This is a genomic window from Paractinoplanes tereljensis (assembly GCF_016862435.1).
Taxonomy (GTDB): Bacteria; Actinomycetota; Actinomycetes; order Mycobacteriales; family Micromonosporaceae; genus Actinoplanes; species Actinoplanes tereljensis.
The window spans coordinates 113,758-154,584 of record NZ_BOMY01000035.1; the positions used below are offsets into that span (position 1 = coordinate 113,758).

At 70.5% G+C, this 40,827-nt stretch carries 35 protein-coding genes and 1 pseudogene (1 of these 36 only partly in view); 16 read left to right on the top strand and 20 right to left on the bottom strand.

Annotation, left to right across the window (positions count from 1 at the left end):
• The 3 genes in view from Ate02nite_RS50040 to Ate02nite_RS27610 are tightly spaced (at most 26 nt apart) and all read right to left on the bottom strand, a layout consistent with a single transcriptional unit that may run on beyond the window.
• A protein-coding gene (locus tag Ate02nite_RS50040) for an alpha-(1->3)-arabinofuranosyltransferase domain-containing protein (protein ID WP_203810645.1) crosses the window boundary here: on the bottom strand, positions 1-384 show its 5' portion. 4,020 nt of this gene lie to the left of the window's left edge; the window shows 384 of its 4,404 coding nt (coding positions 1-384); its start codon is at positions 382-384; its stop codon lies beyond the left edge, outside the window.
• A gap of 26 nt (positions 385-410) precedes the next feature.
• On the bottom strand, positions 411-1,199 hold the full coding sequence (locus Ate02nite_RS27605; protein ID WP_203810647.1) for an SDR family oxidoreductase: 789 nt from the start codon (positions 1,197-1,199) through the stop codon (positions 411-413).
• Positions 1,196-2,386 (bottom strand): acyl-CoA dehydrogenase family protein, encoded by a 1,191-nt coding sequence (locus Ate02nite_RS27610; protein WP_203810649.1) that lies wholly within the window; start codon positions 2,384-2,386, stop codon positions 1,196-1,198. Before Ate02nite_RS27610 ends, Ate02nite_RS27605 begins: the two co-directional genes overlap by 4 nt.
• Before the next feature lie 67 nt (positions 2,387-2,453).
• On the opposite strand from Ate02nite_RS27610, the gene Ate02nite_RS27615 reads away from it, so the two are divergent.
• The 5 genes from Ate02nite_RS27615 to Ate02nite_RS27635 are packed head-to-tail and all read left to right on the top strand — an operon-like array spanning position 2,454 to position 7,905.
• The gene (locus Ate02nite_RS27615; RefSeq protein ID WP_203810651.1) at positions 2,454-3,968 is read left to right on the top strand and encodes a FadD3 family acyl-CoA ligase; all 1,515 of its coding nucleotides are present in this window, start codon (positions 2,454-2,456) and stop codon (positions 3,966-3,968) included.
• Positions 3,961-4,797: an enoyl-CoA hydratase gene (locus Ate02nite_RS27620; RefSeq protein WP_203810653.1), complete on the top strand. Its 837-nt coding sequence runs from the start codon at positions 3,961-3,963 to the stop codon at positions 4,795-4,797. The genes Ate02nite_RS27615 and Ate02nite_RS27620 overlap by 8 nt, the downstream gene beginning before the upstream one ends.
• The gene (locus tag Ate02nite_RS27625; protein WP_203810655.1) at positions 4,794-5,897 is read left to right on the top strand and encodes an acyl-CoA dehydrogenase family protein; all 1,104 of its coding nucleotides are present in this window, start codon (positions 4,794-4,796) and stop codon (positions 5,895-5,897) included. Before Ate02nite_RS27620 ends, Ate02nite_RS27625 begins: the two co-directional genes overlap by 4 nt.
• Positions 5,894-6,883: an acyl-CoA dehydrogenase family protein gene (locus Ate02nite_RS27630; protein ID WP_203810657.1), complete on the top strand. Its 990-nt coding sequence runs from the start codon at positions 5,894-5,896 to the stop codon at positions 6,881-6,883. The genes Ate02nite_RS27625 and Ate02nite_RS27630 overlap by 4 nt, the downstream gene beginning before the upstream one ends.
• Entirely contained in the window at positions 6,880-7,905 is a 1,026-nt protein-coding gene (locus Ate02nite_RS27635; protein WP_203810722.1) for an acyl-CoA dehydrogenase family protein, read from the top strand. The genes Ate02nite_RS27630 and Ate02nite_RS27635 overlap by 4 nt, the downstream gene beginning before the upstream one ends.
• 315 nt (positions 7,906-8,220) lie before the next feature.
• On the opposite strand, the gene hsaB is transcribed toward Ate02nite_RS27635, so the two are convergent.
• The 4 genes from hsaB to hsaA are packed head-to-tail and all read right to left on the bottom strand — an operon-like array spanning position 8,221 to position 11,669.
• Entirely contained in the window at positions 8,221-8,784 is a 564-nt protein-coding gene (gene hsaB, locus Ate02nite_RS27640; protein ID WP_239147732.1) for a 3-hydroxy-9,10-secoandrosta-1,3,5(10)-triene-9,17-dione monooxygenase reductase subunit, read from the bottom strand.
• A complete protein-coding gene (gene hsaC / locus Ate02nite_RS27645) occupies positions 8,774-9,676 on the bottom strand; it encodes an iron-dependent extradiol dioxygenase HsaC (protein ID WP_203810659.1) in 903 nt (300 codons plus the stop codon). The genes hsaB and hsaC overlap by 11 nt, the downstream gene beginning before the upstream one ends.
• A complete protein-coding gene (gene hsaD / locus Ate02nite_RS27650) occupies positions 9,673-10,485 on the bottom strand; it encodes a 4,5:9,10-diseco-3-hydroxy-5,9,17-trioxoandrosta-1(10),2-diene-4-oate hydrolase (RefSeq protein WP_203810661.1) in 813 nt (270 codons plus the stop codon). The genes hsaC and hsaD overlap by 4 nt, the downstream gene beginning before the upstream one ends.
• Before the next feature lie 8 nt (positions 10,486-10,493).
• Positions 10,494-11,669 carry a 3-hydroxy-9,10-secoandrosta-1,3,5(10)-triene-9,17-dione monooxygenase oxygenase subunit gene (hsaA, locus tag Ate02nite_RS27655; protein ID WP_203810663.1) on the bottom strand — a complete coding sequence of 392 codons (1,176 nt, stop codon included), beginning with the start codon at positions 11,667-11,669 and terminating at the stop codon, positions 10,494-10,496.
• A gap of 93 nt (positions 11,670-11,762) precedes the next feature.
• Between hsaA and Ate02nite_RS27660 the strand changes: the two genes are divergently transcribed.
• From Ate02nite_RS27660 to Ate02nite_RS27670, 3 genes are read left to right on the top strand one after another with little or no spacing between them, the layout of a single operon-like run.
• Positions 11,763-12,896, top strand: coding sequence for a 3-ketosteroid-9-alpha-monooxygenase, oxygenase component (locus tag Ate02nite_RS27660; RefSeq protein ID WP_203810665.1), 1,134 nt, complete (start codon positions 11,763-11,765; stop codon positions 12,894-12,896).
• On the top strand, positions 12,893-13,129 hold the full coding sequence (locus Ate02nite_RS27665; RefSeq protein WP_203810667.1) for a hypothetical protein: 237 nt from the start codon (positions 12,893-12,895) through the stop codon (positions 13,127-13,129). Before Ate02nite_RS27660 ends, Ate02nite_RS27665 begins: the two co-directional genes overlap by 4 nt.
• On the top strand, positions 13,129-14,091 hold the full coding sequence (locus Ate02nite_RS27670) for a ferredoxin--NADP reductase (protein ID WP_203810669.1): 963 nt from the start codon (positions 13,129-13,131) through the stop codon (positions 14,089-14,091). The genes Ate02nite_RS27665 and Ate02nite_RS27670 overlap by 1 nt, the downstream gene beginning before the upstream one ends.
• On the opposite strand, the gene dmpG is transcribed toward Ate02nite_RS27670, so the two are convergent.
• Genes dmpG through Ate02nite_RS27690 form a run of 4 tightly spaced genes read right to left on the bottom strand, consistent with a single transcriptional unit; the run spans position 14,078 to position 18,461 of the window.
• Positions 14,078-15,085, bottom strand: coding sequence for a 4-hydroxy-2-oxovalerate aldolase (gene dmpG, locus Ate02nite_RS27675; protein ID WP_203810671.1), 1,008 nt, complete (start codon positions 15,083-15,085; stop codon positions 14,078-14,080). The genes Ate02nite_RS27670 and dmpG overlap by 14 nt on opposite strands.
• Positions 15,082-15,939: an acetaldehyde dehydrogenase (acetylating) gene (locus Ate02nite_RS27680; protein WP_203810673.1), complete on the bottom strand. Its 858-nt coding sequence runs from the start codon at positions 15,937-15,939 to the stop codon at positions 15,082-15,084. The genes dmpG and Ate02nite_RS27680 overlap by 4 nt, the downstream gene beginning before the upstream one ends.
• 46 nt (positions 15,940-15,985) lie before the next feature.
• Positions 15,986-16,756: a 2-keto-4-pentenoate hydratase gene (locus tag Ate02nite_RS27685; RefSeq protein WP_239147733.1), complete on the bottom strand. Its 771-nt coding sequence runs from the start codon at positions 16,754-16,756 to the stop codon at positions 15,986-15,988.
• 10 nt (positions 16,757-16,766) lie between these two features.
• Positions 16,767-18,461, bottom strand: coding sequence for an FAD-binding protein (locus Ate02nite_RS27690; protein WP_203810674.1), 1,695 nt, complete (start codon positions 18,459-18,461; stop codon positions 16,767-16,769).
• Positions 18,462-18,511: 50 nt separating this feature from the next.
• On the opposite strand from Ate02nite_RS27690, the gene kstD reads away from it, so the two are divergent.
• Positions 18,512-20,107: a 3-oxosteroid 1-dehydrogenase gene (kstD, locus tag Ate02nite_RS27695; protein WP_203810676.1), complete on the top strand. Its 1,596-nt coding sequence runs from the start codon at positions 18,512-18,514 to the stop codon at positions 20,105-20,107.
• The gene (locus Ate02nite_RS27700) at positions 20,107-20,910 is read left to right on the top strand and encodes a MaoC/PaaZ C-terminal domain-containing protein (RefSeq protein WP_203810678.1); all 804 of its coding nucleotides are present in this window, start codon (positions 20,107-20,109) and stop codon (positions 20,908-20,910) included. Before kstD ends, Ate02nite_RS27700 begins: the two co-directional genes overlap by 1 nt.
• Here the strand turns inward: Ate02nite_RS27700 and Ate02nite_RS27705 are convergent.
• From Ate02nite_RS27705 to Ate02nite_RS27720, 5 genes and pseudogenes are all read right to left on the bottom strand, one after another.
• Positions 20,897-22,027, bottom strand: coding sequence for a lipid-transfer protein (locus tag Ate02nite_RS27705; protein WP_203810680.1), 1,131 nt, complete (start codon positions 22,025-22,027; stop codon positions 20,897-20,899). The two genes, Ate02nite_RS27700 and Ate02nite_RS27705, sit on opposite strands and share 14 nt — an antisense overlap.
• Positions 22,024-22,377, bottom strand: a complete 354-nt coding sequence (locus Ate02nite_RS48975; protein ID WP_239147741.1) for a hotdog family protein — start codon at positions 22,375-22,377, stop codon at positions 22,024-22,026. The genes Ate02nite_RS27705 and Ate02nite_RS48975 overlap by 4 nt, the downstream gene beginning before the upstream one ends.
• A gap of 6 nt (positions 22,378-22,383) precedes the next feature.
• Positions 22,384-23,244, bottom strand: a pseudogene (locus Ate02nite_RS48980) (bifunctional MaoC family dehydratase N-terminal/OB-fold nucleic acid binding domain-containing protein); the annotation flags it as partial.
• Complete coding sequence (locus tag Ate02nite_RS27715) at positions 23,241-24,374, bottom strand: acyl-CoA dehydrogenase family protein (protein WP_203810684.1); 1,134 nt, start codon at positions 24,372-24,374, stop codon at positions 23,241-23,243. The gene Ate02nite_RS27715 and the pseudogene Ate02nite_RS48980, both read right to left, overlap by 4 nt.
• Positions 24,355-25,311 carry an acyl-CoA dehydrogenase family protein gene (locus Ate02nite_RS27720; protein WP_203810686.1) on the bottom strand — a complete coding sequence of 319 codons (957 nt, stop codon included), beginning with the start codon at positions 25,309-25,311 and terminating at the stop codon, positions 24,355-24,357. The genes Ate02nite_RS27715 and Ate02nite_RS27720 overlap by 20 nt, the downstream gene beginning before the upstream one ends.
• Positions 25,312-25,419: 108 nt before the next feature.
• On the opposite strand from Ate02nite_RS27720, the gene kstR reads away from it, so the two are divergent.
• On the top strand, positions 25,420-26,031 hold the full coding sequence (kstR, locus tag Ate02nite_RS27725) for a cholesterol catabolism transcriptional regulator KstR (protein ID WP_203810688.1): 612 nt from the start codon (positions 25,420-25,422) through the stop codon (positions 26,029-26,031).
• Between the two features lie 12 nt (positions 26,032-26,043).
• On the opposite strand, the gene Ate02nite_RS27730 is transcribed toward kstR, so the two are convergent.
• Entirely contained in the window at positions 26,044-26,475 is a 432-nt protein-coding gene (locus Ate02nite_RS27730) for a type II toxin-antitoxin system Rv0910 family toxin (protein ID WP_203810690.1), read from the bottom strand.
• 94 nt (positions 26,476-26,569) lie between these two features.
• Between Ate02nite_RS27730 and Ate02nite_RS27735 the strand changes: the two genes are divergently transcribed.
• Positions 26,570-27,190, top strand: a complete 621-nt coding sequence (locus Ate02nite_RS27735) for a PaaI family thioesterase (RefSeq protein WP_203810692.1) — start codon at positions 26,570-26,572, stop codon at positions 27,188-27,190.
• On the opposite strand, the gene Ate02nite_RS27740 is transcribed toward Ate02nite_RS27735, so the two are convergent.
• From Ate02nite_RS27740 to Ate02nite_RS27750, 3 genes are all read right to left on the bottom strand, one after another.
• The gene (locus Ate02nite_RS27740; RefSeq protein ID WP_203810694.1) at positions 27,180-28,535 is read right to left on the bottom strand and encodes a beta-xylosidase; all 1,356 of its coding nucleotides are present in this window, start codon (positions 28,533-28,535) and stop codon (positions 27,180-27,182) included. The two genes, Ate02nite_RS27735 and Ate02nite_RS27740, sit on opposite strands and share 11 nt — an antisense overlap.
• Positions 28,536-28,681: 146 nt before the next feature.
• Positions 28,682-33,853 (bottom strand): caspase family protein, encoded by a 5,172-nt coding sequence (locus Ate02nite_RS27745; protein WP_203810696.1) that lies wholly within the window; start codon positions 33,851-33,853, stop codon positions 28,682-28,684.
• 125 nt (positions 33,854-33,978) lie between these two features.
• Positions 33,979-35,145, bottom strand: a complete 1,167-nt coding sequence (locus Ate02nite_RS27750; RefSeq protein ID WP_239147734.1) for a PucR family transcriptional regulator — start codon at positions 35,143-35,145, stop codon at positions 33,979-33,981.
• A 90-nt stretch (positions 35,146-35,235) separates the two neighbouring features.
• On the opposite strand from Ate02nite_RS27750, the gene Ate02nite_RS27755 reads away from it, so the two are divergent.
• The 4 genes from Ate02nite_RS27755 to Ate02nite_RS27770 all read left to right on the top strand — a co-directional run bounded on the left by Ate02nite_RS27755 (position 35,236) and on the right by Ate02nite_RS27770 (position 40,261).
• On the top strand, positions 35,236-36,312 hold the full coding sequence (locus tag Ate02nite_RS27755; protein ID WP_203810698.1) for a ferredoxin reductase: 1,077 nt from the start codon (positions 35,236-35,238) through the stop codon (positions 36,310-36,312).
• Positions 36,313-36,316: 4 nt separating this feature from the next.
• On the top strand, positions 36,317-37,504 hold the full coding sequence (locus Ate02nite_RS27760; RefSeq protein ID WP_203810700.1) for a fatty acid desaturase family protein: 1,188 nt from the start codon (positions 36,317-36,319) through the stop codon (positions 37,502-37,504).
• Between the two features lie 324 nt (positions 37,505-37,828).
• On the top strand, positions 37,829-38,974 hold the full coding sequence (locus Ate02nite_RS27765) for an ATP-binding protein (protein ID WP_239147735.1): 1,146 nt from the start codon (positions 37,829-37,831) through the stop codon (positions 38,972-38,974).
• A gap of 63 nt (positions 38,975-39,037) precedes the next feature.
• The gene (locus Ate02nite_RS27770; RefSeq protein ID WP_239147736.1) at positions 39,038-40,261 is read left to right on the top strand and encodes an endonuclease; all 1,224 of its coding nucleotides are present in this window, start codon (positions 39,038-39,040) and stop codon (positions 40,259-40,261) included.
• Positions 40,262-40,827 lie beyond the last annotated feature (566 nt).

Genomic DNA, 40,827 nt, shown 5'->3' on the forward strand with positions numbered 1-40,827 from the left:
GATCTCGCTGAGGATCCGCGGCGAGAGCGCGAACACCACCCCACCGACCAGCCGAGCCGTAGGCGTCCCGATCCCGAGCCGCCCGGCCAGCACCACCACCCCGGTGAACGCTACGCAGAGCAGCAACGCCCACCACAGCCGCTGCACGGCCCATTCCGGCACCCCGGCCAGCTTGCCGAGAGCGAAGAACGGCCCCATCGGCCAGAGGTACCCGTACGCCTGATTCTGCATCTGCCCGAAGTTCCCGGCCGGATCCCAGGCGTGCAGCGCCCGGGCCAGCCACGCGCCGGGCGCGACCACCAGGTCCACCTTGGTATCCGGCGCGATCCACCCCGGCTGCTGCCAGAACGACAACGCGGTCAGCAGCACGCAGACCGTAGCCACGCGCAACCGCCAAACCACCGTGCTGATCACGGGTGCTGGCTGCTAACGGAGATCACCTCGCCGGTGAGGTAGGACGAGTAGTCGCTGGCCAGAAACGCCACCACGGTCGCCACCTCCCAGGGTTGAGCGGCCCGCCCGAACGCTTCCCGCCGGGCAAGCGCCGCCAGCTCCGACTCGCTGATCACCTTGCTGAGAAAGGGATGCTCGGCCAGGCTGGGCGCCACCGCGTTGACCCGAATGCCATGCTGAGCCACGTCCATCGCCACGCACCGGGTGAACGCCATCACCCCCGCCTTGGCCGCGGCATAGTGCGCCTGCCCCGCTTGGGCCCGCCACCCGAGCACGGAAGCGTTGTTGACCACCACTCCGCCGCCCCCTTGCGCGATCATCTGCCCAAGCGCAGCCCGAGTGCACCGAAACGTCCCGGTAAGAGTGACGTCGAGAACCCGCCCCCATTCCTCATCGGACATCTCGGTAACCGCCCGATTCCCACCCAGTCCAGCGTTGTTGATCATGACGTCAACCCGCCCAAATTCAGCAGCCGCCCCCGCCACCAGCCCACGCACCGATTCCTCATCGGTGACATCACAAACCAAGGTCAAAACCCTCTTCGGGTACGCCTCCGTAAGGCGCGCGTGCGACAGAGTAAGACGCCGCTCGTGGTTGTCGCTGAGCACCACCGCGGCCCCCTCCGCAAGGCACCGCTCAGCAATCGCAGCCCCAATCCCAGTCCCAGCCGCCGCGGTAACCACAACAACCTTCCCGACCAGCAGCCCGTGCCCCGCCGGTTGCCGGGGCACGGCGGTGGTGGTCATCGGCGGTCCTGGCGAGGTAGGCCCAGGACTCGCTCGGCGAGGATGCCGCGCTGGATCTCGTTGGAGCCGCCGTAGATGGTGTCGGCGCGGCTGAACAGGAACAGTCGACGCCAACGCTCGGCCTCGGCGTCGCCCGGGTCGGGGGCCACGCCGCGCGGGCCGAGCACGGTCATGGCCAGCTCGCCCAGGCCCTGCCGCCAGCGTGACCAGAGCAGCTTGATCACCGTCGCGGTGCCGGTGGCGGGCGGGGCGGCGAGGAGCCGCAGGGTGTGGGCCCGCAGCACGGTCAGGTCGATCCAGGCCCGGGTCAGCCGTTCGCGCACGGCCGGGTCGTCGGTCGCGCCGGTGCGCCGGGCCAGCGCGACCAGGTCGTCGAGGTCGCGCTGGAAGCCGACCTGCTGGCCGACGGTGGCCGCGCCGCGCTCGAAGCCGAGGGTGGCCATCGCGACCCGCCAGCCCTGGCCGGGCTCGCCGACCACCAGGTCGGCCTCGGTGCGGGCCTCGTCGAAGAAGACCTCGTTGAACTCGCTGTCGCCGGTCAACTGGCGGATCGGCCGCACCGTGATGCCGGGCTGGCGCATCGGCACGAGCAGATAGGACAGGCCGGCGTGGCGGGACGCGCCGTCCGGGATCGGCGCGGTGCGGACCAGCATGAAACACCAGTCGGCCACGTGCGCGAGCGACGTCCACACCTTCTGCCCGGTGATCACCCACTGGTCGCCGTCGAGCCGGGCGCGGGTGGTGACGGCGGCCAGGTCGGAACCGGCGCCGGGCTCGGAGTAACCCTGGCACCACAGCTCGGTGGCCGCCGCGATGCCCGGCAGGAAGCGTTTCCGCTGCCGGTCGCTGCCCAGCCCGATCAGGGTGGGCCCGACCATGGTGAGCCCGATGTGGTCGACCCGGCCGGGGGCGCCGGACCTCGCATACTCCTCGTGGAAGATGACCTGCCGGGCCAGCGACGCACCCCGCCCGCCGTGCTCCACCGGCCAGGCCAGCGTGGACCAGCCGGCCGCGGCCAGCCGCCGGGCGAAGTCGCGGCGCTGCTCGAACGCCTCGCTCTCCCGGCCCACACCCCCGGAACCGCGCAACTCGGCGGTCACGTTGGCGGCCAGCCAGTCCCGGATCTCGCGCCTGAACTCCTGGTCATCGTCCACTGGCGTCGCCTCCCGCTCCGCGCGTAGGCTCACCCTACCAAGCACTTGCTTGGTTGACCATGCACCCGGCACGGCTGCCCGGCGCGACAGGAGGTCCCCGATGACGTCGACCGTTCCGGCCGCCGTGCTCAGCGCGGCCCGAGCGTTCGGCGCGGCCCCCGCCCTGGTCCAGCCGGGCGGCGACCGGTTGACCTACGACGAGTTGCTCGGCGAGGTCCGCCGGGTGGCCCGGGCCCTGATCGCCGCCGGGCTGCAGCCAGGCGACCGCCTCGCCCTCTGGGCGCCGAACTCGGCGCACTGGGTCCTGGCCGCACTGGGCGCGAGCTACGCGGGCGTCACCCTGGTCCCGGTCAACACCCGCTTCACCGGCGTCGAAGCGCTGGACATCATCACCCGCAGCAACGCCCGAGCCCTGGTCGTAACCGACGTCTTCCTCGGCGTCGACCGCCTCGCCGCCCTAACGGCCGCCGGTCCCGACCCGCTCCCCGGCCTGGTCGTTCAGGTGCCGTCCCAATGGGACGCGTTCTTGGCCGGGGGCGACGCGGTATCCGATGCGGAGGCTGACGCCCGCGCTGCTGCGGTCGGCGCCAACGACCTCAGCGACGTCCTTTTCACCTCGGGGACCACCGGGCGCAGCCGGGGGGTGATGAGTGCGCATCGGCAGTCGCTCGCGGTGGCCGCCGCCTGGGCCGGGATCGCCGGGCTCAACCCGGATGACCGCTACCTGGTGGTCAACCCGTTCTTCAACAGCTTCGGGCTCAAGGCCGGGATCCTCGCCTGCCTGGTCAGCGGGGCCGCGATCGTGCCGCAGGCGGTCTTCGACGTGCCGCGGACGATGGAGCTGATCGCGCGGGAGCGGATCACCGTGCTGCCGGGGCCGCCCACCCTCTACAGCAGCCTGATGGACCACCCGGACGCTGGGCGGTTCGACCTGTCCAGCCTGCGCCTCGCGGTTACCGGGGCGGCCACCGTGCCGCCCGCGCTGGTCGAGCGGATGCGCAAGGAGCTCGGCGCCGACGTCCTCACCGCCTACGGGCTGACCGAGGCGGTCGTCGCCACCATGTGCCGGGCCGGGGACGACGCCCGCACGGTGGCCGAGACCTCCGGGCGGGCCGCGGCCGGCTTCGAGGTGAGCATCGCCGAACCCGGCGGCGAGGTGCTGCTGCGCGGGCCGAACACGATGCTCGGCTACCTCGACGATCCGGTGGCCACCGCCGCCGCGATCGACGCCGACGGGTGGCTGCACACCGGTGACATCGGGCGGCTCGACGAGCACGGCTACCTGACCATCACCGACCGGCTCAAGGACATGTACATCTGCGGCGGCTTCAACGTGTACCCGGCCGAGGTGGAACGCGCCCTGGCCCGGCTGCCCCAGGTGGCCGAGTCGGCGGTGATCGGGGTTGCCGACCCACGGCTCGGTGAGGTCGGCAAGGCGTACATCGTCTGCCGTCCTGGTCTTGATCTTGGCGAGGCCGAGGTGATCGAGTTCTGCCGGGGCCGGCTGGCCGGCTACAAGGTGCCGCGCAGCGTCGAGCTGCGCGCCGAGCTGCCGCACAACGCCTCGGGAAAGGTCCTGAAATACCTGATGCGGGCGGAGGCGGCCGATGGGTGACGAGGTGCGCTACGAACGGCGGGGCGCGCTCGCGGTGGTGACGATGAACCGGCCGCGCTATCGCAACGCGCAAAATTCGGCCATGACGTACGCCCTGGATGATGCGTTCACCCGTGCGGTGAACGACGACGAGGTGCGGGTGATCGTGCTGGCCGGGGCGGGTGAGCACTTCTCGGCCGGCCACGACATCGGCACCCCCGAACGCGACGCCGACACCGAGTTTCCCCGGCGTGCGGCGATCTGGTGGGACCACACCGGGAAAGAGGGCGCCGACCGCCGCTATGCCCGCGAGGTCGAGGTCTACCTGAGCATGTGCCGGCGGTGGCGGGAGATCCCGAAACCGTCGATCGCCCTGGTGCAGGGCGCCTGCATCGCCGGTGGGCTCATGCTGGCCTGGGTGTGCGACCTGATCGTCGCGTCCGACGACGCGTTCTTCGCCGATCCGGTGCTGCGGATGGGGATTCCGGGGGTTGAGTACTTTGCCCACCCCTGGGCGCTGGGCCCGCGGTTCGCCCGGGAGGTGCTGTTCACCGGCGATCGATTCGGCGCGCGCAGGGCGTACGAAATCGGCATGGTCAATAGGGTGGTGCCGCGCGCTGAGCTGGAAACCGCGGGTTTTGCGCTCGCCGAGCGCGTGGCGGCGATGCCGCCGTTCGGTCTGGCCCTGGCCAAACGCGCGCTGAACCAGTGCGAGGACCTGATGGGTATGCGCGCCGGGATGGACGCGGTTTTCGGCCTGCACCACGTCGCGCACGCGCACAACGCCGAGGTCACCGGCAATCCGCTGGCCGGCCTCGATCCGGCCGCCATGAAGAAGTCGGCGTCGTGAACCTCGATCTGGACCCGGCGGCACTGGCCTTCCGGGACGAGGTGCGCGGCTGGCTGGCCGCCAACGCGCCGCGCGACCCATTGCCCAGTGTGGACACTCCGGCCGGCGATGCTGCGCATCGCGCCTGGGAACAACGGTTGGCCGGGGCCGTTCTCGCGGTGGTTTCCTGGCCCGGACGGTACGGCGGGCGGGCCGCCCCGCCGCTGCACACGTTGCTGTTCGAGGAGGAGTACCACGCCGCCGGCGGCCCCGTCCGGATCGGCCAGAACGGCCTGTTCCTGCTGGCCCCGACGCTGCTGGCACACGGTACGCAGGAGCAGCGCGACCGTATTCTGCCGCCGATGGCCCGCGCCGACGAGGTGTGGGCGCAGGCCTGGTCCGAGCCGGAGGCGGGCAGCGACCTGGCCGCGATCCGGTCCCGCGCGCACCGCACCGACGGCGGCTGGCGGCTGTCCGGCCAGAAGACGTGGAGTTCCCGCGCGACCGTGGCCGACCGGGCGTTCGGCCTGTTCCGCAGCGACCCGGCGGCCGAACGCCACCGCGGCCTCACCTACCTGATGTTCGACCTGCGCGCCGAGGGAGTGACGGTCCGCCCGATCCGGCAGTTGGACGGCAACCCCGGCTTCGCCGAGATCTTCCTGGACGACGTGTTCGTCCCCGACGCCGACGTGATCGGCACCCCCGGTGACGGCTGGCGGGTGGCGATGAGCACGGCCGGCCACGAACGCGGCCTGACCCTGCGCGCCCCCGGCCGTTTCGTGGCGGCCGCCCACCGGTTGGTCTCCCGCTGGCAGGAGCAGCCCGACCCGGCCACCCGAGACCGGGTGGTGGATGCGTGGATCGGCGCCCAGGCCTACCGGATGCACGCCTTCGCCGCGCTGGACGCGCCCCCCACCGAGGCCAGCCTGACCAAGCTGTTCTGGTCCGAACTGGACGTGTCCCTGCACGAGACCGCGCTCGACGTGCTCGGCCCGCACGCGGAGACGGACCCTTCGTGGACCGGCGGCTATCTGTTCGCCCTGGCCGGCCCGATCTACGCGGGCACCAACGAGATCCAGCGCGGCCTGGTAGCTCAGCGAGTGCTGGGACTCCCCCGATGAGGCTGGTCCCGTCCGTGGAGCAGACCGGCTTCGCCACCACCCTGCACGACATGCTGTCGGCCGCCCGCGTGCCGGAGGCCGCCGACAGCTGGGCCGAGGGCAACCACGGCCCCGGGCGGCAGCTTTGGACGCAGCTGGCCGACCTGGGCGTGACGGCGTTGGCGATCCCGGCACGGCACGGCGGCCTGGATGCCACCCCCATCGACCTGGTCATAGCCGCCGAGGAGCTGGGCCACCACGCAGTCCCCGGCCCCATCCCCGAAACCCTGGCCACGGTCCCCACCCTGCTCGCCGCTCTCACCGAGACAGTGCCCGGCGGCGAGGCCGAGCGATGGTTGTCCGAGCTGGCCGCCGGGCGCGCCCTCGCGACTCTCACGGCACCGCCCTGGTTGCCCTTTGCCGTCGATGCGGACGCCGCCGAACTGGTGCTGCTCGTCGACGGTGATGCGGTCGGCACAGCGCGGCGCGGCACCGTGCACTCCTCGATGGACCGCACCCGGCGGCTCTACGAGGTCGAGTCCGCCGGGCCGGTGGAGATCTGCCCCGCGGTCGGCCGTGCCCTGGACCTCGGTGCGCTGGTCTGCGCGGCGCAGTTGCTCGGTGCGGGCCGGGCGCTGTTGGAGGCCGCAGTGGCGCACGCGCGCACCCGGGTCCAGTTCGGCCGGGCGATCGGTGGTTTCCAGGCAGTCCAGCAGCGGCTCGCCGACGTCGCGGTCGGGCTGGAGTTCGCCCGCCCACTGGTCTACGCGGCCGCCGTCACCCTGACCCCGCGGGATGTCTCGGCCGCGAAGGTGGCCTGCTCGGACGCCGCGAACCGGGCCGCGCGGGCGGCGCTGCAGGTGCACGGCGCGATCGGATACACGCAGGAGCACGGTCTCGGCCGCTGGGTGACGAAGGTCCGGGCGCTGAGCCTGTCCTGGGGAGCCCCGGCCGACCACCGAGCCCGGGTGATGGCGGAGCTGACCAAGGGGGCCACATGGAACTGACCGAGGAACACCGGGCGCTGCGCGACGCGGTCCGCGGCCTGCTGTCCGGCTACCCCACCCGCGCGGCCATCGAGCAACCAACCGGCTACGACCCCGCCCTGTGGCAGCGCCTGTGCAAGGAGATCGGGGTAGCCGGCTTGGCGGTCCCCGAAGCCTTCGGCGGCGCCGGCGCAACCTTGCTCGAGTCGCACGTGATGCTGACCGAGTGGGGCCGCACCCTGACCCCCGGCCCGATGCTGGGTTGCGGCGTGCTGGCCACCCAGGCGTTGCTCCGCGCCGGCGACGAGGAGGCCTGCGCCCGCCTGCTCCCCGCCATCTGCGCCGGCGACCGCATAGCCACCCTGGCCTGGCCCGACGATCCGACTACGGTCAAGGCCGGTGGGCTTGTCGGCGAAGCCCGCCAGGTGCTCGATGCCGAGAGCGCCGACATCCTCCTGGTGCCGACGGACGACGGCCTCTACGAGGTGGACGCGACCGCCCCCGGAGTGTCCGTACAGCCCACGGACGTTCTCGACGCGACTCGGCGGCTAGCCACGGTGCGACTGGACGGCGCACGCGCCCGGAAGATCGGGAGCGGCGATCTCCGGCCCTGGCTGCGCGATCTGGCCTGCGTGGCGCTGAGCGCCGAACAGATGGGCGCAGCCGGCCGCGCCTTCGAGGCCACCCACGAGTACGTCCAGCAGCGAGTCCAGTTCGGCCGCCCGATCGGCTCCTTCCAGGTGCTGCAGCACCGCCTGGCCGAGGCCTACCTGCGCCTGGAGGCCGCCACCACCGCGTCGTGGACCGCAGCCGAGGCCTTCGTGGCCGGCTCCGAGGACGCCTCGACCCTAGCCGCGATGGCCAAGGTCTACTGCACGGAGGCACTGCAGGCGATCACCGCCGAGATGGTCCAGATGCACGGCGGCCTGGCCATCACCTGGGAGCACGACGCCCACCTCTACCTACGCCGCGCCTACCAGGACGCCCAGCTGTTCGGCACCCCCACCCAACACCTGAACCGCCTGGCCGCCGCACTGCTCTGACGAGAGACGCGGGAGCGAAGCCACAGTCGGCCGCAACCGGCACGGTCTCGCTCGCGCACCCCACCACAAAGGCCGGCCCGCCCGAGTGATTCGCCTGGCCGGACCACAGCGCGGCAGCCAGACCACCGAGCGGAGGGGGACCGCCCGCCCCAGTCATGCATCCAGCAGCGGGTGACCAAACTCCTGGCCAAAACGGAAAACCATGCAAGGTTTTGGGCCGGGGATGACCATGCAGGGCATAGATGCTTTACCGCCCAGCATGGTTATCCCCGGCCCAAAACCGTCCCAGAGCAAGCAAGCCCAACCCACAAAGCCTCAGATCCAATCGGTATGGCGAGGCCAGGCAAGCAAGGTATCCACCACCTCAAGAGAGGCAGACGGCGAAACCGGAGCCGCAGCCCGATAGCGCCCCTTGAAGAACAACAACGGCCCATCCCCGCCGCACTCACCGAGGGCGAGCACACGGCCCACCACGATCGAGTGGTCGCCACCCGGATGCACCGCCGAGACCTGGCATTCCGCCCAGGTCAAAGCCCCGTCCAGGATCGGCGCACCACCGGGCGACGGAGTCCACGGAATGCCGGCGAACTTGTCGGCCCCCCGCGTGCCGAAGGCCCGGGACAGCTCGTGATGCCCCTCGGCCAGGACGTTCACGCAGAACAACCCGGTGCCCCGGATCCGCTGCCAGGTAGACGAGGTCGACTGGGGGCAGAACAGGACCAGTGGCGGGTCCAGCGACAGCGGGGTGAACGCCTGGCAGGCGAAGCCGGCCGGCCCGTCCGCGTCGGTCGTGGTGACGATCGTGACGCCGGTGCAGAAGTGGCCGAAGACCCGCCGGAATGAAGCCGGGTCGACGGCCACCGGGAGCTCAGTGTCCACCGTGCGCGAACCGGTGACCCCACACGCTGTGGGCGGTGGTCTGCCGGGCCACCCAGGTGTGGTCGTCGACGGTGAGGCCGCCGAACCCGTATTCAATATCAAACCCGCTGGGCGTACGCACGTAGAAGGAAATCATGTCGTCGTTGGCGTGCCGGCCCAGCGTGGAGATCAGCGGGGCCTTGTTCTTGACGCAGCGGTCGATGGCCAGGCCGACGTCGTCGATGGTCGCGGTCTCGGTCATCAGGTGGATCAGGCCGCTGGGCGCGGGAATCGGGGCGAGCGCGACGCTGTGGTGCCGGGGATTGCAGCCGAGGAACCGCATCCACAGCGCCTCGTCGGTGTGCGGCAGCCCGATGTGTTCGGGGACCAGCCGCATGGTGTCGCGCAGCCGGAAGCCGAGGATCTCGGTCCAGAAGTGCAGCGAGGCGGCGTCGTCGAAGGCCGGCAGCACGACGTGCCCCATGCCCTGCGTGCCGGTGACGAACCTGGTCCCGTAAGCGCTGAGCGCCGGCCGGGTGTCCAGGGCGGCGCCGCTGAAGAACTCGAGCCGGTTGCCGGACGGGTCATCGACGGCGACCATCTGCGCCACCCGGCGGTCGGCGAGTTCGTCGGCACCGGCCACCTTGACCGCGACGCCGGCCTCCTCGAAAGCAGTGACCAGCTGCGCAAACGACGACGGGGAAGCAACCTCCCAGCCGCTGGCCGCCAGCCGGTCGCGTGAGCCGGGCACCACCACGATGCGGGCCGGCAGGTCGTCCATGCGCAGGTAGACAGCGGACGGGTCGGGGCCGCGGCCCTCGACCATGCCGAGCACCTTGACGCCGAATTCCCGCCAGGCGGGCACGTCGGTGGCCTCGACGCGCAGGTAGCCGAGGGATCGGATGAGACTCACGGCCTGTCCCCTTCCAGGAAGTCGAAAGCGAGGCGGTTGAACTCGTCGAACTTCTCCAGGTGCGCCCAGTGCCCGCAGCCGCCGAAGACGTGCAGCCGGCAGCGGCGGATCAGCTTGAGCGCGACCAGCGCGCCGTCGAGCGGGTTGACCCGGTCTTCCCGGCCCCACACCAGCAACACCTCGTTGCGCAGCCGGTGAGCCTCCCGCCAGAGCAGCCCATCTTCGAAGCGGGCCGGGTCGGTGAACGAGGCGCCCATCTCGCGCAGAGCGCGAAGGGCGGCCGGGGTGGAAGCCGCGGCCAGGCGTTCATCGATCAGCTCGTCGGTGATCAAGGAAGGATCGAAGACGAGGGTACGGAGGAAAGCCGCCAGCCGTTCCCGGGTGGGACCGGCCCCGAACGCGCCGAGCCGCTTGACGCCCTCGGTCGGGTCGGCGGCGAACACGTTGAGGCTGAGCCCGCCCGGTCCCATCAGCAGCAGCCGCCCGGCCCGGGACGGGTGCCGCAGCGCGAATCGGACCGCGGTGCCGCCGCCGAGCGAGTTGCCGACCAGGTCGACGCGCTCGAGGCCGAGTTCGTCGAGCAGGGCGGCCAGCGCGTCGGCCGAGTGCGTGAAGTACTGCGTGGTCAGCTGGCCGAGCTCGGAACCGCCGTACCCGGGCTGGTCGACGGCGATCGTGTCGAAGCGTTTGGCGAAGGCCGGGATCGTACGCCCGAAGTTGCTTTGGGCTGAAGCTCCCGGCCCGCCGCCGTGCAGAAGGACCACGGGGTTGGCGCCGGCCGGGCCGGCGCGGTGGAAGTGAAGGGTCATCGACGGCCTCAGATCATCGCGTCGGCGACGGACAGGCCGAACTCGCCGCGCCCGTACATGGACAGTGCCCGCTCCGGGTCGTTGATCGCGTGCACCCGGCCGGCGTGCGCGTCGCGCCAGAAGCGCTGGATCGGGTGGCTGGTGTAGATCGCCCGGCCGCCGGAGTTCTCGAAGAGCCGGTCGACCGCCTGGATCGCCAGCTCGGTGCCGTGCACCTGGTCGCGGCGGACCCGCAGGCGCAGCCGCATCGGCAGTTTCTCGCCCGCGGTGACCAGCGACATCAGCTCGGTCATGTTCGCGGTCAGGGCGAGCCAGGCGGCGTCCACGTCGGCCGCGGCCCGGGCCACCCGCACCTGCGAGTAGGGGTCCTCGGCCGCGCGCACCCCGGCGTAGGCGGCCCGGACCCGTTCCTGCATGTAGGTGACGTGCGCGTCGTACGCCCCCGTCGCCATGCCGATGATCGGCGTGGTGATCGTGTACGGGAAGATCGAGCCGTAGGGAATCCGGTAGAGCGGCGCCTGATTGAGCTCCTGACCCGGGCAGACGCAGCGGGCGGTGTCGCCGAAGCTGAGTGAACGGTAGGCCGGGACGAACGCGCCGGGCACCACGATGTCGTTGCTGCCGGTGCCGCGCAGCCCGATCGTGTGCCAGACGTCCTCGATCGTGTAGTCGGACGCGGGCAGCAGGAACGTGCGGAAGTCGGCCGGGGTGCCGTCGTCGCCGGGCGGGATGATGCCGCCGAGCAACACCCAGGAGGCGTGGTCGGAGCCGGACGAGAAGCTCCAGCGCCCGCTCACCTGGTAGCCGCCCTCGACCGCCTTGATCTTGCCGGTGGGCGCGTAGGACGACGACATCAGCGTGCCCGGATCGTCGCCCCAGACGTCCTGCTGGGCCTGGTCGGGAAAGAGCGCCATCTGCCAGTTGTGCACGCCGATCACCGAGGAGATCCAGCCGGTCGAGCCGCACGCCGCGGCGATGTCGCGCACGCAGCCGAAGAACGTGGTGGGGTCGGCCTCGAAGCCGCCGAACCGGGCCGGCTGCAACAGCCGGAAGAAACCGGTCGCGGCGAGGGACTTGACCGTCTCGGCGGACACCTGGCGGCGATCTTCCGCCTCCTGCGCCCGATCTCGTAGAACCGGTAACAACTCTCGCACGCCCGACCGGACCGCTTCGGTGCCCTCCATGAGATCCCTCCGCTGTCTTGGCTGGCGACTTGGACGGTCCCTATACTAGAACACGTTCTACCTAACGGGCTACGCCCAAGCGGGAGGCGACACATGAGCGACGGCGCAGCAGCACGCACCATCGACAGCGGGGTCCTGCCGGCCAGGTTCGCCCGCGGCTGGCACTGTCTGGGCCTGGCCGACTCGTTCCGGGACGGCAAACCGCACGCCGTCGAGGCGTTCGGCACCAAACTCGTGGTCTTCGCCGACTCGGCCGGCGCGTTGCACGTGCTCGACGGTTACTGCCGGCACATGGGCGGCGACCTGACCATGGGCACGATCAAGGGCGACGAGGTGGCCTGCCCGTTCCACGACTGGCGGTGGCGCGGCGACGGGAGGTGCGCCTCGGTGCCGTACGCACATCGGGTCCCGATGCGGGCCCGCACCCGGTCATGGCACGCCCAGGAGCAGAACCGGCAGCTGTTCGTCTGGCACGACCCGCAGGGCGCCCCGCCCCCACCCGACATCGTGATCCCGCGGATCGAGGGCGCCTTCTCCGACGAGTGGAGCACCTGGACCTGGGACTCGATCCGGATCGAGGGCGCCAACTGCCGCGAGGTGATCGACAACGTCGTCGACATGGCGCACTTCTTCTACATCCACTTCGCCTTCCCGACGTTCTTCAAGAACGTGCTGGAGGGCCAGGTGGCCGCGCAATACCTGGAGACCAAGCCGCGGCCGGACGTGCCGATCACCGCGAAGCAGTCGGGCGACACCACCCTGCGCTCGGAGGCGGCCTACTACGGCCCGTCCTACATGATCGATTACCTGTTCAACAACTATCACGGCTACGAGATCGAGTCGGTGCTGATCAACTGCCACTACCCGATCACCCCCAACTCGTTCGTGCTGCAGTGGGGGGTGATCGTCAAGCGGCTGCCCGGCCTCACCGCCGAGCAGGCCGCGAAGGCGGCCGGCAAGTTCGCCAAGGGGATCGGGATCGGCTTCGAGCAGGACGTGGAGATCTGGAAGCACAAGAGCCGGATCGACAACCCGCTGCTGTGCGCCGAGGACGGCCCGGTCTACCAGCTACGCCGGTGGTACGAGCAGTTCTACGTGGACGTCGAGGACGTCACCGACGACATGGTCGCCCGGTACGAGTTCGAGGTCGACACCACCCGGGCCGTCGAGACCTGGACGGCCGAGGTGGAGGAAAACCTGGCCCGGCAGGCGGAGCCCTCGGCATGACCCTGACCGAGCGGCAGGAATACCTGGAGGGTGGCTACGAGAAGGTGGCCTGCACCCGCTGCGACGCCCTCGTCCGGGTTCGAAAGTCGAGCCCGCAGCAGACCAGCGTGCAGTGGACCACGCAGGCAGAAAAAACCTGCGTAAACCCGCTGAGCGCACTCGTGCCCACCTGCCTCGATCTACGCGCCAGCATCGACGACGCCATCCGCGACGGCCGCCTGGGGGTGATTTGATGGTCCACCGGTTGCGCGTCGCCGAGGTCATCGCCGAAACCGCCGACGCGCATTCGCTGGTCCTGACCGTGCCGCCGGCGCTGGCCACGGAGTTCGCCTACCTGCCCGGGCAATATCTGACCGTCATGGTGCCGGGGACAGGGGCCCGCTGCTATTCGCTGTCCAGTTCGCCGCACACCGACACAGATCTCAAGATCACCGTTAAACGGGTCCGCGACGGCCGGGGGTCGAACTGGATCTGCGACCACGTCCGGGCCGGCGAAACACTGGAGTTCCTGCCGCCGGCCGGCGAGTTCACCCCCGGCTCGCTCGACGAGGACCTGATCCTGCTGGCCGCCGGCAGCGGCATCACGCCGGTGATGGGCATCATCAAGTCGGTGCTCGCGCGCGGCCACGGCCGGCTCACCCTGATCTACGCCAACCGGGACGAGCACTCGATCATCTTCGGCCGGGAGCTGGCCGCGCTGGCCGGCGACCGGCTCACCGTGACGCATTGGCTGGACAGCGAGCGCGGCGCTCCCGACCCGGCCGTGTTGGCCGCGCTCCTGGCGGAAGACGGCGGCCGGTCGGCGTACATCTGCGGTCCGGAGCCTTTTGTCGCGGTCGCCCGCGACGCTCTGCAGCGAGCCGGAGTGCCGGAGGAACTGGTAAATGTCGAGCGCTTCGAGGTCGGGCAGGACGAGTCGATGGCCTCCACCCTCGAGGTCGAGATCGACGGCCAGACCCGGCGCCTGCCGTGGCCGGCCGGCAAACGGATGCTCGACGTGATCATCGAGGCCGGCCTCAACCCGCCGTTCTCCTGCCGGCAGGGCCACTGCGGCGCCTGCACGCTGCGGCTGCAACGCGGCAAGGTCGACCTGGTCAACAACGAGATCCTCGAACAGGAGGACTTCGACGAGGGTTACACCCTCGCCTGCCAGGCGATCGCGCGCAGCGACGAGGTCGCGGTCACTTACTACTGAGCTGTACGGCGATGTCGATGAGCTGATCCTCCTGGCCACCGACGAGTCGCCGTTCGCCCGCCCGCACCAGGATCTCGGCGCCGGACACCTGATAGCGCTCGGCCAGGCTGAACGCGTGGGTGAGGAAGCTGGAGTACACCCCGGCGTACCCCATGATCAGCGCGAGCCGGTCGAGCTTGCACTCGTCCGGCATGACCGGCCGGACCACGTCCTCGGCCGCGTCCACGATGGCGAAGAAGTCGATGCCGGTGCGAATGCCGAGCTTGTCGCACACCCCGACGAACGCCTCCACCGGCGTGTTGCCCGCGCCCGCCCCGAACCGGCGGGTGCTGCCGTCGATCTGCTTGGCCCCGGCCCGCACGGCGAGCACCGAGTTGGCCACCCCGAGCCCCAGGTTCTCGTGCCCGTGAAAGCCCACCTGGGCGTCGTCGCCGAGCTCGGCCACCAGCGCCGCCACCCGATCCCCGACCTGGTCGAGCACGAGCGCCCCGGCCGAGTCCACCACGTACACGCATTGGCAGCCGGCATCGGCCATGATCCGGGCCTGTGTCTGCAGCACTTCCGGCGGCTGCGAGTGGGCCATCATCAGGAAGCCGACCGTCTCCAAGCCAAGCTCGCGGGCCAGCCCGAAGTGCTGTTCGGTGATGTCCGCCTCGGTGCAGTGACTGGCGATCCGGCAGACCGTCGCGCCGTTGTCGGCCGCCGCCCGGATGTCGTCGAACAGCCCGATCCCCGGCAGCATCAGAAACGCGATCTTCGCGCTCTTGGCCGTGCGCACCGCCGCCTTGATGAGTTCCTGCTCGGGCGTGCGGCTCAGGCCGTAGGTGAGCGACGACCCACCCAGGCCGTCCCCGTGGGTCACCTCGATCACCGGCACACCCGCCGAGTCCAGGGCGGCGACCACCGAGGTCACCTCCTCGACGGTGAACTGGTGCCGCTTGGCGTGCGAGCCGTCCCGCAACGAGGAGTCGGTGATCCGGATGTCGGTGCTCATGAGGCCAGTTCCTCTCCCACGCGGGTGGCGGCCGCGGTCATGATGTCCAAATTCCCGGCGTACGACGGGAGGAAGTCCCCAGCCCCGGTGATCTCCAGGAAGATCGCGACCCGGCCCTGATCGAACTGCGGTTCGTTGAGCAGCCGGTACCCGGGCACGTACCGGGCGACCTCGGCGGCCATGCCTTTCACCGACCTGCTGATGGCCTCGGTGTCGGCGTCCGGCCCGATCGCGCAGAACACCGTGTCCCGCATGACCATCGGCGGGTCAGCCGGGTTGAGCACGACGATCGCCTTGCCCCTGGCCGCCCCACCAACCAATTCCAAAGCCTTTCCGGTCGTACGGGTGAACTCGTCGATGTTGGCCCGGGTGCCGGGCCCCGCCGAGCGCGAGGAGACGGTAGCCACGATCTCGGCGTACTCGACCGGCGTACACCGGGAAACCGCGTAGACCATCGGGATCGTCGCCTGCCCGCCACAGGTGATCAGGTTGAGGTTGCCCGCCCCGAGGTGCTCACGCAGGTTGACCTCGGGCACAACCAGCGGCCCGACGGCCGCCGGCGTGAGGTCGACGGCCCGGATCCCAGCCTCCGCATAGCGAGGCGCGGCAGCCCGGTGCACGGCCGCCGAGGTGGCCTCAAAAACCAGATCGGGCAGCGGGTCTTGGACCAGAAGCCAGTCAACGCCCTTAGCGCTGACGTCGAGGCCAAGGTCAGCGGCCCGGCGCAGCCCCGGACTGTCCGGATCGATCCCCACCATCCAGCGAGGCTCGATCCGCTCCGACCGCATCAGCTTGTAGAGCAGGTCCGTCCCGATGTTCCCCGACCCAACAATGGCCGCCGTCAACGTGCTCATGCCGCACCTTCCTCCAATACGACCAAGGCCCCACCGATGCAGGCGGTCACGCCGCGCCCTCCGTTTTCTTTGCGAAGGACAGCCGGACCTCGCCGAGGCCGCTGAAGACCGCGAGGAACTCGTCGCCCGGGTGCGCGTCCACCGCGCGGGCGCACGCACCCGGCATCACCAGATGGCCGGCGCGCAGCCGCACCCCGAACCCGGCCACCGTCCGGGCCAGCCAGGCCACCGCGGTCACCGGATTGCCGAGCACGGCGTCGGACCGCCCCTGCACGACCGGCTCGCCGCCCCGGTAGAGCACGGCGTCGATGCCGCGCGGATCGATCCCGCCCGGCGGCACCCGCCCGGCCCCGACGACGAACCCGGCCGACGAGGCGTTGTCGGCGATCGTGTCAGCCAGGCTGATCTTCCAGTCCTGAATGCGGCTGTCGATCAGCTCGATCGACGGCGCGAACGCCTCGGTAGCGGCCAGCACATCCGCCTCGGTACAGCCCTCGCCGGGCAGATCGGCACCAAGCAGAAAGGCAACCTCGATCTCGACCCGCGGATAGCAGTAGCGCAAGGCGTCCGCCGGCTCGGTTTCGGAAAGCCGCATGTCAGCCATCAGGTGCCCGTAGTCCGGCTCATCGACGCCCATCATCTGCTGCATCGCCTTGGACGACAGCCCGACCTTGTGCCCGACAATCTCGCCGCCCCGACGGCGGATATTGAGGAGCTGAATCGCATAGGCGTCGGCGGCGGTCAGATCGGGCCGCTCCCGCACCAGCGGCGCAATCGGCACCCGGTCCCGCTCAGCGACCCGCAACCGGTCGGCCAAGGCAAGACGATCAGCCTCGGTGAGCATGCAGACCTCCCCGGTCCTGAATCGCCGCACTGAGCCCAGCCCGCCGCCCGGAAAACACACAATCGGCAAGCGAAAGCCCACTGACATAACTGCGAGAACAAATCCCCACCGCGCTGCGCCCGGCGGCATAAAGCCCAGCCACGCCCACCACTTGCCCGGTTTCCTCATCCACCCGCAAACCCCCAAGGGTGAGCATCGGCGCCGGCAGAGCGGTCCGATTCCGAACAGAAACATCAACCAGCGAGTACGGCGGGGAAGCCAACAAACGCACCAACCCATCCGGCTTACCGAAGGGGTCAGCAGGCGTCCCGGCCGCGAAAGCGGAATCGCCGAGCGGCACGCCGGAGTCGCCGCCCGGATAGGCGGCCCGAAGGGCCAGGTGCCCGGAGCCGGCCGGCTCGCCGGGCGTGACGGGCTGGGCGGCCTGGTAGGCCGCGAGGGTGGCGGTCAGGCCGGCCGGGTCGACGCCGGCTCGGCGGGCGACTGCCTCCAGGGTCGGGCCGGTCACCCGGCCGACCGTCAGCAGCCAGAACGCCTGCCAGCGCTGGAACCACAAGGTCTGCGTCCACACCTGGCGGCGGCACTCGGCCAGCACTGCCGCATCCAGCAGCAACCACGCCTGCGCGCCCGGTGAGCGCAGGATCGCCTCGCCCACCGCGGCTCCGTAGCGGGACTCGTCGCACACCCGCCGGCCATCCCGATCAACCAGCAAACCGCCGAGCATGGCTGATGGTGGGGCCAGGAAACGCCAGATCGTCACCCGGTTCAGATGGTCGATGCTGCCGCCGGCCGCTACGCCCAGGCGGATGCCCGAGCCGTCGTCGCCGGGGGTGCCCAGTCGCAGCCCGCCGTGGTAATCCGGGGCGTGCTCGCGCATCATCTCGCGGTTGAACACGAAACCGCCGGCGCTGAGCACCACCCCGCGTCCGGACGCGACCCGCAACGGGCGGCCGTAGCGCCGTTCCAGCCAGGCGACCGGGCGGTGCAGCGCCCGGCCCAACCCGGGCAGGTAGAGGCCGGGCTTGACCGAGAAGCGGTGCAGCACCCGATGGCCGAGCCGGACCCATCCCGGGGCACCGCGCAGGGTGCGGCATTCGACGCCGGTCACCCGCCCGTCCGCGCCGGTGACCAGCCGTTCCACCCGGGTCTGGGCGAGCACCGCGACACCGCGGTCGCGGGCGGCGGCCGCCAGCCGGGCGGCGAGCACCCGGCCGGAGGTGCCGCGCGCGACGACCCGGTGGCCGCGAGGCGCCGGCTTCGGGAAGGACATCTCGCTGCCCGAGTAGTACAGGTAGTGGCGGTTCGTGGGGTACGACGTCTTGTAGGGACAGAGGCGCGCGTCGAACGGCACCCCTAGGTCGGACAGCCAATCGATCATGCTGGCGCTCTGCGAACAGAAGCGGTCGAGGGTGGCGGCCGAGACCGTGTCGCCGACCTCCTCGCGCAGGTAGTCGGCCATCGCCTCCGGCGTGTCGGTCACCCCGGCTGACTGCTGCTGCCGGGTGCCGCCGCCGGCGTAGACCACCCCGCCGGAGATCGCGGTGGCGCCGCCGCCCACAAAGCGGTCGAGCACGAGCACGCGGGCGCCCGCGTCGGCGGCCTCGATGGCGGCGCAGGCCCCGGCGGCACCGAAGCCGACCACCACGACGTCGGCCGTCTCGTCCCAGGGCTCGGTCACGGGGCCTCCGTAGGGGTGCGTCGTAGCGACAGGAATTGTAACCTGTTCTAGTGCCCAAACAGGAGCAGGAGTTCGACGTTGTCGTGGTCGGCAGTGGTGGTGCCGGCATGGTCGCGGCGCTCGCCGCAGCGCACCGCGGGCTGAGCGCGATAGTCCTGGAAAAAGCCGACTCCTACGGCGGATCCACCGCCCGCTCCGGTGGCGGCCTCTGGCTGCCGGGCAACGAAGTGCTGGAGAACGCGGGTGTCACCGGCGACGCCCACGACTACCTGGCGCACGTCGCGGGGCCGGACGCCACCCCGGAACGGCAGAACGCGTTCCTGTCCGCCGCGCCGGAGATGCTGGCGTTCGTCCGGGCGCACACCCCGCTCGAGTTCGCCTGGGTGCCCGGCTACCCCGACTACTACCCGGAGGCCCCGGGCGGGCTGGCCGCCGGACGCAGCATCGAGCCCCGGCCGCTGGACTCCGGGCTGATCGGGCCCGATCTGGCGACGCTCGCCGCGCCCTATCGGGCCGCGCCGGGCCGCATCGCGGTCACCCAGGTGGATTACCGGTGGCTGTCCCTGGGCGTACGCCATCCGCGCTCTGTCCTCACCGTGGCCCGCCTGCTGGCCCGCGCCCTGTCCCGGAAGCGGAAGCTCACCATGGGCCAGGCGCTCGCCGCCGGCCTGCGGGCCGGGTTGCGCGAGGCGGGCGTTCCGGTGCTGCTCGGGACGCCGATGACCGACCTGCTGGTGGAGGACGACCGGGTGACCGGGGTGCGCACGACCGGGGTGATCCGGGCCCGCCGGGGCGTGCTGCTGGCCAGCGGCGGCTTCGAGCAGAACGAGTCGATGCGCCAGAAGTACCAGGGCCTGGGCACCGAGTTCACCGTCGGTGCGAAGGGCAACACCGGCGACGGCATCGAGGCCGGCGAGCGACTCGGCGCCGCCCTCGACCTGATGGACGAGGCCTGGTGGGGCCCGTCGATTCCGGTCGGCCGGGAGCCGTACTTCTGTCTCGCCGAGCGCAACCAACCTGGCAGCCTGATGGTCGACGCGACCGGCCGCCGTTTCGTCAACGAGGCCGCACCGTACGTGGATGCCGTGCACGCCATGCTGAAGGCACCGCAACCGGCCTGGTTGATCGCCGACCAGACCTACCGGGATCGCTACCTGTTCGCCGGCCGCAGCCCGCGCACCGCCCTGCCCCGCCGCTGGTTCGACGCGGGCGTCGCCCATCGAGCCGGCACCTTGGACGAGCTGGCGTCCAAAATAGACGCGGAAACTCTGGGCGCGACCGTCCTCCGCTTCAACCAATTTGCCGCAAGCGGCCGCGACGAAGACTTCCACCGCGGCGACTCGGCCTACGACCGCTACTACGGCGATCCGCGGCAACGGCCCAACCCGTGCCTGGGCGCGCTCGCGAAGCCGCCGTTCTACGCGTTCCGGATGGTGCCCGGCGACCTCGGCACCAAGGGCGGCCTGCGCACCGACGAACGGGCCCGGGTGCTGCGCCCGGACGGCACGGTAATCCCCGGCCTGTACGCGGCCGGCAACGTCAGCGCCACGGTGATGGGCCGCAGCTACGCGGGAGCGGGCGCCACCCTGGGCCCAGCCATGACGTTCGGCTACCTGGCGGCCCAAGACATGAGCGAGGAGAACTGATGCCCATCGACCCGGACAAGGCGGTCGGCGCCGAACTACCCAGCCGCGAGCTGAGCTGGGACAGCACCGACGTCCTGCTCTACCACCTGGCGATCGGCGCCGACGAGCTCCACTACGTCTACGAGGGCGCGCTGGCTGGCGTACTACCGACCTTCGCCACCGTGGCCACCACACTGCGTGACACCGAGCCGCCCACGGTCCGGATGCCGGGCATCGACGTCGACCTGGCCCGGGTCGTGCACGGCCGCCAGGAGATAGAGATCCACCGCCCGATCCCGATCAAGGGCAGGTGCACGGCGCGCTCGAAGATAGCCGCCGTCTACGACAAGGGCACGGCCGCGATCGTGGTTACCGAGACCACCACCGAGCTGTTCACCAGCCGGATCAGCATCTTCGTCAAGGGCGAGGGCGGCTTCGGCGGCGACCGCGGCCCGGACACCCGAGTGCCGCTGCCCGACCGCGAGCCGGACGACGAGGTGCTCTCCCCCACCGATCCGCGCCAGGCCCTCTGGTACCGCCTGCTCGGCGACCGCAACCCGCTGCACGTCGACCCGGCGTTCGCGGCGCGGGCCGGCTTCCCCGCCCCGATCCTGCACGGCCTCTGCACGTACGGCATGGTCCTGAAGGCGGCTGTCGGACCGGAAATGAACAGCGTGGCCGGCTACCGGGCCCGGTTTGCCGGGGTCGTCTTCCCGGGCGACACCCTGCGCACCCGAATCTGGCGCGAACCACAGCAAATCATCCTGCAAGCCAGCGTCGAAGACCGCCCGGTGCTCTCCGACGCGGTGGTCACGCTGTGCTGAGGATCAACCCGCTGGTCGGCACCCCGGTACCCGCCGTGACCAGCACCGGCCCGTCCCCCGGCACCTGGTTGGCCGCGCTCCCGCGCACCTGCCGCACCCCTTCAGCAATGCCGTTCATGCCATGGATGTAAGCCTCCCCCAGCTGCCCACCGTTCGGATTGATCGGCGGGCACTCGGCCGAACCGATCAAATGCCGGGCCTCACCCCGACCGCAAAACCCCAATTCCTCCAACTGCATCAGCACGTACGGCGTGAAATGGTCATAGAGCACGGCGGTCCGCACGTCCCCGGGCGTGAACCCGGACTGTCCCCACAGCTGCCGAGCCACCACCCCCATCTCGGGCAGGGCGGCCAGTTCGTCGCGGTAGTAGCTGGTCATCACGAACTGGTCGGCCCCACTGCCCTGGGCCGCCGCACTGATCAGGGCCGGCGGCTGCCGCAGATCGCGAGCCCGGGAAGCCGACGTCACCACCAGCGCGACCGCCCCGTCGCTCTCCTGGCAGCAGTCCAGCAGCCGCAGCGGCTCGGCGATCCACCGCGAGGCCCGATGGTCGTCCAGGGTGATCGGCCGCCGGTAGAACCAGGCCGCCGGGTTGGTGGCCGCATATCGCCGGGCGGCCACCGTGACCCGGCCGAAGTCGTCGGTGGTGGCCCCGTAGTCATGCATGTACCGCCGGGCCACCATCGCCACCATCGCCGCCGGGGTGGCCAGCCCCATCGGGTAATGCCAGCTCGCGTCGAGCCCGGGCGGCAGGGTGGCCTGCCCGAACCGGCGCCCCGACCGCTCGTTGAGCGCCCGGTAGCAGACCACGGTCGAGGCGACCCCGGTCGCCACGGCCATTACTGCCTGCTGGACGACCGCACAGGCGGCTCCCCCGCCGTACCCGATCCGGCTCAGGAAGGTGAGCTCGCCCGCGCCGATCTCCCGGGCCACCGCGATCTCGGCGTTGTCATCCATGGTGAAGGTCACCAGGCCGTCGACGTCGGACGGCCGCAGGCCGGCGTCGTCGAGGGCGGCCCGCACCGCCTCGGCCGCGAGGCGCAGTTCGCTGCGGCCGGAGTCCTTGGAGAACTCGGTGGCGCCGATGCCCGCGATGGCCGCGGTCCGGGCGATCATGACGCCAGCCGTACGGTCGCGGTGACGTGCTCGCCGGCCGCGGTCCGCCCGGTCACGTCGACCTGCCCGGCGTGTTCCCGGCCGGTGAAGGTCAGCGTGTCGTAGGCGTAGCAGGGCCCGCCGAGCCGCAGCGAGATGCCGCCCAGCACCACCTCGGGGCCGAGCCGGTCGGTGACGTACCGCTGCACCAGACCGGTGGTGGTCAGGATGTTGAGGAAGATGTCCTTGCTGCCCCGGCGCACCGCGGCATCGCGGTCGTGATGCACGTCCTGGAAGTCGCGGGTGGCCAGGGCGGTGCTGATGATGACGGTCGGGGTGACCGCCAGCTCCCACGCCGGCAGCTCGCCCACCGCCGGGCGCCAGGCCGGCAGCCCGTCCGCGAAGGCGACCCGCACCCGGTCACCGATGCGCACCTCGTCCGGGCGTACGTCCCGAAGCTCACCCACCATCCGCACCCCCTCGTCCAGGTCGACAAGCGCGACCACCACCGGCGACCGCCGGCCGGGCAGCGGCGGATGGCGGTGCACGACGTAGCTGTGGATGCGCCCGGTGCCGGCCGCCACGGCGTACTCCGGCTTGAAGGCACCGCAGCGCGGGCAGGCCGGGCCGGGCGGGTGGCGCAGCGTGCCGCACTCGCCGCAGCGCTGGATGCGCAGTTCGCCGGCCTCGACACCGGCCCAGAAGAACGCGGTGTCCGGGCTGATCACCGGCCGGATCGGGGCTTCCCGCCCGGCCGCCGGCACGGCCTCGGGGCGGAACTTCAGGATCCGGAACCGCATGTCGGCCACCGGTTCGCCGCCGACCTCCCAGACGCTCTCGGTGGTGAAGAACCTGCCCTCGCCGAGCGCGGTGCGCTTCGGCCCGGTGACCTCGGTGAGCCGGGTGCGCACCGCGACCGTCTCGCCGACCCGCAGGTAGCGCTGGTAGGTCTGGCCGCAGTCGGTCGCCACCACCGAGGTGTAGCCGGCCTCGTCGAGCACGGCCGACATCTCGCTCAGCGGGTCGTTCTCCGGCTTGGGCCGCAGCCCGCGCATGGTCCAAACCTGCACCATCGCGGGCGGGGCCACGCCATCCCGCTCGTAGACCGGGTTGTCGTCGCCGATCGCGGTGAGCCAGTCCCGGATGGCCGGCCGGTTGACCGGGTCGCGGGCGATCCGGGCCGGCGACAGGCCGGCCGCGGCGATCCGCTGGGCGGCGGTGCTGATCGGGTCGGTCATCGCGGCACCCGGGGCAGTCCGAGCCCGGCCGACGCGATGATCTCCCGCTGGATCTCGTTGACCCCGCCGCCGAAGGTCAGCACCAGATTGCGTTTGGCCTGCAGGTCGAGCCAGGTCAGCAGGTCGGCGGTGGCCGGGTCGGACGGGTCGCCGTGCCGCCAGACGAGGTCCTCGAGTTCCTGGCCGACCCGCAGCAGCCGCTCCGAGGAGAAGACCTTGGTGGCCGAGGCGTCGGCGGCGTTCAGCGGGGCGCCCGCCACCTGCCAGTTGAGCAGCTCGTTAACCCGGCGGCAGGCCTCCGCGCGCAGCAGCGCGAGCCGCACGTCCGGGGTGTCGTGGGTGACCGCCCAGGCCCGTACCCGATCGATGAGGACGCCGAACCGCCCGGCCGGACCCAGCATCACCCGCTCGTGGTTGAGCTGCGCGGTCAGCAGCCGCCAGCCGCCGTTCTCGGCCCCGACCAGGCGGTTCGCCGGCACCCGCACGTCGGTGAGATAGACCGTGTTGACGTGGTGCGCGCCGTCGCAGGTGATGATCGGCGTCCACGAGTAACCCGGGTCGGCGGTGTCCACGATCAGCACGGACAGACCCTTGTGGCGGGGTGCGTCCGGGTCGGTGCGGCAGGCCAGCCACAGGTAGTCGGCGTCGTGCGCGCCGGTGGTGAACATCTTCTGGCCGTTCACGACATAGCCGTCGCCGTCCCGGACCGCCCGGGTGCGCAACGCGGCCAGGTCGGTGCCGGCCTCCGGCTCGGTGTAGCCGATCGCGAAGTGGATCTCGCCGGCCAGGATGCGCGGCAGGAAGAACTCCTGCTGCTCGGCCGAGCCGTGCGCGAGCAGGGTCGGCGCCACCGTCTGCAGGGTGACCGCGGGCAGCGGGACGTCGGCCCGGGCCGCCTCGTTCACGAAGATCTGCTGCTCGACCGGGCCGAGTCCGGCCCCGCCGAACCACTCCGGGAAACCGAGCCCCAGCCAGCCGTCCCGGCCGAGCCGCCGAACCAGGTCGCGATAGACCGCGCCGTGCCGCTCCCGCAGCACTTCGGCGTGCTCCTCGACGGTCAAAACCTTCTGGAGGTACGCGCGGAGCCGCGCCCGCAGAAGGTGCTGCTCCTCAGTCAGGTCGATGAACATCCAGAGCTCCCAGCCGATGCAGGTGGCGGACCAGGTCGCGGACCAGCGCGGTGTGCCGGTGCAGCGGGTAGTCGGCGGCCAGGCCGAGCCCGCCGTGCAGGTGGTGGCAGGTGCGCAGGGCCGGCAGGGCCTCGCTGCACAACCAGTACGCCGCGGTCCACCGATCGGCCTCGCCCCAGTTGGCCGCGAGGGCGGCCAGGTGCATGGTGCGGGAGGCGATGTAGACGTCGGCGATCTGCTGGGCCACGGCCTGGAAGGTGGCGAGCGGGCGGCCGAACTGGTGCCGGTCCCGCACGTGGTCGGCGGTCATCCGCAGCGCCCCGGCCAGCGCACCGTCACCGAGCGCGCAGGCCCCGCCCACGGCGTACCCCCCGAGGTCGGCTCCCACCAACGGCTCGGCGGCGACATCTCTCAGCTGAAGTGAGAATTCGTCCGTTCCGGCCGAGGTCGGAGTGCGCGTCAGCGTGCCGTCGGCCGGGTCGACGACGGCGACGCCCCGGTTTGTCGGGACCAGGACGCGGTAGGCCCGGTCGGCGTCCGGGACCGCGTGGCACGTCCCGGTCACCCGCCAGTCCTCGGTGGCCGTGACCGGCTCGCCCAGGGCGGCGGTGAGGACCTGGCCGGCCAGCACCCGCGGGAGCAGATCGCGTTGCTGCGAAGGGTTGCCCCAGCGGGCCACCGGCAGCACGCCGAGGGCCAGAGTGGACCAGGCCGGCACCCGGGCGGCGTGCCGGCCGATCTCGGCGAGCAGCAGGCCGGTCTCCAGCGCGCCGAGCCCGGCGCCGCCCAGTTCGACCGGCACCGCGAGGCCGAGCAGCCCGGCCTGGCCGAGCGATTTCCACAGCCGTTCCGGCGTGTCGTCGTTGTCGCTCAGCACCTCGCCGGCGAGACGGACGATCGCCTCCTGGGCGTCGTCGAGCGCGAAGTCCGGACCCATTCCGCCATTAGAACACGTTTCACTTTGGTGGGAACAGCGGTCGCCGCAACAGGTTGTCAACATCCCGTTGCTAGGCTGGGGAGACGATTCGGGCCGCGAGGGGTAGCGATGGCAACACCGAGAACAAATACCAGTACGAGTGCCGCACTGACCGCACTGGACGGCTCGGCCGCCCAGCGTGACCGGCGGCGCCGGATCCTCGAGGCGACGTTGTCGCTGGCCTCCAAGGGCGGCTACGACGCGGTTCAGATGCGCACCGTCGCGGAGCGCGCCGAGGTGGCCCTCGGCACGCTGTACCGCTATTTCCCCTCGAAGATCCACCTGCTGGTGTCGGCGCTGGCCCTGGAGCTGGAGAAGATCCAGGAGAAACTCGAGCGCAAGCCGATCCCCGGCGACACCGCGCACGAGCGCATGCAGTTCGTGCTGGCCATGGTGACCCGGGCGATGCAGCGCGAGCCGCTGCTCACCGAGGCGATGACCCGGGCCTTCATGTTCGCCGACCCGTCCGCGAGCGCCGAGGTCAACGCGGTGGCGCGGCTGATGGAGGACATGTTCACCCGGGCCATGACCGACGGCGAACCGACCGCCGACGATCAGGCGAAGGCACGGGTCATCGGGGACGTGTGGCTGTCCAACCTGGTGGCCTGGGTGACCCGCCGCGCCTCGGCGAACGACGTGGTGAACCACCTGGAACTGGCCAGCCGCCTGCTGCTGCGCTGAGCTGCTCGACGCTTATTCGACCAGGGCGACCAGTTTCGCCAGTGCCTGCTGGCCCGCGGTGCCGGCCTGCTTCTCCAGCATGCCGGCCATCGGGCCCTTCAGCGCCGGGCCGATGAACTCCATCTCGTAGGTGATGTGCGAGCCACCGTCGGTCGGCTCGACGACGAAGAGATTCTTCGCCTTGACGCCCATCGGGCCGTCGCCGTTCTGCTCGAGCCGGCCCGGCGCCGCCGCCGTGGTCACCCGCCAGGCCATCTCGGCCGGCATGCCCATCAGCTTGACCTTCTGCTTGTAGGTCGTGCCCTCGTCGAGAGTCGCCGGGACATCGCCGGTGAATCCCTCGTGCATCGTGTTCCATTCCGGGACCCGCGACGGGGTCGACAGCACTTCCCAGATCCGCTGCGGATCCGCTTTGGCATCGGCCTCAACGGTCACCTTGGCCATCGCGCAACTCCTCTTCTAGAGCAACTAGAACAGGTTATAGCAGTGTGACTTGATTCACTAGCTCCACCGCCGCGCGGACGGCGATGCTGTCTAGGTGGAACGACGCGAAGCCATCACCGAGTTGGGCGAAGCGCTGCGGCTGCTCGTCGACCAGGCCACCACCACCGAGATGCCGGCCGACGACCTGCTCCGCGCGGCGGCCGAGCTGCGCGAGGTCGCCGCCCGGCTGGGCGTGCGCACCCGCGACCGGTCCACCCTGGCCAGCGCCGACGACCTGCTCGGCGGCGTCCGGATGTACAACCCGGTGACCGGCGGCGGCAGCGCCCTGGCCCCGCCACTGCACATCGAGGTGGTGGCCGGGGTGGCGATCGGCCGGTGCACGCTGGGCCTGGCCTTCGAGGGCCCGCCGCGGTTCGCGCACGGCGGCGTGAGCGCGATGCTGCTCGACCAGATCCTCGGCCACGCGGTGGTCGCCTCCGGCAACCCGGGGATGACCGTCCGCCTCGACATGGTCTACCGGGCGCCGGTCCCGCTGTGCACGCCGCTGCGGCTGACCGCCGAGGTGCAGCAGGTGGACGGCCGCCGGGTCACCGCCACCGGCACCATCGCGACCGAGGCCGAGCCGGACACGGTCCTGGTCTCGGCCTCGGGCACGTTCATGGGATTGCGGGCCGACCAGACGAAACGCCTGTTCGGCCCGGTCCTCAAGGCGTGAGGGTGATGGCGTAGGCGTCCTTGGCGTTGGTCCAGCTGATCGGGACGGTGATCGCGCTACTGGTCACGGTCACCCGGGCGTTGGACACGACGGTGGGCGCGCTCACGTACGCGTTCGTCGACGGCAAGCGCTCCACCAGCACGTTCACCGAGCCGCTGGTGACCAGCCAGGACGGGATGCCGGTGTAGCGGACGTCGATGGCACCCTGCGCCCCGCCGGCCTTCGCGCCGAGGACCGCGATCGACTTGCGGGCCGACGAGTCCTGGAAGACGGTGCCGTCGTGGCTGGAGCTGGCGGTGATCTTCGTGCGCTGGCCGGTCTGGTCGGCGTAGCGCTTGTAGACCCACCACTGCCCCATCGGCTGGTTGGCGTTCGCGGTGACCAGCCAGCCGAACGTGTCGTACAGCGACGGCGTCTGGCCGACCATGCCCCAGTTCGCCCGCGCGCCGTCGCAGTTGCAGCGTTCGAGCCGGGCGATGTACCAGGCGGACGGGCCGGGCTGCTGCTCGTCGCCGAACGCGCCGTACTCGTTGACCGAGGTCCCGCTGATGGTGATGCCGCGGCTGGAGAGCATGCCGGACAGGTTGGCCGCGTCGGTCGCCGGGTCGCCGGGCAGGTCGTGCCAGCTCATGATGTTCGGGACGACGTTGTTGGCCTTCACGTAGTCGAGGTAGGTCGTCCACCACGAGTTCCCGGAGGTGGGCACGCCGGCATAGCTCGGGCCTTCCAGCACCGCGCCGGGGATCGCGGCCCGCACCAGCTGGGTGCCGCGCCGGATCATCTCCAGGTATTGGGCCTGGGTGCGGCCCCAGAAGAAGATGTTCGGCTCGTTCCACAGGTCCCAGCGCACGTCGGAACCGGTCATCCCGTTGGCCTTGGCGTCGGCGATCAGCTGGTTGACGAAGTTCGTGTACTCGGTCCAGTTGCCGCTGTCTCCCGGCCAGCGCGGAACAGTGCAGACCCCGTCCGAACCCCACATGCCGGACAGCAGCAGGCTGAACCGCGCGCCGGTGGCCTTGGCCCGCGCGTAGTACGCCTTGATGAAGTTCCACCGCGCGGTGTAGCCGCCGTTCACGTACCCGCCGTTGGGGCACCCGATCTGCGAGCCGCCGGCCCGCAGGACCTTGACTTTGATCTGGCTCTGCAACGACGCCGACGGGGTCGCGCCGTTCTGCGAGATGCCGTAGATGAAGCCGGACGCCCGGTAGGTCGGCGTTCCGCCGTACGCGGTCATGTCGACGGTCAGGGTCTCCACCGCGGCCAGGGCCGGGCCGGCGGGCTGGGCAACAAGAGCAAGGACGACCAATACGGGTACGGCGAGCAGCCGACCCAGCCGATTCAGCATCTGCCAACTCCTTGGGGGCGTACGGCCGCCGCGGGAGTGACCGAGCTGATCGGCTCAGCGGAAAACTGTTTCCCACGCTAGAGATGGACGTTTATAGATGTCAATGGTGTTACGCCGGTAACTCCGGGAAACAGGTTTTCCTTGGCCTACAGCTCCAGGGTCAGGGCCACCAGGCCGGAGGTGGTGCCCACACAGAGCAGCCCGCCCGGAGCCAGCACCATCTCCTGCACCGACGCCTCCAGATTCAACTCGGTCACCATCGCCTCCTTTCCGAGATCCCAGACCCGCACCATCCCGTCGCTGCTGGCGACACAGAGCAGTTCCCGGCCGGCCAGGCGGAACGCCAACAGGTCGGTGACATACAACGAGTGCTTCGTGAACGGAACCGTGACGGGTTGCCCGGTGCGAGTCGACCAGCAGCGCACCACGCCTTCGTCGTCACCGGAGAGCACCACCCGCTCCCCACGCCAGCGGGCGAAGGTCACCGCGTTGACGTCACCGTCGTGGGGAGTCAGGGGTTCGCCGAGCGCCGTGAGGTCCTCCAAGCGCCACAACCGGACCGTGGAGTCCCCGCTGCCGGTGGCCACCAATGCGGGGCCGCCGCCCGGCTCCTCGTCCGGCCCGACGGTGGCGATCGCCCAGATCCGCGCAGTGTGCCCGACTAGTTCGCCGGTGAGCGTGAACGTGCTCAGATTCCACACCCGCACGTCACCGCCGGCGGTCCCGGCGAGGGCCACGAGCCGAGCGCCGCGCTCGGCGACGGCAACCGCAACGGCCGACGACATCCACCCGCTTCCCGATTCGTTGATGAGCCAGCCGATCTGTCGTCGGCTCGCCGCATCCCAGATCCGGAGAGTTCCATTCAGGCCGCTGCCAAGGAGACGCCCGTCGGGGAGCGCACGAACCTGGCCGGCCCAGTTCCGGCCGCCTGCCAATCGGGCTCCGGTCACTGGGGCTTCGGCCATGACCCGCAACTCGATCGAGCAGTTGTCGCCGGTGGTTGCCAGCAGCTCCCGGCCGTGGTCGCCGGCCACCGCAAGGCTCGACACACCCGGCGCTCGCCCGAGCACCGGCTTGCCCAATTGCTCGCATCGGTCCAGATCCCACAACCGGACAGTGTCGCGGTCGCAGGAAGCCGCAATCGGCTTGCCATCCACCGCACCAAGTGCCAACGCCTGAACGGAGGCGTCGTGACCCCGCATGGGTTCACCAATCTGCTCCCCGGTGAGCAGATTCCAGAGCCGTATTTCCCCGTCGATGTCGCCGGTGAGTGCCACCAGCGTGCCGGTGAGATCAGCCATGATCGCTGCCCGGGGCGCGGTTCGATGCCCGCTCAGCGGTGGTGACAACTCAGTGCCGGCCAGCACGTCACAGGCGATCAGCCTATTGCCGTGCTCCGAATAGGTGGCCACGACCCGGTCGCTGTGGCAGATCAGCGCGAGGATCAGGCTGCGAGGCCTGCCGCGAACACGCAGACGCAGGGGTTCGCCAGTGTCCAGCCACCAGATCGAGACTCGCAGGGACGAGGCAGCGGCCACCACTGGCCGACCGGTCAGCTCACCGGTCGTCAGCCAGGAGACGTGGTCGTTATGCCCGACCAACAGCGTTGCCGCGACTGGATCGGCCACCAGGTCCCACAGTCGCACGGTACCGTCGGCGCTCCCCGACACGACTACCGTCCGCTCTCCGTGACGCGCGTGGCAGAGCGCTGTCACCTCGTTGGTATGGCCATCGAGGCGCTTCACGACCGTTCCTTGTTCGGGATCCCAGACGCGCACGGTGCCGTAGGTGTCCCCGGTAACCACATAATGACCGCCGGCCTCGTCTCGCGCGGCCAAGGCGGTGACTGCGCCGGTATGCCCGATCATCGGCTGGCCTGCCTCGGCCCGGCGGTTGAGGTCCCAGCACCGCGCGGTGCCGTCCGCGCCGCCGGTAACCAGATGGCGGTCGCCGCTGCATCTATCGAAGCTGAGCACGCTCACCGGCTGAGCATGGCCGCCCCGGGTCGCATCGGCCGTGAGGTTCCAGACCCGGACGGTCCGGTCGGTTCCAGCCGTGACCGCCTGAGGGTGGTTGCCCACGATCCCGGTGGCCACGGCGTTGACGAAACCGGTGTGGCCGATCAGGGTTTGACCCACCGGTTGCCGGGTTCGCGCATCCCACACTCGCACTTGGTCGTCGTATCCTCCGCTGACCACGACAGGCCGCCCGTCGTCGAGCACACCAAGCGTCACCGATCGCACGGATTGGCGGTGCGCCCAGATACGCTCGCCCAGGGGTTGCCGGGTGTCCAGGTCCCAGAGCTGAATGGTCTCGTCATCGCTGCCGGTTACCAGCAGCGGACGGTCGTCGAGCGATCCGACCGTCAAGCTGTTCACCGCGCCGGTGTGGCCGGCCAGCGGCTCGCCCACCAGTTCCGACTGGGCCACATCCCAGACCCGCACTCGCCCGTCCACACCGCCGGCAACAACCACGGTCCGCTCGGCTGTCCGGCCGATCGCCACGGCTCGAATCGCAGTGTGCCCATCGGTGATCGGTTCGCCCAGCATTGTCCAGGACCGCAGATCCCAGAGCCGGACGGCGCCGTCGGCGCCACCGGTGACGGCCACGGGCCGGCCCTCATACTCGCCGACGCCCACGGCAAGAACCGCGTTCGTGTGCCCGACCAAAGGATCGTGCAGGGGTTTGCCGGTGGACAGGTCGTGCCCTCGCACCAGGCCGTCGCCGCAGGCCAGCAGGACCAAGGCGTACCCGTCCACCTCCACCACGGCGATGGCGTGGATCGGGTCCTCCCCGGCCGGGACCGGCTCGTCGATTGCCTGGTTGGTGATGAGGTCCCATTTTCGAAGCACACCGTCGGCATCCCCGCTGACCGCGACCGGCCAGCCGTCAAGCTCATGGACCGCGACGGACAGCACATTGATGTCGTGGCCGAGCAGCCGGCGGTGTGGTCCGGTGGCCGACCAGTCCGCCCAACGGGTACGCCAACGTACCGGAAGCTCGAGCCGGTCGATCGCCGCGGCCAGTTCCGGCGCGCCGCACCGATGGGCGGACAGTTGCAGGTAGGAAGCCCGCTCGGCCGGGTCGACCTCGGTCAGCCTATGCGCCACCTGCTCGTACGCGGCCCGCGCCTGCCGGGCCGAGAGGCCGCTCACTGTGTGGAACGCGCTCAACAGGGCGGGCTGGTCGGTCGTGAGCAGGAAGCCGGGATCGCCGACCAGATCATCGAGGCATCCGCCGGCCGCCGCGTGGGTGGCCAGGTTGGCCCGGATGTACGGGTGCACCCCGAACCAGTGCCGGGCCCCGCTGTCGTCGAGCGGCGCGGCCGCGCTGAGGGCGGCCACGATCCGCGGTTGTACCACCTCGGCCGGATACTTCACCGGGTCGCGTAGATGTTCGGCCAGGGTCTGGTGGTAAAGGCGGAACACCGACCGCTTCTGTTCGGGCTCGCGTACCTCGGCCAGATAGGCCTTGGCCACGCCGACCACCCACTCGACGTCCTCGCGCGTACAGGGAATCTCGGAGATGGCGGTGGCCAACTCTGGCCAGAGGTTGTCCGGCAGGCCCTGTCCCTCGGCGAAGGCCACCGGAGCCAGCAGCCGCCGCACCCGGGCCTCGTCGGCGCCGAACCGTGCCAGGTAGTCGTCGAACGCCTCCCCGATGCGGCTGGGCAGCTTGTCCGCCCACCCGGGCGAGCCGGTGTCGACCACCTCGGCGTGGTCGCGGAGGCTGCGCGCGGTCATCCGGGCCACCAGGAATACCCCGGCCGCGCGCTGGGCCACCGCCTCGGCGACCACCTCGGCCAGATCGGGGCGGTCCCGGTAGGGCGTGGAGATGTCCGGCTCCTCGGCCGCCGTGAGCATGCGCACCACGTACCGGTGGATGTCGGCCGTGCTGAGCAGGTCGGCCCGATCGAGATCGAGCACGGTCATGTCGCCCAGCGACGCCACCACCTCGAAGCGGCTGCCGACCAGCAGGTGCACGCCAGGGATCTCGCCCAGGGGCCGCAGCAGCTCCCGGGCGATGCGCCGCGGCTCGCCCCGGCCACCGGTGTCGGAGGCGGTGCCGCTGCCCGCCTCGTCGAGAGCGTCGACCACGATGACCGTTTTCTTTCGAGCACGGGCGCGCAGGCCCACCTGGCGCAGCAGGCTGCCGGCGCCGTCGGCCTCGAAGCCCAACTCGTCGGCGAGACGGGCGACCACGTCCTCCAGCCGCTTGTGCCGGGCCAGCACGAACGCGTCGACGGTTCCCTCGGCCACGACCGTGCGCGGATCCACGCCGGCCAGGTTGAGCGTGGCTCGGTACCCCGGATCCGACAGCGCGACCATCCGGCTCACCACGGCGGATTTCCCACAGCCGGGACGGCCGGTCACTACTCGGCCGCGGCCGTCGCCACCCGGGGTGTTCAGCCAGGCCACGAGCTGGGACAGCGCCTCGGTCCGGCCGCTGAAATAGGTGCCGACCTCAGACTCGAAATCGACACCGCGCGAGCGGGGTCCGAAGTGCTCGGTGAGATCCCGGTCGGCCGCCCGGTGCTGGGTCTCGAGGTCGGTACCCTCCGGGGGCAGTTCAGCGTGGAAACGAGCGTTCGGCAGGAAGCGCGACACGCCGACGCTGCGGGCGAAGGGAAGCTCGGCCCGCTGCTCCGCCCCCTTCCGGGTGAAGATGGCAGTGATCTCCCCGACCAGATCGTGCACATCGAGGAATTCCTGCCGCTGGCCACTGCGCTGGGTCACGGCCCGCAACGCCGCCGGAAGGGCCCGGGCGAACGCTCCGTCAAGAGCCTCGTCACGTGCCCGGGTCGAGGTGAGGAACCACAGGTCGCCCTGGTCACCGAACCAGGCGTTGGCCTGCCGGCGCAGGGCGATCTGAGCGGCCTCCACCGCACCGGCCCCGCCGTGGCAGGTATCGACGATGAACAGCAGGTGCTGCACGCCGCTCTGGATCAGCACCCGGACGAGGTCCTCGGTGGCCATCGCCGTTCCGGCCGGGTCCCTGCCGTCCGTGTCGTAACACACCAGGTAGTGACGGTCGACGTACACACCGTGCCCGGCGAAGTAGACCACCAGCAGGTCGTCTCCGCCGAAGCGCTGGTCCCGGCACCACAGGTTCAGCTTGCGCCGGATCTGGTCGGCCGAGTCGTACTCGCCGAGGCCGTGCAGGACCCGGCGGTAACCGAAGCCGCCGAAGACCTCGGCCACGGTGTCCAGGTCTCGGGCCACGGCCGGCAGCTGGGTCGCGGTGGGGTCGCGGAATCGCCCGGTGCCCAACGTGATGACGAATCGCCGTTCCGTCCGGTCACGGTCGTCCTGAGTCATCCACCTTCACCTTGAGTAGATCGATGATCGTGGCCGGTGCGAACACCGTGCCGCATCACCCTCCCCAGGCGACAGACGGACTGCATCGGCCGGACGGCCCCGATCGGCCGCTACTCGCCGGGTTCCTAGAGCGCGATGGTCAGCGCGGTGATCCACTCCGGGTCGCGGAGCCGGTCGCCGTACAGCTCGCGCACCTGGGTCATCCGGTAGCGCACGGTCTGCGGGTGCACGAACAGGTCGGCCGCCACCTCCTCGCGCCGGCCCTGGTGCCGCAGCCAGCTGCGTAGCGTCTCGGCCAGCTTGGTGGCCGAGATGTCCCGGGCCGCCGACAGCGGCTCGAGCACCTTGGCGCGCAGGTCGGCGAGCGCCTGCGGGTCGGCGGTCAGCACCAGCTCGGTCAGGTGGTCCTCGCTGTCGACAACCGTGCCGGTGGGCAGTTCGGGCAGCTCCCGGGTGCGCACCGCCCGGTCGTACGACGCCTTGACCTGCAGCCAGGGCCGGGCCGGGCCGGCCACCGCGGCCTGCCCGCGCAGCAGGCCCAGCATCGCGGCCCGGGATCCGCCGTCGGCGTCCGGCACCAGCAGCACCGACAGGTCCGGGCCGGCCTCGCTCTGCCGCAGCGTGCGCGGATCGAGCAGGTTCACCACCGTACGGGCGGCGTGCTCGGGGACCAGGACGGCGGTCAGCGTGCGCGGCGGCAGCCAGTCGGCGCGTTGCGCGGCCGCCACCACCAGGTGTTCCGGCTGGCCGGCCAGCAGCGCCTGGGTGAGCTGTTCCAGGTGCCGGATCCGGTCCCGGCCGGAGGAGGCGAGCTCGTCGGCGTGCCCGGCGACGCTGGCCGCCGACAGCTCGTCGATGTAGGCGAAGACCAGCTCGGCGAAGTGCGCGATGATCGCGGCCGGCTGCCCGGTGGCGACGCTGATCGCGGCCAGCTCGTGCCAGGAGACCCGGGCGCCCACCCGGTAGGCCCCGAGCAGCGCGTCCAGGCTGCGGCCGCTGCGGGCCTCACCGCGACCCAGCGCGTACGCCGCTTCCAGCGCCGGGGCCAGCGGGGACTGCGGATCGGGGCCGTGCGGGCGGGACACCAGGCCGAGGAACGCACCCAGGGCGGTGCGGACCGCGCGCTCGATCTTCACGCCCAGCGCACCGGCGAACGCCTCGGCGTAGGCCGGCACCTCGGCCATGATCGCGTCGATGGTCTGGGTCGCGACGTGCGGCAGCCGGTCCCGTAGCGGCGCGACCACTTCCGGCGACAACCGGAAGGCTTTGACGTCGGGAAGAGGGTTTGTCACTCTGCTTTTGTACCAGCCGAACAAAAAACACGATCGGATTCACTTCGAGCGGTCAGGACGTTACCCCCGGGCGCACAGGAAGCTTGTTACGTGGCCGTTATCCGAACTCTCGGGGCCGGCGCCTGGCGAGTGGTCGAACTGATCACCACGCCGGTGGTGCCCGCCGACTACCTCGACGTGATCGCCCCGCTGCGTAATGCGCAGGTGCTCCGCGCCAAGGTCGAGGCCGTGCGCCCGGAGACGGCGAACAGCGTCACCCTGGTGCTGCGACCCGGCCGAGGCTGGGTGCGACACGAGCCCGGCCAGTACGTCCGGGTCGGCGTGGACGTCGACGGGGTGCGTCTCTGGCGCTCCTACTCGATCACCAGTCCGCCCTGGCGCAGCGACGGCCGGATCACCATCACCGTCAACGCGGTGCCCGGCGGGGCGGTCAGCACCGAGCTGGTCCGCAACGTCAAGCGCGGGATGATCCTGCACCTCGACGTCCCCACCGGCGAGTTCCTGCTCGACGAAACCAGACCGGAAAAGGCACTGTTCGTCACCGCGGGCAGTGGCATCACCCCGGTCATGGGCATGCTGCGCAGCGCGCTGCACGAGATGACCGACGTGGTTCTGGTGCACTCCGCCCGTACGCATGAGGCTGTTGTCTTTGGGTCTGAGCTTCGGACCTTGGCCGCCGAAGGGCGGATCCGGCTGATCGAGCGGCACACCCGGGCCTCCGATTCCGGACGCCTCAAGCCGGCCGATATCGCCGAGCTGGTTCCCGACCTGTTCGAGCGCCAGACCTGGGCCTGCGGGCCCAACGAGATGCTCGACGACCTGGAAACCCACTGGGCCGACGGGGGCGTAGCCGAGCGACTGCGCACCGAGCGGTTCCGCCCGACCCTGCTGACCAGCGGCGGAGGCGGCACGGTGACCTTCAGCAAGTCCGGCACCGTCGTCGAGACCGACGGCACCGAGCCCATCCTCGACTCCGGCGAGACCGCCGGCGTGCTGATGAAATCCGGCTGCCGGATGGGCATCTGCTTCAGCTGCGTCCTGCCGCTGCGCGAGGGCGCCGTGCGCGACCTGCGCGACGGCACGCTCACCGTCGCCGAGCCGGGCGACAACATCCCGATCCAGCCCTGTGTCACGGCCGCCGCCGGCCCCTGCACCATCGAAGGATGACCGCATGACGACGATCCAGCGCAAGAAGACCAGCCCGATCGCCCACCTCACCCCCGAGGACATCGAGCAGATCGGCATCGAGCTCGACGCCATCCGCGACGAGGTGATGGCCAGCCGGGGCGCGAAGGACGCCGCGTACATCCGGCGGGTGATCGCCTGGCAGCGTGGGCTCGAGCTGAGCAGCCGCGGCATCCTGCTGTTCTCCCTGTTCCCGCCGGCCTGGCTGGTCGGCACGGCCGGCCTGTCGATCGCCAAGATCCTGGAGAACATGGAGATCGGCCACAACATCATGCACGGCCAGTGGGACTTCCTGCGCGACCCGAAGATCCACTCGACGAAGTGGGAGTGGGACAACGCCTCCCCGTCCGACCAGTGGAAGCACTCGCACAACGAGCTGCACCACACGTACACGAACGTGATCGGCCGCGACAACGACCTCGGTTACGGCATCATGCGGGTCGACGAGGACCAGAAGTGGATCCCGCTCTACCTGGGCCAGCCGCTCTGGAACTTCGTGAACGCCTGCTTCTTCGAGTACGGCATCGCCGCGTACGACCTGGAGCTGGGCAAGAATCTGGCCACCAAGAAGCGCCGCCAGGACCCCGGCTTCAAGGCCCGCCTCAAGCAGACCCGCCGCAAGATCGGCAAGCAGGTCCTCAAGGACTACATCGTGCACCCGGCGCTGTCCGGCCCGTCCTTCCTGCACACGATCGCCGCCAACGCGGTCGCCAACCTGGTCCGCAACCTGTGGACGCACTCGGTCATCATGTGCGGCCACTTCCCGAACGGCGTCGAGACCTTCGAGAAGACGTCGATCGAGGGCGAAACCCGCGGCGAGTGGTACCTGCGGCAGATGCTGGGCTCGGCCAACATCAGCGGCAGCAAGGCCATGCACCTGATGACCGGCAACCTGTCCCACCAGATCGAACACCACCTGTTCCCGGACATGCCGAGCAACCGCTACCACCAGGTGGCCCCCAAAATCAAAGACCTGTTCCAGCGGTACGGCCTGACGTACACCACGGGCCCCCTGCCCAAGCAGGTCGCGTCGGCGTGGTGGAAGGTAATCCGCCTGTCCTTCCCGAACCGGGGCGAGGCCGCAATCCGCCGCCCGATCGAGAAGAAGGCCCCCGCCACCGCAACCCGCTGGCGCCGCGCCGAAGCCCCGGCGACCGAGACCGTAGCGCCCTGACGCTCCGACCCCGCCTGTAGGTAGATTTCGCCTACCTACAGGCGGGAGTTGCCTTTGTTCGTCGGTCGGCACACCGAGCTGTCCTTGTTGACGAAACGGATCAACCACGTCGCGCGGACGGGGACCGGGCTGGCCGTTACGATCAGCGGCCGTCACCAGGTCGGGAAATCGCGCCTGGCACAGGAGATCTGCGATCGCTCAGGGCTCCCCTACCTGTACTTCACCGCCGTCAAAGGTGCATCGGTCAGAACGTCGATTACTCGGTTTCTCGCCGACCTGCCAGAGCCCGCCTTCAACCTGCCCCCGCCCGGCGGCTGGGGTGACATGCTGCGCCTGCTCGCCGGGGCGCTGCCGGACGGGCCGTGCATCGTGGTGATCGACGAGGTGCCGTGGCTCACCGAGCAGGACGACACGTTCGACGGGCAGCTGCAGGTCGTCTGGGACCGGCTGCTGTCCCGCCGGCCGGTCCTGCTACTGCTTCTCGGCAGTGACCTGCACATGATGCAACGCCTCACCGCGTACGACCGGCCGTTCTACGGTCGCGCCGACAACCTCGTGCTCGGCCCGCTGAACCTCGCCGAGACCGCGGCCGCGACCAGTCTGACCGGCTCCGACGCCATCGACGCGCACCTGATCACCGGTGGCCTGCCCGGGATCCTGCTGCGCTGGCCGGCCGGGACCGCCGCCGACGACTATCTCCGCGACGAGTGCGCCGACCCGGCGTCACCGCTGTTCGCCGTACCGGAGCAGTCTCTTGCCTCGGAATTTCCCAACCCGGACGTCGCGCGACGCGTGGTCGAAGCGGTCGGCGGCGACGCCCGCGCCTTCGCCACCATCGCCAGTGCGGCCGGCGGCCGCGAGGGGACGGTCAGCTCCGGCACCCTGTCTCCGCTGCTGCGGCAGCTCACCGAGGACAAGCAGGTCCTGGCCACCGATCACCCGCTGTCGACAAGCAGCGGCAAGCCCGCCCTGTACCGGATCGCCGACAGCAACCTGCGCCTCTACCTCGCCATCCTGCGTGACGTCCACAATCTGACCCGGCGGGGCCGGGCCGACGCCGGCTTCACCCTGTTCCAGAACCGATGGTCCAGCTGGCGCGGCCGGGCGGTCGAGCCACTGATCCGCGCGTCGCTGGAGCAGGCCGCGATCACCGGGGCGCTGCCCTGGCCGGACGCCCAGGTTGTCGGCGGCTGGTGGAACCGGCAGTTCAACCCGGAGATCGACCTGGTGGGTGCCGATCGGGCACCGGTCGCCTCGCGGATTCACTTCTGCGGGTCACTGAAGTGGCTGGGAACCCCGTTCGATGCGCACGACCTGCGCCAACTCCAGGAGGGCGCTCGCCTCGTGCCCGGTTTCGACGAGTCGGGCACCGGGCTGATCGCCGTCAGCCGATCCGGCGTGGATCTGCCGGCCGGGGCGGTGGATGTCGTTTGGGGGCCCAGCGAGGTCGTGTCCGCTTGGCGCGTATGACAAACATGGTATGACGGGCTGCAGAGGGCCGCTCCGTACGCTGACCACCATCAATATATCTTGGTGATCGGAGTGCGCATGTCCGGGCCGACCCGCCATCGACGAATCGCGGCACTGTCCACCCCCGCCCTTCTGGCGGTGCTGGCGCTAGTCATCACGTTCTTCCGGGCGCCCGCCGCGCCGCCCGGAATGCTTCCGGCCGCGGCGGCCAGCATGACGGTCGCGCAGGCGATCGCCACCCAGACCGGCGTCACCGGAACGGTCACCGGCTACGTCGTCGGTGAGCCGACCGCCGCCAGCACGGTGAAGACCAGCAGCTTCACCGGCGACACCGCGCTGGCGCTGGCCGACAGCAGCACCCAGACCAGCACCGCCTCGATGCTCTACGTGCAGATCACCAGCGCGTACCGGTCGTCGTTCGGTCTGCTGACCAACCCCAGCCGGTTGCGTACCCAGATCACCGTGACCGGCACGCTGACCCCGTACTTCACGCCGCACGCGGGCCTCAAGTCGCCGACCTCGATGACGGCCGGCGGCACCAGCACCACAAGCCCGACCACCAGCCCGACCACGGCCACGCCGACGTCGTCCAGCTCGACCGACACCTATTACGCGAACGCCCTCGGCAAGTCGGGCGACAGCCTCAAGAACGCCCTGCACACGATCATCTCGACGGGCGTGACCAAGCTGTCCTACGACGGCGTCTGGAACGCCCTGAAGGTCACCGACCAGGACCCGAACAACTCGTCCAACGTGATCCTGCTGTACTCGGGCATCAGCCGCTCCAAGACCCTGAACGGCGGCGACTCCGGCGACTGGAACCGCGAGCACGTCTACGCCAAGTCCCACGGCGACTTCGGCACGACGGCAGGCCCCGGCACCGACCTGCACCACCTGCGCCCCGAGGACGTCGCGGTAAACGCCCTGCGCGACAACAAGGACTTCGACAGCGGCGGCAGCGCGGCCACGGGCGCCCCCGGCAACTACACCGACTCCGACTCCTGGGAGCCCCGCGACGCCGTCAAGGGCGACGTGGCCCGCATGATCTTCTACATGGCGGTCCGCTACGAGGGCGACGACGGCTTCGCCGACCTCGAGGTCAACGACTCGGTCTCCAACAACAGCAACCCGTACATCGGCAAGGTCTCCAAGCTCCTGGCCTGGAGCGCCCAGGACCCGCCGGACTCCTTCGAGAAGAACCGCAACCAGGTCATCTACGCCAGCTACCAGCACAACCGCAACCCATTCATCGACCACCCCGAGTGGGTTTCGTCAATCTTCGGCTAAGCCAAACCCAGAGACAGCCCGGTCGCTCACGGCCGGGCTGTCTCCTTGCGCTCCTTTTCAAATACGGCCTACAAAACAGTCCCGTGGCACTCAGTCCCGCCAGGCGATACTCACCCTCCGAGCGCCCGCTGCGGGCGGCCCCGCCACCCAACTCCAACCCACAACCAGTAGCCCAACCCACAACCCGTAGCTCGCACCCCACTCACCGCCCAGGTCCTCGCGATCTCGTCGCGGACAATCGCCATGATCTTGTGGAATTGCCGGCCGTCCCACACGGAAAGCCCACAAGATCGCGACAACGGCGTCAGCGAGCGCAAATCCAGCCGCCACCGACGACCGGCCCGGCGCCGCCCACGGCCCGGACGCCGCCCACGGCCCCGACGCCGCCCACGGCCCGGACGCCGCCCACAGCGCGGCGGCGCCCACGGCACCACGATCTTGTGGAATTGCCGATCGCCCCGCACAGGAGATCCACAAGATCGCGGCAATGCCGTCAGCACACCGCGGATCCAGCCACAGCCGACCGCCGGGCTGGCGGCGCCTACGGCCCGGCGGCGCCCACTGCA

Coding starts and splice junctions, on each gene's coding strand:
- Ate02nite_RS27740 (WP_203810694.1), bottom strand. CDS start 28,535: ATGCTGAATCGGCTGGGTCGGCTGCTCGCCGTACCCGTATTGGTCGTC.
- Ate02nite_RS27660 (WP_203810665.1), top strand. CDS start 11,763: ATGAGCGACGGCGCAGCAGCACGCACCATCGACAGCGGGGTCCTGCCG.
- hsaA (WP_203810663.1), bottom strand. CDS start 11,669: ATGGAGGGCACCGAAGCGGTCCGGTCGGGCGTGCGAGAGTTGTTACCG.
- Ate02nite_RS27670 (WP_203810669.1), top strand. CDS start 13,129: ATGGTCCACCGGTTGCGCGTCGCCGAGGTCATCGCCGAAACCGCCGAC.
- Ate02nite_RS27680 (WP_203810673.1), bottom strand. CDS start 15,939: ATGAGCACGTTGACGGCGGCCATTGTTGGGTCGGGGAACATCGGGACG.
- Ate02nite_RS27745 (WP_203810696.1), bottom strand. CDS start 33,853: ATGACTCAGGACGACCGTGACCGGACGGAACGGCGATTCGTCATCACG.
- Ate02nite_RS27705 (WP_203810680.1), bottom strand. CDS start 22,027: ATGATCGCCCGGACCGCGGCCATCGCGGGCATCGGCGCCACCGAGTTC.
- Ate02nite_RS27620 (WP_203810653.1), top strand. CDS start 3,961: ATGGGTGACGAGGTGCGCTACGAACGGCGGGGCGCGCTCGCGGTGGTG.
- Ate02nite_RS27730 (WP_203810690.1), bottom strand. CDS start 26,475: ATGGCCAAGGTGACCGTTGAGGCCGATGCCAAAGCGGATCCGCAGCGG.
- Ate02nite_RS27615 (WP_203810651.1), top strand. CDS start 2,454: ATGACGTCGACCGTTCCGGCCGCCGTGCTCAGCGCGGCCCGAGCGTTC.
- Ate02nite_RS27605 (WP_203810647.1), bottom strand. CDS start 1,199: ATGACCACCACCGCCGTGCCCCGGCAACCGGCGGGGCACGGGCTGCTG.
- Ate02nite_RS27760 (WP_203810700.1), top strand. CDS start 36,317: ATGACGACGATCCAGCGCAAGAAGACCAGCCCGATCGCCCACCTCACC.
- kstR (WP_203810688.1), top strand. CDS start 25,420: ATGGCAACACCGAGAACAAATACCAGTACGAGTGCCGCACTGACCGCA.
- Ate02nite_RS27715 (WP_203810684.1), bottom strand. CDS start 24,374: ATGTTCATCGACCTGACTGAGGAGCAGCACCTTCTGCGGGCGCGGCTC.
- Ate02nite_RS27765 (WP_239147735.1), top strand. CDS start 37,829: ATGCTGCGCCTGCTCGCCGGGGCGCTGCCGGACGGGCCGTGCATCGTG.
- Ate02nite_RS27720 (WP_203810686.1), bottom strand. CDS start 25,311: ATGGGTCCGGACTTCGCGCTCGACGACGCCCAGGAGGCGATCGTCCGT.
- Ate02nite_RS27630 (WP_203810657.1), top strand. CDS start 5,894: ATGAGGCTGGTCCCGTCCGTGGAGCAGACCGGCTTCGCCACCACCCTG.
- Ate02nite_RS27665 (WP_203810667.1), top strand. CDS start 12,893: ATGACCCTGACCGAGCGGCAGGAATACCTGGAGGGTGGCTACGAGAAG.
- hsaD (WP_203810661.1), bottom strand. CDS start 10,485: ATGACCCTTCACTTCCACCGCGCCGGCCCGGCCGGCGCCAACCCCGTG.
- dmpG (WP_203810671.1), bottom strand. CDS start 15,085: ATGAGCACCGACATCCGGATCACCGACTCCTCGTTGCGGGACGGCTCG.
- Ate02nite_RS27700 (WP_203810678.1), top strand. CDS start 20,107: ATGCCCATCGACCCGGACAAGGCGGTCGGCGCCGAACTACCCAGCCGC.